This is a genomic window from Paraburkholderia sp. UYCP14C (assembly GCF_004197395.1).
In the GTDB taxonomy this organism is placed as follows: Bacteria; Pseudomonadota; Gammaproteobacteria; order Burkholderiales; family Burkholderiaceae; genus Paraburkholderia.
Genome location: NZ_SELS01000001.1, coordinates 114,197 through 170,176 on the forward strand (window position 1 = coordinate 114,197; position 55,980 = coordinate 170,176).

Annotated in this window: 56 protein-coding genes and 2 pseudogenes (2 of these 58 only partly in view); 28 read left to right on the top strand and 30 right to left on the bottom strand. The window is 64.2% G+C overall.

All coding sequences use genetic code 11. From position 1 onward, the window contains the following. Positions 1-537, bottom strand: partial view of a ParA family partition ATPase gene (gene parA, locus EVC45_RS00485; protein WP_013092840.1) — the 5' portion only. It extends 126 nt beyond the left edge of the window; only the first 537 of its 663 coding nucleotides appear in the window; the start codon lies at positions 535-537; the stop codon falls past the left edge of the window. An 805-nt stretch (positions 538-1,342) separates the two neighbouring features. Here parA and arsC point away from each other — a divergent pair. After that, positions 1,343-1,702, top strand: coding sequence for an arsenate reductase (glutaredoxin) (gene arsC / locus EVC45_RS00495; RefSeq protein ID WP_129956085.1), 360 nt, complete (start codon positions 1,343-1,345; stop codon positions 1,700-1,702). Between the two features lie 55 nt (positions 1,703-1,757). Here the strand turns inward: arsC and EVC45_RS00500 are convergent, their stop codons facing one another. Then, a complete protein-coding gene (locus tag EVC45_RS00500; RefSeq protein WP_129956086.1) occupies positions 1,758-2,741 on the bottom strand; it encodes a sulfonate ABC transporter substrate-binding protein in 984 nt (327 codons plus the stop codon). Positions 2,742-2,989: 248 nt separating this feature from the next. Between EVC45_RS00500 and EVC45_RS00505 the strand changes: the two are divergent. Continuing rightward, positions 2,990-4,363 (top strand): annotated as a pseudogene (locus tag EVC45_RS00505) (gluconate:H+ symporter). A gap of 134 nt (positions 4,364-4,497) precedes the next feature. Further along, entirely contained in the window at positions 4,498-4,788 is a 291-nt protein-coding gene (locus EVC45_RS00510) for a DUF1272 domain-containing protein (protein WP_129956087.1), read from the top strand. A 66-nt stretch (positions 4,789-4,854) separates the two neighbouring features. On the opposite strand, the gene EVC45_RS00515 is transcribed toward EVC45_RS00510, so the two are convergent. The 3 genes from EVC45_RS00515 to EVC45_RS00525 all read right to left on the bottom strand — a co-directional run bounded on the left by EVC45_RS00515 (position 4,855) and on the right by EVC45_RS00525 (position 6,611). Further along, a complete protein-coding gene (locus EVC45_RS00515; RefSeq protein ID WP_211193350.1) occupies positions 4,855-5,067 on the bottom strand; it encodes a zf-HC2 domain-containing protein in 213 nt (70 codons plus the stop codon). Continuing rightward, the gene (locus EVC45_RS00520) at positions 5,048-5,656 is read right to left on the bottom strand and encodes an RNA polymerase factor sigma-70 (RefSeq protein WP_129956089.1); all 609 of its coding nucleotides are present in this window, start codon (positions 5,654-5,656) and stop codon (positions 5,048-5,050) included. The genes EVC45_RS00515 and EVC45_RS00520 overlap by 20 nt, the downstream gene beginning before the upstream one ends. A gap of 739 nt (positions 5,657-6,395) precedes the next feature. Continuing rightward, positions 6,396-6,611 (bottom strand): hypothetical protein, encoded by a 216-nt coding sequence (locus EVC45_RS00525; protein WP_129956318.1) that lies wholly within the window; start codon positions 6,609-6,611, stop codon positions 6,396-6,398. A gap of 287 nt (positions 6,612-6,898) precedes the next feature. Between EVC45_RS00525 and EVC45_RS00530 the strand changes: the two genes are divergently transcribed. Continuing rightward, on the top strand, positions 6,899-7,453 hold the full coding sequence (locus EVC45_RS00530) for an NADPH-dependent FMN reductase (protein WP_129956090.1): 555 nt from the start codon (positions 6,899-6,901) through the stop codon (positions 7,451-7,453). A gap of 174 nt (positions 7,454-7,627) precedes the next feature. Here EVC45_RS00530 and EVC45_RS00535 read toward each other — a convergent pair whose 3' ends face one another. Together EVC45_RS00535 and EVC45_RS00540 are read right to left on the bottom strand one after the other, a co-directional pair. After that, the gene (locus EVC45_RS00535; RefSeq protein ID WP_129956091.1) at positions 7,628-8,806 is read right to left on the bottom strand and encodes a hypothetical protein; all 1,179 of its coding nucleotides are present in this window, start codon (positions 8,804-8,806) and stop codon (positions 7,628-7,630) included. 236 nt (positions 8,807-9,042) lie between these two features. Then, complete coding sequence (locus EVC45_RS00540; protein WP_129956092.1) at positions 9,043-11,337, bottom strand: hybrid sensor histidine kinase/response regulator; 2,295 nt, start codon at positions 11,335-11,337, stop codon at positions 9,043-9,045. Positions 11,338-11,941: 604 nt separating this feature from the next. On the opposite strand from EVC45_RS00540, the gene EVC45_RS00545 reads away from it, so the two are divergent. From EVC45_RS00545 to EVC45_RS00575, 7 genes are all read left to right on the top strand, one after another. After that, positions 11,942-12,307 carry a response regulator gene (locus EVC45_RS00545; protein ID WP_129956093.1) on the top strand — a complete coding sequence of 122 codons (366 nt, stop codon included), beginning with the start codon at positions 11,942-11,944 and terminating at the stop codon, positions 12,305-12,307. Further along, a complete protein-coding gene (locus EVC45_RS00550; RefSeq protein WP_129956094.1) occupies positions 12,300-12,923 on the top strand; it encodes a chemotaxis protein CheC in 624 nt (207 codons plus the stop codon). The genes EVC45_RS00545 and EVC45_RS00550 overlap by 8 nt, the downstream gene beginning before the upstream one ends. Further along, positions 12,920-13,870: a diguanylate cyclase gene (locus tag EVC45_RS00555; RefSeq protein WP_129956095.1), complete on the top strand. Its 951-nt coding sequence runs from the start codon at positions 12,920-12,922 to the stop codon at positions 13,868-13,870. The genes EVC45_RS00550 and EVC45_RS00555 overlap by 4 nt, the downstream gene beginning before the upstream one ends. A 236-nt stretch (positions 13,871-14,106) precedes the next feature. After that, the gene (gene hpnD, locus EVC45_RS00560; RefSeq protein ID WP_129956096.1) at positions 14,107-14,955 is read left to right on the top strand and encodes a presqualene diphosphate synthase HpnD; all 849 of its coding nucleotides are present in this window, start codon (positions 14,107-14,109) and stop codon (positions 14,953-14,955) included. A gap of 4 nt (positions 14,956-14,959) precedes the next feature. Beyond that, positions 14,960-16,228, top strand: a complete 1,269-nt coding sequence (gene hpnE / locus EVC45_RS00565; protein WP_129956097.1) for a hydroxysqualene dehydroxylase HpnE — start codon at positions 14,960-14,962, stop codon at positions 16,226-16,228. Beyond that, positions 16,225-18,309, top strand: a complete 2,085-nt coding sequence (gene shc, locus EVC45_RS00570) for a squalene--hopene cyclase (RefSeq protein WP_129956098.1) — start codon at positions 16,225-16,227, stop codon at positions 18,307-18,309. The genes hpnE and shc overlap by 4 nt, the downstream gene beginning before the upstream one ends. A gap of 3 nt (positions 18,310-18,312) precedes the next feature. Further along, positions 18,313-19,092, top strand: a complete 780-nt coding sequence (locus tag EVC45_RS00575; protein WP_129956099.1) for a phosphorylase — start codon at positions 18,313-18,315, stop codon at positions 19,090-19,092. 119 nt (positions 19,093-19,211) lie between these two features. On the opposite strand, the gene EVC45_RS00580 is transcribed toward EVC45_RS00575, so the two are convergent. Together EVC45_RS00580 and EVC45_RS00585 are read right to left on the bottom strand one after the other, a co-directional pair. Continuing rightward, on the bottom strand, positions 19,212-19,523 hold the full coding sequence (locus tag EVC45_RS00580; protein WP_129956100.1) for a hypothetical protein: 312 nt from the start codon (positions 19,521-19,523) through the stop codon (positions 19,212-19,214). A gap of 139 nt (positions 19,524-19,662) precedes the next feature. Then, a complete protein-coding gene (locus EVC45_RS00585) occupies positions 19,663-21,198 on the bottom strand; it encodes a hemagglutinin (RefSeq protein ID WP_211193351.1) in 1,536 nt (511 codons plus the stop codon). Between the two features lie 647 nt (positions 21,199-21,845). Between EVC45_RS00585 and EVC45_RS00590 the strand changes: the two genes are divergently transcribed. Continuing rightward, positions 21,846-22,331, top strand: a complete 486-nt coding sequence (locus EVC45_RS00590; protein ID WP_129956102.1) for an acyl-CoA thioesterase — start codon at positions 21,846-21,848, stop codon at positions 22,329-22,331. 102 nt (positions 22,332-22,433) lie between these two features. Here the strand turns inward: EVC45_RS00590 and EVC45_RS00595 are convergent, their stop codons facing one another. After that, positions 22,434-23,459 (bottom strand): VacJ family lipoprotein, encoded by a 1,026-nt coding sequence (locus EVC45_RS00595; RefSeq protein WP_129956103.1) that lies wholly within the window; start codon positions 23,457-23,459, stop codon positions 22,434-22,436. Positions 23,460-23,461: 2 nt separating this feature from the next. Beyond that, complete coding sequence (locus EVC45_RS00600; protein WP_129956104.1) at positions 23,462-26,077, bottom strand: MMPL family transporter; 2,616 nt, start codon at positions 26,075-26,077, stop codon at positions 23,462-23,464. A gap of 212 nt (positions 26,078-26,289) precedes the next feature. On the opposite strand from EVC45_RS00600, the gene EVC45_RS00605 reads away from it, so the two are divergent. Continuing rightward, positions 26,290-26,892, top strand: coding sequence for a phospholipid-binding protein MlaC (locus EVC45_RS00605; RefSeq protein ID WP_129956105.1), 603 nt, complete (start codon positions 26,290-26,292; stop codon positions 26,890-26,892). 147 nt (positions 26,893-27,039) lie between these two features. On the opposite strand, the gene hpnH is transcribed toward EVC45_RS00605, so the two are convergent. Together hpnH and ispH are read right to left on the bottom strand one after the other, a co-directional pair. Next, the gene (gene hpnH / locus EVC45_RS00610) at positions 27,040-28,194 is read right to left on the bottom strand and encodes an adenosyl-hopene transferase HpnH (RefSeq protein ID WP_129956106.1); all 1,155 of its coding nucleotides are present in this window, start codon (positions 28,192-28,194) and stop codon (positions 27,040-27,042) included. 10 nt (positions 28,195-28,204) lie between these two features. After that, entirely contained in the window at positions 28,205-29,149 is a 945-nt protein-coding gene (gene ispH / locus EVC45_RS00615; protein WP_129956107.1) for a 4-hydroxy-3-methylbut-2-enyl diphosphate reductase, read from the bottom strand. Between the two features lie 377 nt (positions 29,150-29,526). On the opposite strand from ispH, the gene hpnC reads away from it, so the two are divergent. Both hpnC and EVC45_RS00625 read left to right on the top strand, forming a co-directional pair. Next, positions 29,527-30,393, top strand: coding sequence for a squalene synthase HpnC (gene hpnC, locus EVC45_RS00620; RefSeq protein WP_129956108.1), 867 nt, complete (start codon positions 29,527-29,529; stop codon positions 30,391-30,393). After that, a complete protein-coding gene (locus EVC45_RS00625) occupies positions 30,393-31,565 on the top strand; it encodes a glycosyltransferase (protein ID WP_129956109.1) in 1,173 nt (390 codons plus the stop codon). The genes hpnC and EVC45_RS00625 overlap by 1 nt, the downstream gene beginning before the upstream one ends. Positions 31,566-31,621: 56 nt before the next feature. Here the strand turns inward: EVC45_RS00625 and EVC45_RS00630 are convergent, their stop codons facing one another. Together EVC45_RS00630 and hpnA are read right to left on the bottom strand one after the other, a co-directional pair. Then, positions 31,622-32,185, bottom strand: coding sequence for a hypothetical protein (locus EVC45_RS00630; protein ID WP_129956110.1), 564 nt, complete (start codon positions 32,183-32,185; stop codon positions 31,622-31,624). 111 nt (positions 32,186-32,296) lie between these two features. Then, the gene (gene hpnA / locus EVC45_RS00635; RefSeq protein WP_129956111.1) at positions 32,297-33,307 is read right to left on the bottom strand and encodes a hopanoid-associated sugar epimerase; all 1,011 of its coding nucleotides are present in this window, start codon (positions 33,305-33,307) and stop codon (positions 32,297-32,299) included. Positions 33,308-33,445: 138 nt separating this feature from the next. On the opposite strand from hpnA, the gene EVC45_RS00640 reads away from it, so the two are divergent. Then, complete coding sequence (locus EVC45_RS00640; protein WP_129956112.1) at positions 33,446-33,739, top strand: acylphosphatase; 294 nt, start codon at positions 33,446-33,448, stop codon at positions 33,737-33,739. A gap of 92 nt (positions 33,740-33,831) precedes the next feature. On the opposite strand, the gene egtD is transcribed toward EVC45_RS00640, so the two are convergent. Beyond that, entirely contained in the window at positions 33,832-34,815 is a 984-nt protein-coding gene (egtD, locus tag EVC45_RS00645) for an L-histidine N(alpha)-methyltransferase (protein ID WP_129956113.1), read from the bottom strand. 558 nt (positions 34,816-35,373) lie between these two features. Here egtD and EVC45_RS46540 point away from each other — a divergent pair. Together EVC45_RS46540 and rarD are read left to right on the top strand one after the other, a co-directional pair. Further along, positions 35,374-35,468 (top strand): annotated as a pseudogene (locus EVC45_RS46540) (EamA family transporter RarD); the annotation flags it as partial. Between the two features lie 138 nt (positions 35,469-35,606). Next, positions 35,607-36,503, top strand: coding sequence for an EamA family transporter RarD (gene rarD, locus EVC45_RS00655; protein ID WP_129956114.1), 897 nt, complete (start codon positions 35,607-35,609; stop codon positions 36,501-36,503). Positions 36,504-36,518: 15 nt separating this feature from the next. On the opposite strand, the gene EVC45_RS00660 is transcribed toward rarD, so the two are convergent. Continuing rightward, positions 36,519-37,058: a DUF962 domain-containing protein gene (locus EVC45_RS00660; protein WP_129956115.1), complete on the bottom strand. Its 540-nt coding sequence runs from the start codon at positions 37,056-37,058 to the stop codon at positions 36,519-36,521. A 100-nt stretch (positions 37,059-37,158) separates the two neighbouring features. Here EVC45_RS00660 and EVC45_RS00665 point away from each other — a divergent pair, with 100 nt between their 5' ends. Next, positions 37,159-37,866 carry a Crp/Fnr family transcriptional regulator gene (locus tag EVC45_RS00665; RefSeq protein WP_129956116.1) on the top strand — a complete coding sequence of 236 codons (708 nt, stop codon included), beginning with the start codon at positions 37,159-37,161 and terminating at the stop codon, positions 37,864-37,866. On the opposite strand, the gene EVC45_RS00670 is transcribed toward EVC45_RS00665, so the two are convergent. The 12 genes from EVC45_RS00670 to EVC45_RS00725 form a co-directional block, all read right to left on the bottom strand. Beyond that, positions 37,863-38,180 (bottom strand): hypothetical protein, encoded by a 318-nt coding sequence (locus tag EVC45_RS00670; RefSeq protein WP_129956117.1) that lies wholly within the window; start codon positions 38,178-38,180, stop codon positions 37,863-37,865. The genes EVC45_RS00665 and EVC45_RS00670 overlap by 4 nt on opposite strands. Positions 38,181-38,423: 243 nt before the next feature. Then, complete coding sequence (locus tag EVC45_RS00675; protein ID WP_129956118.1) at positions 38,424-38,801, bottom strand: hypothetical protein; 378 nt, start codon at positions 38,799-38,801, stop codon at positions 38,424-38,426. Positions 38,802-38,949: 148 nt separating this feature from the next. Continuing rightward, the gene (locus EVC45_RS00680) at positions 38,950-40,944 is read right to left on the bottom strand and encodes a bifunctional diguanylate cyclase/phosphodiesterase (protein WP_248294994.1); all 1,995 of its coding nucleotides are present in this window, start codon (positions 40,942-40,944) and stop codon (positions 38,950-38,952) included. 137 nt (positions 40,945-41,081) lie between these two features. Next, entirely contained in the window at positions 41,082-41,807 is a 726-nt protein-coding gene (locus EVC45_RS00685; RefSeq protein WP_129956120.1) for a GGDEF domain-containing protein, read from the bottom strand. A 1-nt stretch (position 41,808) separates the two neighbouring features. Continuing rightward, positions 41,809-42,204, bottom strand: a complete 396-nt coding sequence (locus tag EVC45_RS00690) for a DUF1987 domain-containing protein (protein WP_129956121.1) — start codon at positions 42,202-42,204, stop codon at positions 41,809-41,811. Between the two features lie 22 nt (positions 42,205-42,226). Further along, positions 42,227-42,790: a SiaB family protein kinase gene (locus EVC45_RS00695; protein WP_129956122.1), complete on the bottom strand. Its 564-nt coding sequence runs from the start codon at positions 42,788-42,790 to the stop codon at positions 42,227-42,229. A gap of 12 nt (positions 42,791-42,802) precedes the next feature. Further along, the gene (locus tag EVC45_RS00700) at positions 42,803-43,918 is read right to left on the bottom strand and encodes a SpoIIE family protein phosphatase (protein WP_129956123.1); all 1,116 of its coding nucleotides are present in this window, start codon (positions 43,916-43,918) and stop codon (positions 42,803-42,805) included. A 310-nt stretch (positions 43,919-44,228) separates the two neighbouring features. Further along, the gene (locus tag EVC45_RS00705; RefSeq protein ID WP_129956124.1) at positions 44,229-44,489 is read right to left on the bottom strand and encodes a hypothetical protein; all 261 of its coding nucleotides are present in this window, start codon (positions 44,487-44,489) and stop codon (positions 44,229-44,231) included. Further along, positions 44,482-45,231 (bottom strand): DNA/RNA non-specific endonuclease, encoded by a 750-nt coding sequence (locus EVC45_RS00710; protein ID WP_129956125.1) that lies wholly within the window; start codon positions 45,229-45,231, stop codon positions 44,482-44,484. Before EVC45_RS00710 ends, EVC45_RS00705 begins: the two co-directional genes overlap by 8 nt. Before the next feature lie 322 nt (positions 45,232-45,553). Further along, entirely contained in the window at positions 45,554-45,913 is a 360-nt protein-coding gene (locus EVC45_RS00715) for a DUF3564 domain-containing protein (RefSeq protein WP_129956126.1), read from the bottom strand. A gap of 216 nt (positions 45,914-46,129) precedes the next feature. Then, a complete protein-coding gene (locus EVC45_RS00720; protein ID WP_129956127.1) occupies positions 46,130-47,842 on the bottom strand; it encodes an acid phosphatase in 1,713 nt (570 codons plus the stop codon). A 101-nt stretch (positions 47,843-47,943) separates the two neighbouring features. Beyond that, on the bottom strand, positions 47,944-48,240 hold the full coding sequence (locus tag EVC45_RS00725; protein ID WP_129956128.1) for a hypothetical protein: 297 nt from the start codon (positions 48,238-48,240) through the stop codon (positions 47,944-47,946). A 158-nt stretch (positions 48,241-48,398) separates the two neighbouring features. Here EVC45_RS00725 and EVC45_RS00730 point away from each other — a divergent pair, with 158 nt between their 5' ends. Next, complete coding sequence (locus EVC45_RS00730) at positions 48,399-49,370, top strand: IclR family transcriptional regulator (protein WP_129956129.1); 972 nt, start codon at positions 48,399-48,401, stop codon at positions 49,368-49,370. A gap of 107 nt (positions 49,371-49,477) precedes the next feature. On the opposite strand, the gene EVC45_RS00735 is transcribed toward EVC45_RS00730, so the two are convergent. Continuing rightward, positions 49,478-50,551, bottom strand: a complete 1,074-nt coding sequence (locus EVC45_RS00735) for a porin (protein WP_129956130.1) — start codon at positions 50,549-50,551, stop codon at positions 49,478-49,480. 441 nt (positions 50,552-50,992) lie between these two features. Between EVC45_RS00735 and EVC45_RS00740 the strand changes: the two genes are divergently transcribed. The 8 genes in view from EVC45_RS00740 to EVC45_RS00775 are tightly spaced (at most 50 nt apart) and all read left to right on the top strand, a layout consistent with a single transcriptional unit that may run on beyond the window. Continuing rightward, positions 50,993-51,307 carry a non-heme iron oxygenase ferredoxin subunit gene (locus EVC45_RS00740; protein WP_062130507.1) on the top strand — a complete coding sequence of 105 codons (315 nt, stop codon included), beginning with the start codon at positions 50,993-50,995 and terminating at the stop codon, positions 51,305-51,307. Between the two features lies 1 nt (position 51,308). Next, positions 51,309-51,620, top strand: a complete 312-nt coding sequence (locus EVC45_RS00745; RefSeq protein ID WP_129956131.1) for a recombinase-like helix-turn-helix domain-containing protein — start codon at positions 51,309-51,311, stop codon at positions 51,618-51,620. A 48-nt stretch (positions 51,621-51,668) separates the two neighbouring features. Further along, the gene (locus EVC45_RS00750) at positions 51,669-52,754 is read left to right on the top strand and encodes an aromatic ring-hydroxylating dioxygenase subunit alpha (protein WP_129956132.1); all 1,086 of its coding nucleotides are present in this window, start codon (positions 51,669-51,671) and stop codon (positions 52,752-52,754) included. Then, a complete protein-coding gene (locus EVC45_RS00755; protein ID WP_129956133.1) occupies positions 52,747-53,514 on the top strand; it encodes an SDR family oxidoreductase in 768 nt (255 codons plus the stop codon). The genes EVC45_RS00750 and EVC45_RS00755 overlap by 8 nt, the downstream gene beginning before the upstream one ends. A gap of 26 nt (positions 53,515-53,540) precedes the next feature. Continuing rightward, the gene (locus EVC45_RS00760) at positions 53,541-54,071 is read left to right on the top strand and encodes a cupin domain-containing protein (protein WP_129956134.1); all 531 of its coding nucleotides are present in this window, start codon (positions 53,541-53,543) and stop codon (positions 54,069-54,071) included. 50 nt (positions 54,072-54,121) lie between these two features. Beyond that, complete coding sequence (locus EVC45_RS00765) at positions 54,122-55,027, top strand: alpha/beta fold hydrolase (RefSeq protein ID WP_129956135.1); 906 nt, start codon at positions 54,122-54,124, stop codon at positions 55,025-55,027. After that, on the top strand, positions 55,024-55,920 hold the full coding sequence (locus EVC45_RS00770; RefSeq protein ID WP_129956136.1) for an IclR family transcriptional regulator: 897 nt from the start codon (positions 55,024-55,026) through the stop codon (positions 55,918-55,920). The genes EVC45_RS00765 and EVC45_RS00770 overlap by 4 nt, the downstream gene beginning before the upstream one ends. Further along, on the top strand, positions 55,920-55,980 hold the start of the coding sequence (locus EVC45_RS00775; protein WP_129956137.1) for an SDR family oxidoreductase. The gene runs 749 nt beyond the window's last position; 61 of the gene's 810 nt are visible here — the first part of the coding sequence; its start codon is at positions 55,920-55,922; the stop codon falls past the right edge of the window. The genes EVC45_RS00770 and EVC45_RS00775 overlap by 1 nt, the downstream gene beginning before the upstream one ends.

Consider the following 55,980-nt stretch of genomic DNA (forward strand, 5'->3'; position numbering starts at 1 on the left):
CGTGGGAATCTGGGTCTTGAGGAGAGGGAAGCCGAGTTCTTCGAGCGCGCGCTTCAGCTCGCGCGTGAGCATGCGTTTCTCTTCCGTCTTGTTGAGCAGGAACACCGCGCGCAGATCTTCGTTCATGACCTGCGCTTGCTGGACCAGCTTGACGAGGCCGATGCTCGACCAGTAATCGGCGGGGGACGAGGAGGTTGGGATCACCGCGACGCTCGCCGCGAGCAGAACGACGCCGGAGACTTTTTCGGTGATGGAGGGCGGGCAGTCGACGACGATGATGTCGTAGTCAGCCACGAACTTCTTGATCTCGCGATGGATCTGGCTGCCTGCTTCGGACAGGTTGACGACGGCGAAGGGAATGCCGATGTCGCCGTCGGAGGCAGCGCTGGCCCAGTGAATCAGGGTGTTCTGACCATCCGCGTCGACGACGAGAACGCGTTTGCCTTTCTCGTGAAATGCAGCGCCGAGATGCATCGCGATGGTGCTCTTCCCGACCCCGCCTTTCTGCTGTGTTACCGCGATGATTTCTGCCGCCAAATTTCACCTCCTCTTTTTAGACGCAAATGGATTTTACCTGGTCGAATTGCTATTTCAAATGATTTAAGTAAGTGAAATTCGGAAATAGGCCATTCGGCAAAGGGTTTATGCGCATAAAGAGGCATTGGAGGTGGGCCCGGGTCTTGCGCGAGACGCGAGGAAGCGTCGACTGACACTTAAGCGTTGCCGATCGCTGTGTGACGGAGGGGAAGGGACAGGAGTTGGTGCTCGCGTACCGCGTGCACGGGTGTTGGCGAGTGTTCGCGATTCTCAGGATGATCCGCTGTGAAAAGGAGCTCGCGCATCTGAATAACCAAAGCGCTGTCAGACTTTATGCGCATAAAGGTCGCGTGGTAGTAGCCCGGAGAGAGCATTCGCCATGGACTCGCCCGGCTTCGCTCTTCCCCGGACCCAAGCGGCAAGCGGCAAGCGGCAAGCGGCAAGCGGCAAGCGGCAAGCGGCAAGCGGCAAGCGGCAAGCGGCAAGCGGCAAGCGGCAAGCGGCAAGCGGCAAGCGGCAAGCGTGCCGCCCGCCGATGCTTCATCCGCGCGGGCATATAGGTTGTTGTTTGTACTGCGCCCGTGCGAGCAGCCGCTGAACTCAGGCTGCCACCATCAACCGGCTCCCACTCGGCCCAAAGGCAGCGTCAGTTTATGCGCATAAACCGACCCACCCCACCGCTCGTTCAAACAACGTGCACGCCAGGCAGTCATCCCGCGCCAAGCCATCGAGTCACCCGCTAAAATTCCCGAACCCTCCAAACCGTCAACCACACCCTTCAACGGCACACGCCCTGAACTCAGCCATGATCACGATCTACCACAATCCCCGCTGCTCCAAATCGCGCGCCACCTGCGAGCTAGTCGCGAACACCTACAACCCCGCAATCGAAGGGACGGAAATCGTCGAATATCTAAAGAAGCCGCTCACCGTCGCAGAGCTCAAGAATCTCAATGCTCAACTTGGCTGTCCCGTCCGCGAAATGATCCGCGACACCGAGGCCGAATATAAAGAACTGAATCTTGCCGACCCGTCGCTGACCGACGGCCAGCTCTATGAAGCATTGGCGAAGCATCCGATTCTGTTGCAACGACCGATCGTCGTCAGAAACGGGCGTGCAGTCATCGGCCGCCCGCCGGAAAATGTCGCCACGCTGTTCGCCTGAGCGCGCGACCGTCGAAGTAAAAGCGATCCGCTCAATGCAGTCTCGAACTGCTGTGTCAGGCTTTGCCCGACAGCGCAGCATCCTTGGTCACGATCTTCGTCGGGATCAGGTGCAGTTCAGTGAACGTATCCGCAATGCGCTGTTGCTCCGCGAGTACGTTCGCATCGATGGGCTTGTAGATATGCGCGTAATGGCGCAAGCCTGATTCGATCACGCTCGCGTCGAGCCCCTGAATCGGCGCGAGTTGTGCTGCGGCCTCGCTGTAATGACCGCGCACCCACTCCCCTTCCTTGCCGACTTCATCGATCACGATCGCGAGGACGTCGCCATTCTGTTGCGCGAAGGGCCGCGCGCTCAGGAAGAACTGATGGTGACTCACGATACCTTCGGCATCGGCGAGTTGCCTCGCATTCGTTTGCCGCTTGGCGGCTTCGAGGAACGGATCCCAGATGGCCCACGCATCGACCGCGCCGCGCTCGAAGGCCGCGCGTGCATCGGCGGGCGGCAGATACACGGGTTGAATCTCGCTGAACTTCACGCCGTTCTTCTGCAACGCGGCGACGAGAAACCAGTGCACATCCGAGCCCTTGTTCAGAGCAATCTTCTTTCCCTTCAGATCGGCCAATGTTCTGATTGGCGCGTCCGGATGCACGAGAATGCCTTCGGCGTGCGGCGTCGGAATTTCATACGCGGTATAGACGAAATTCGCACCAGCGGCCTGCGCGAACACAGGGGGCGCTTCGCCTACATAGCCGAAGTCGATGGCGCCGACGTTCAGCCCTTCCAGCAATTGCGGTCCAGCCGGAAACTCGGTCCATTTGACCGTGACGCCGCGTGGCGCGAGCCGCTTTTCGAGCGTGCCGTGCGCCTTCAGCAATACCAGCGTGCTCGCGGCTTTCTGATATCCGATGCGAAGTTCCTTCGCATGTTCATCGGCGGCAAATGCGGCGGCGGAGAAGCCTGGCAACGTAGCGGCGGCCAGCGTTGCGCCTATACCGGCAAGAAACGTACGGCGCGTCAGCAGCGGATCACGGGACATGAGAATACTCGTCGAAAATGAATTTAACGGACGCCAGAAAATGGTCCGATTGGCTCCGACGATAATTCGTCTGCCGGCCTGGACGAACCGATAAATTCGCATAAGCAAATCATGCGGGAGCAGCGAAGCATTGGCCCAACGCCCAACCCATCCCCTCCCGCTACAATCGACCGGCAAAACAGCCCCCCGCGACCACCCGCTCGCGACTGCGTCGATCGACCGAAAACGAAGAGAGGAAAAAAGCCACCGTGCCTGTAACGACAACACTGACACCGTGGGCCGCGCACGACACCCAACTGATCCTGTCGCGCGCGCTAGGACTCGCACTGATCATGCTCTTCATCAGCGTGCTCAAGCTCGCGCCGTTTCTGTCGATCCTGGTCGGCACGTTCGCGGCGGGCTTCGCCGCCGGCCTGCCGCTCGAAGCGGTCGGGAGCGCATTCAGCAAAGGCGCCGGCGCGTTGCTCGGTGACGTGGGCATCATCATCGCGCTGGGCGCGATGCTCGGTGCGTTGATGGCCGAATCGGGCGCCGCCGACCGGCTCGTGTCGACGATCCTGGAGCACTCGACCCCGCGCACGCTGCCATGGATGATGGCCGTCGTCGCGCTGCTCATCGGCCTGCCGCTGTTCTTCGAAGTCGGCCTCGTGATGATGGTGCCGATCATCTTCGTGATGGCGCGTCGCTCGCAACAGCCGATTCTGCGCATCGCGATTCCCGCGCTCGCCGGCATGACGACGCTGCATGCGCTGCTGCCGCCCCATCCGGGTCCGCTGATCGCGGTGAGCGCGCTGCACGCCGATCTTGGTTTGACGCTGGGCCTCGGGCTGATCGTCGCGCTTCCGGCGGTGATCCTCGCCGGTCCGCTGTACGGCATCTGGCTGTCGAAACGGATGCACGTGGTCGAGCCCGAAAAATGGGCAAGCTGTTCACCGCGCATCAGAACGGCACTGAGCCGCCAAGCTTCGCGATCTCTCTGATCACGATCCTGCTGCCCGTCATTCTGATGCTCAGCCGCACGGTCGCGAAGCTGCTGCTCAAGCCCGAAACGTTGCTCTTCGATACGCTGAATTTTCTCGGTGAGCCGCTGATCGCGCTGGGCCTCACCGTGCTGTTCGCGGTGGTCGTGCTCGGCTGGTCGCGCGGCATGGCGCGCGAGCGCGTCGGCGGGATTCTGCGCAAAAGCCTGCCGCCGATCGCCGCGCTGTTGCTGACGATCGGCGCGGGCGGCGGCCTGAAGCAGGCGCTCGTCGTCGCGGGCATCAGCACGACGATCGGCAAGATCGCGGTCGGCGCGCATATGCCGCTCATCTTGCTCGCCTGGTTGATCGCCGTCGCGCTGCGTCAGGCCACCGGCTCGGCGACGGTCGCCAACGACGACGGCGGGTATCGTCGCGCCGGTCGTCGCGGGCCTCAGCACGACGCACAATTCGCTGATGGCGCTCGCGATCGGTGCCGGCTCGGTGTTCTTCTGCCATGTGAACGACGCCGGCTTCTGGATGGTCCGCGAATATTTCGGACTCCAGCTTAAACAGACTGTGATGGTGTGGTCGGTCTTGCAGACGATCGTATCGGTCGTCGGTCTCGCGATGACGCTCGTGCTGTGGAGCGCGTTGACGTGAGCACGGCGCGCGCGACAGCCTCACCCGTCTGGGCCGCGGGTTGACACGCGCACACAGGAATACGCACGCAGCACCTCCCGCGACGCCAGCCAGGCAACCCGCGCCTCGCGTCGCCAACAACAGGAGTCCCCGCCATGCTCGAATTGCGACCAAGCTGCGAAGGCTGCGGCAAATCACTTCCGCCGAACGCGCCGGACGCGATGATCTGTACCTACGAATGCACGTTCTGCGAGGTCTGCGCGCTGACGAAGCTACGCAACGTGTGTCCGAATTGCGGCGGCAATTTCGCGCATCGGCCGATTCGCACACGCGCGCAACTCGCGAAACATCCGGCACGTGCCGACGCGCATCCTGTCGGCATCGATGAAACTTCGCATGCGCGCTTTTTCGACCGCTACCGCGACGTGCCGCCCGGTGAGCGCTGAACGACGGCGCGGCAATGCGGCAACGCGAAGCCGGCAACATCAATGCTCTTGCCGCCTCCAAACGCCTCACTCGTCGCCGCTCACCGCTCCATCCACGCTTGCCGATCCGCCCGCCACATGCGCGGCGACCCGCAGCAGGCGGATCTGCTTGCGATAGTTCCGGCACCCGCTGCAGGTCGGCAGATGCAGGCGGATCGCGAGCCATTCGCCAGTCGACAGCGAGCGGTCGAGCGCATCGGATAGCAGCCGCGTGATGTCCTTACACTTCCCCATTCGCATCCTCGCTGGATAGGCCTTTTTCGCTCAGGCACGTGCGCAGCCGCAGCCGCGCGCGATAGATAAGCACGCTGCAATGATTCGCGTTGATCTGCAGTTCGGCGCAGATCGCCGCGATGTCGAGGTCGAGAAACTCCCGCATCATGAACACGCGTCCGATGTGCTCGGGTAAATGCTCGAGGCACATCTCGAACAGGGTCCAGAACTGCTGCTGGCGCAGTGCGGTTTCGGGTGTCGGCCACGGACGCGGTTTGCTCTCGCGCGACCAGTGGCCGTTGTCCTTGAAGAGCTCGCGATCGAGCAACGCCTCGCCGTCGAGTTCGGCTTCGAGCGCCGACAGATTGACCGTGCGCCGGCGCGCGCGCAACGTGTCGACGAGCTTGTGGCGCAGGATGCCGAACACCCAGGTCTTGTGCTCCGACTGCGCGGCGAAACGCGCGGCCTGAGTCCATGCGGCGGTCAGCGCCTCCTGCACGGCGTCCTCGGCGGCCGCGGCATCGCGCAATTGCAGACGGGCGAAGCGCACGAGGTCGCGCCGCAATTGCGCGAGATAGACGGGATCGTCGAGCGAGGGACCGCCTGGCTGCGTCACGGCGGGCTCCGTCGCTGCGCTGTAGGCCGCGCGCTGCGTTGCGCTGGTCGTCCTGAAACGTCGTGAATCATGAGCGGATGGTCGTCCTCGCACGGTCTGTGGATGCGTGCGCCATTCTCCCTCACGTTCCTGTCCCAGCGAATCGGTATTGAACATATGCCCCTTGGCAATCGATAGCCCGAGGAGCTTGGTCGCGCGGCGCGGCGGTTTATGACAGTCGAGTTTAATTATTGCGAGAAATGAAAACTGATGCTGATGGGTGGACAGGCGGTTTAATTGTTGTTTTGCCCAATCAACGCGTCCTGATCCGCGACCAATTCAGCGCGGGCATCCAACGACGATTATTTCAATTTACAAAAAAAAGTCTTCACATCTTCGCTGTTTGTGCACGCGGGCCTGCTCGTTATTCTTCACGCCATCGATCGCATCAGATCGCGCAACCATACGCAAACGAGGACCCGCACCATGAAACGCATTCTCTCCGCCCTGATCGCTTCAGTCGCACTGTTCGCAGCTGCTTCGGGTGTTGCTCACGCAGACGCGCCGGCTTCGACCTGCAACGGCCCGGCGTCGTACTGCAACGTATTTTTCGGCAACTGATCGGCACGTCGAACGAGACGGCAACGAAGCAGATGTAAAGGGCGCCGGCAACGGCGCACTTTTCGCATTCAGCCCGGATGGGAAAAGGGCGGCGTCAAGCTGCTCCACCTATCCACCGCCGATGGACGACCCGCACGTTCTAACGGCTCGGCGCCTTCCCCCCGCCATCGAGTCCGGCGCCCGTGCGCCACACCTGTTTACCTTTCTCGGACAACTCGCCGCAGCTATGCGTGGCATCGGCTTCGACGCCGTCGACGGCCATCTCGCCGCCCGCCGGCTCCTGCGCGCGTTGCCTGGCCTTCTTGCGCGCGGCGAGCGCTTCGTCGTGGGATTTTCCTGCGTAGTCGAGACTCATGATCCGGTCCTCCAGAATGTCGATCGTGTTCGATTGCCTCAGTTCGGGCGGGCCCGAAGGCATGCTTGATTGACAAGGCAAAAGTTCCACTTATCCACAAGGTTATTCAGCGAATCTGTGGATAACTTTTCGGGCGGCGAGGTTATCCACCGATACCCGCCGCAAGAACCCTTCCCGATCCGCTATCGCCTCGCCAAATCCGCCAGCGCCCAGGCGTTTCGCGCGGCTTTTGCCTATGATGGACACTCCTACTTTGCGCGTCGAGCGCCTTACCTGAGGAAGCGAACATGGCCTATCACATTGCAGTGGTCGTCGGCAGCCTGCGGCGAGACTCGTTCAATCGACACCTGGCTCAGGCGGTGATTTCCCTCGCTCCAGCCGATTTCACCTTTGAATACATCGATATCGGTTCCTTGCCGCTGTACTCCCAGGACTACGACGCCGACTATCCCGAAGCCGGCAAGAAGCTCAAGGAGCGCGTGCAAGCCGCGGACGGTCTGCTGTTCGTGACGCCCGAATACAACCGCTCGATCCCGGGCGTGCTGAAAAACGCGCTCGACTGGGGCTCGCGGCCGTGGGGCACGAATTCGTGGGGCAACAAGCCCGGTGCGGTACTCGGCACCTCGGTCGGCGCGACCGGCAGCGCGCTCGCTCAGCAGCATCTGCGCAACGTGCTCGCCTATCTCGACGTCGCGACGATGGGGCAGCCCGAGGTGTTCATCAAGCACGATCCGGCGGTGATCAACGAAAAAGGCGAGATCCTGAACGACGGCACGCGCAAGTTCCTGCAGACGTTCATGGACCGCTACGTCACGTGGATCAAGCGGCACGGGGCGGTCTAGCCGGGCCTCGGTGTTGCTGACCGGCGCTCTGACCATCCGCCGAGGCAACGACGCAACAACGCAACAACAAGGCGGCGCGCCCGCATAAAGCGGCCGCGCCCGTTTCGCCCGGCGCGACGCCAGCGCGAGATGCACTGGCGGCCCCGCCGAATCCGGCCAGACCGGCCGGCTTCCCTAAACGTGATGATGCCCGGTCACGTGCTCCCACCCATGACGCACCGCGAGCTTGAAGCGCTCCCACGTGCTGTCCGGCGACGTGGTTTCCCAATGGCGGCGTGCTTCGGGCTCGATCTCTTCCCACGGACGATCGCGGAAGCGGGCGTCGCGACCGATTTCCGCGCCGTAGCGATAGGCCGGCACATAGTCTTCATAGCGCGCGTTCGCGGCCGCGTACTGCTCGTCGTAGTGCGTGCGAAAATCCTCTTCGTACTCCAGATATTCGTTCGGCATCTGGGCGCCGGGACCGGTGCCAGGCTGTCCGCCTTCGGGGACGATGTCGGACGGCTGCATCACCGCGCCCGAACCAGGCACGGAGCCGGCGGCGATCGCACTGCGTCCCGCATCGCCGGCGAGCGGATCGACGATGGGTTCGTTGAGCGGATCGCTGATCGGCCGTTCGCTGATCGGCGGCGCGGCGAACGGCTCGGCGCTCGTGCCAATGCCGACCGGGGGCACCGCGCTCAGCGGCCCGGCTGGCGGTAGGGTGCCGGGTTGCATGGTGTCGGCCGCGTTCGTACCGCTCACCGAAGTGGCGCCCGTCGCGCCGGCAATGCCTGTCGATTCAGTCACGCCGGCGGCACTCGCCGCACCCACTGCACCGCGGCTCGAACTCACGCCCGCAGCGCCCGGTGTCGCAGCGGTGTCCCGCCTCCCCGGCGTCGCGCCCGCCTCGGTCGTCACGCTCGAGGTGCGGGGCGTACCCGGCATCACCGCGCCGATGCCCAGCTCATCGAGCACCGAGTGGTCGCGCCCGGTTCCGACCGGCACGTCCGCTTCGGGCAGGCGGTCACCGATATCGGTCGCCCCGAGCCGCACCAGCGTATTGCGCGCCAACTCCGCATGCGACTGGCTCGCCGCATGGACGCACACGAGCACCGCGCCACGCCGCATCGCCTCGGCATAGCGCTCGGGGTCCGACGCGCGCGTGCCGGTCGAAAACAGGCTGGCGAGAAAGCGCTCGATATTCGCGAGCACGCCCGCATTGGCGACTTCGCCGGTGGCCGAGCCGACCGATGGTTCGGCGTTCGCCTGCAACTCGATCGTCTCGCGCGCAAAGCCGGTTTGCACGAGCGTGTCGCGGGCGGTTTCAGCCTGCATGTAAGTGTCGAATAAACCAATCACGGTATGTTGCATGGTTGTCTCCCGACATGTTCTGCTGGACCGGGCGGCGCCCGAGGCGTCGTCCCCTTGCCGTCTTCTGGCACGCAACCTTCATGCCCCCGCACCACCGCGCGGCGGTGCCGCGTCCCACGCGCGGCCGCGCTGCCCAGCGGGCTACGCGTTACGCGGGCTGATGATGAAAAAAGCGCGGCGTATCACGGCCGCGCTTTTTACAAGGTCTGGTAAATGACACCGGCATGACGCCGGGCTCAGGTGTCGGCGGGATGCGCGGCCGCGTCGGCGCTCGTTCGCAGCGCCTCGTGCTGGATCGTTTCGAGCAACTGCTCGAGCAGTCCGATATCGAATGGCTTGGACAGCACGCGCACGTTCACGTGCCGCGCGCGGTCGAGTTCTTCCGCGTAGCCGGTGACCAGAATGACCGGCAGCCGAGGGTCGAACCTGAGCACCGCTTCGGCCAGATCGATACCGTTCATCTTGCCCGGCATATGGATGTCCGACAGCACCAGATCGAACGGCAGCGGCTCGCCGGTGCCCGCATGCGTCGCGCGGGCGTCGTCGAGCACGCGCAGCGCCGTGTCGGCGTTGAACACGCAGGTGACCCGGTGGCCCATCATCTGCAGCAGCGCCTCGGTGCCCGCGGCGACTTCTTCGTTGTCCTCGACCAGCAGCACGTGCAGACCCTGCGGCGCGCCGGCGTCGGGCGCGAGCGCTTCGGCCGGTCCGGACGTTTGCGGCGCGCTCGACGCGCGCGGCAGATAGAGCCGCACCGAGGTGCCCGCGCCGATCGCGCTGTCGATCGCCGCGAGCCCGCCCGAGCCCTCGCAGAACGCGAAGACCTGCGGCAACCCGAGTCCCGTGCCCATGCCTTTGGGCTTGGTCGTGAAAAGCGGCTCGAACGCGCGCGCAAGCACCTCGGGCGCCATGCCGGCGCCGGTGTCTTCGAGCGACAGTTGCACGAACTCGCCGGTCAGCGGAAAGCCGTCCTCGTGACGGAACACGACGTTGCTCGCGCGCACGGTGAAGCGCCCGCCGTTGGCCATCGCATCGCGCGCATTGACGGCGACGTTGATCAGCGCGAGTTCGAGCTCGGCGACATCGACGCGCACCGGCCAGGTATCGACGCCGCTATCGATCACGAGCGACACCTTCGCGCCGAGCGACGCGCGCAGCAACTCGCGGCACGACGGCAACCAGCGTGCGAGCGACAGCGTCTCGGTGCGCAGCGGCTGCTTGCGCGCGACGCCGAGCAGCTGCCGCGTCAGCGACTGGCCGCTCTTCAACGCACGCTCCATCGCCGACATTTCGCGCTCCAGACCGCCGATGCCGCGCCGCCGCATGATCTGCACGTTGGCCGACAGGATCATCAGCAGGTTGTTGAAGTCGTGCGCGACGCTGCCGACCAGCGTGCCGAGCGCTTCCATCTTGCGCGACTGGCGGTACGCGGATTCGATCGAGCGGCGCATCGAGGCCTCGGCCTGCCAGCGTCGCCACGCTTCCTCTTCGGCGCCGAGGCGGCGCAGCGACAGCCAGATCACGCACCACAGCGCGATCGACGGCGTGAACATCGACACGATCAGCACGCTCAGGTGCCTGTACCAGCCAGCCCAGATCGCCGACGTGCGATAGCCGCACAGCACGTAGACCGGGTACGAGCCGACGTGCCGGAACGCGACGATCACGTCGCCGTCGGCGAAGCTCGAGCGCATCCGCACGACGCCGGAGCGCTGCCCCTGCCGGACCGCCTGGGCGAACGGCGAATCGGCCGCGAGCGCGGTCGGCTCGCGCGGGCCGCGCGGGTAATACGCGAGCACCGCGCCGTCGGTGCGCACGAGGCTCATGATGATCGGCGTGTCGTCGCTGTTGCCGAGCAGCTCGCGATAGAACGCGTCGAAATAGCTGGGCCGCAGCGCAATCGACACGACGCCCGCGAACGAGCCATTGGGCGCCTGACGCTCGACGCCCATGTTGAACACCTGCTCGCCGCTGACGTGCCCCGTCATGACTTTCGACACCTGTTCGAGCACGTTGCCGTCGCGGATGCCGACGAAATCGTCGCGCTCGCCGATCGAAATTTCCGGCGACGGATACAGGCGGCTGCTTGCCAGCAGCGCGCCCTGCTGGCCGAAGATCGAGACCGAGGCCACCTGCGGATAACCGCCGCCCAGTGTGCGCAGCTTGTCGTGAATCGTGTGTTCGCGCGCGCGGACGCCGTCGTCGTCGAGGCCCTCGGTCAGATCGACGATGCGCGAGTTCAGGGTCTCGTTCATGTCGAACACTTTCAACGCGTGTTCCTCGGCGACCCGCACCGTGCGCAGCGCCTGATCGGTCGCGTCGGCCTCGCGCGAGCGCAGATCGGCGAATGCCATCGCCGCGACGTAGGCGAACGGCAGCACGATCGCCGCGACCAGCAGCGCGATCAGCGTGATGCGACGCACCTGGAAATTCTGTTCCGGCACGGCGGGAAACGACGCGTCGTCCTGCTCGCGGGCAGGACGACCCGAAAGGCGGCCCGCACGCGCGGAGTCGACCCGGTCTGATGTCATTGTCGTTGACGCGAAAAGTCGTTCGAATCTGGCAGCCCCGTATCGGGCCGTTGCCGGCGCCATGCCGCCTTCAGAACAAGCATAGACGCAGCGCGGGAAAATTTGCCGCAAAGCGAGGGGGACGGGCGTGCGCCGTGGCGGCCGCTCTTTAAGAGCGGCTTTAAAACAGCGACGAATCGGGAAGCGCAAACGTACACAAAAGTATAAACATGAAAAAATGTCAGTTCAGACGATAGAACTATTTCTTGAATTAGCCTAGCATGGAAACAGATCGTTACCGTCAGCGATTCTGGCGAGTTGCTTTTGCGCGGCTTTGCTTCGACAATTCTCGCCACGATAAAAGGGCCGTTGTCACACCTGCGCACCGGATCGTCAAGGTCTGTCAAACGCGTCCTGCTGCATTCGCACCCCTCTCGTCAAAGGCAATTGCAATTCGACAGGCGCCACCGTACCTGACCGCGCGTCGATGGGCAGCTCGCGAAGGCGTGCCGCCATCCGCTGTCGGGACGAACGGAAAACGCAAACAACCAGGCGCGCAAAACGCGTAGACGAACGAGCCGAGTCCTTTATCCGACCTGCCCAAACTCCCCGACACGCCGTTGCCATGCTGCCCATTGTGATCGCCGACGATTCGCTGCTCGCCCGCAAGTTGCTCACGAAAGCACTGCCGCCGGACTGGGCCGTCGAGGTGTCCTACGCGACGAACGGGCGCGAGGCGCTCGCGCTGTATCGCGAGGGCAAGGCATCGGTGATGTTCCTCGATCTGACGATGCCGGACATGACCGGCTACCAGGTCCTCGAAGCGTTGCAGCACGAGGACCTCAATACCTTCGTGATCGTCGTTTCCGCCGACGTGCAGCCGCTGGCCCAGGCGCGCGTGCGCGAGCTCGGCGCGATCGCGTTCATCGCCAAGCCGGTGACGCCGGAGGCGGTCCTGCCCATCCTCAAGGAGTACGGCTTGTATGTCTGAGCCCGCCTTCACCGAAGACCAGCGCGACGCGCTGCAGGAAATCGCCAATCTCGCGATGGGCCGGGCAGCGACGCGGCTCGCGGGGCTGCTCGATGCGTTCATCGAGCTGTCGGTGCCGCGCGTGCGGATGGTCGCGGTGAGCGACGCGGCGCGCACGCTGCGCGAGATGACCCACATCGACGACACGGTCAGCGCGGTGCGTCAGGGCTTTCGCTCGGACATCAAGGGCGAGGTGCTGGTGATCTGTCGCAGCGACAGCATCGCGCAGCTGTGTTCGCTCGTGAGTGACCCATACGCGCGCTCGAGCTACGAGGCGATCAGCGAGCGCGAACTGATGCTCGACGTGGCGAACCTGCTGTCGGGCGCTTGCGTGTCGTCGATACTCGACCAGCTCGGCCGCACGCCGGTGTTTTCCGCGCCGGGCATGCTCGGCGAGATGCTGACCCTCGACCAGGTGTTTCAGCCTGGCGTGCTCCAGTGGCAGGTGGCGCTGCTCGTCGAAGTGAACTTCGCGCTCGAACATCAGAGTTTTCGCGCGCATCTGGTGATGCTGATGGCCGAAGATTCAATCCGTCACATGAACGAAGCGCTCGACGCGCTGCTGTCCAGTCTATGAATGTCTCCATGGAATCGTTGAGCGACCTCGTGGTCGAGCGGGTCGGTTTCGGCATCTTCGTGCTCGACCGCGAGCTGAACGTGCTGATGTGGAATCGCTTCATGCAGGACCACAGCGGCCTGTCGGCGGAGCAGGTGGTCGGCCGTTCGATCTACCAGAACTTTCCGGAGCTGCCGCGCGTGTGGCTGTCGCGCAAGATCGAGAGCGTGTTCCAGCTCGGCAGCTTCGCGTTCAGCTCGTGGGAGCAGCGCCCGTATCTGTTCAAGTTCGATCATGACCGGCCGATCACCGGCGGGGTCGACTTCATGCAGCAGGACTGCACGTTCATGCCACTAATGCGTGGTCGCGAAGTGGTGGCCGTGTGCGTGACGATCTCCGACGTCACGCACGTGAGCATCATGCAGCGCGAACGCGAGGAGGCGGTGGCGAAGCTGCAGGAGTACGCGAATCGCGACGGGCTGACCGGCATCGCGAACCGGCGCTTCTTCGAAGTGCGGCTGCGCGACGAGTTCACGCGCTGGCAGCGCTACGGCGGCGACATGTCGATGCTGCTGTTCGACCTCGATCACTTCAAGAAGATCAACGACCAGTTCGGTCACGGCGTCGGCGATACGGTGCTGCGCGTGATGGCGCAGCGCGTCGCCGGCGTGGTGCGCGCGCAGGACACGTTCGGGCGCTTCGGCGGCGAGGAGTTCGCGCTGCTGCTGCCATGCACGCCACTCGACGACGCGATGCTGGTCGCGGAGAAGATTCGTCGCGTGATCGAGGAAACGCCGGTCGAGCTGATCGGCACCAGCGTGCCGGTCACGGCGAGCCTGGGCGGCGCCTCGGCGCGCGAGGGCGTGCCCGCCTACGACGTGCTGATCAACGAGGCCGACGCGGCGCTGTACAGCGCAAAGCGCCAGGGCCGCAACTGCGCGGTCGCGTTCCGGCTCGCGGGGGCCTGATCCGCTAGCGTTGGCGGCGCTGCCGAGCCCGCCGCGCCGCGCCCGGCGGCCTTCCTCCCGTGCCCCCATCGGCCGGCGAAACTGCGGTCACCGGCAAAGATTGCTATACTTTTCGCCGTTTCCGGCCACCCAGCCGGATGTGTCGCGCGTGTCCGCGCGCGCGGGCCAATGCCCTGCGGGTCGGCATAAAAACCTCTTTGATCGCCTTTCAGCGGGCGCCTCCAGCGGAGATCGTCTTGGCTGTTTCCAATCTTGTCGTGGACGATACTGAAATCGACGCCGCTGCCGCCACGTCCGGCAGCTCGTTTTATCTCGCGATGCGCATCCTGCCGGCGGCGCAGCGCGATGCGATGTATCAGGTCTACGCGTTCTGCCGCGCCGTCGACGACATCGCCGACAGCGACCTGCCGCGCGCCGAACGCGCAGCCGGGCTCGAGCAGTGGCGCGCCGACATCGACGCGTGCTACGCCGGTCAGCCGCGCGCGTCGTTGCGCGCGCTGACGCGGCACATTCACACGTTTCATCTGCAACGCGAGGATTTCCACGCGATGATCGACGGCATGGCGATGGACGCCGCCGCCGACATCTGCGCGCCCGACGACGCCACGCTCGACCTCTATTGCGACCGCGTCGCGAGCGCGGCCGGCCGTCTGTCGGTGAGGATATTCGGGATGCGCGACGAGCCGGGCCGGCTGCTCGCGCACCATCTCGGCCGCGCGCTGCAGCTCACCAACATCCTGCGCGATATCGACGAAGACGCCGACATCAACCGCTGCTACCTGCCGCGCGAGTTGCTGGCGCGCGAAGGCATCGCGGCCACGGACCCGCGCCAGATCGCCGACGATCCGTCGCTGCCGCGCATCTGCGCGACGCTCGCCGAGCGCGCAAAGCAGCACTTCGCCGAGTCCGACGCGATCATGGATCGCGAGCCGCGCGTCCAGGTGCGCGCGCCGCGCATCATGTCGGGCGTCTATCGCGTGCTGCTCGAGCGCACGCTGGAGCGCGGCTTCGACGTGCCGCGCACGAAGGTCAGCAAGCCGAAGCTGCGCCTGCTGTGGATCGTCGCGCGTTACGCGCTTTTCTGAGCTGATGCCGAAGCTCGTCCATGTGGTCGGCGCGGGCGTGGCCGGGCTCGCCGCCGCCGTGCAGTTGCAGCGGCGCGGCGCGCGGGTCGTGCTGCACGAGGCGCAGGATCACGCGGGCGGCCGCTGCCGTTCGTACTATGACGCGCGGTTTGGCGCGCCGCTCGACAGCGGCAATCACATCGTGCTGTCGGCCCATGCCGCGACGCTGAACTACCTGCGCGCGATCGGCGCCGCCGACGAACTGGTCGGCCCCGCGCAGCCCGAGTATCCGTTCATCGATCTGGCCACGGGTTCGCGCTGGACCGTGCGGCTGTCGCCGGGGCGCTTGCCGTGGTGGATTTTCGATGCGCAGGCGCGCGTGCCGAATACGGCGCCGACCGATTACCTGTCGCTCGTGCCGCTGCTGTTCGCGAAGCCCGGCCGCAGTGTCGCGCAGACGATGCGCTGTGACGGTCCGCTGTGGGACCGGCTGCTGCGGCCGCTGCTGCAGGCGCTGCTGAATCTGGAGCCGCGCGACGCGTCGGCCGAGCTGACCGGCGCGCTGGTGCGTGAAACGCTGCTCGCGGGCGGGCTCGCGTGCCGGCCGCTCGTCGCGCGCAACGGTCTTGGCAGCGCGTTCGTCGATCCGGCGCTGCGGCTGCTGCAACATGGCGGCGCGACGATCCGGCTCGGTTCGCGCCTGCGCGACATCACGTTCGCGGCCGACCCGGCGCGCGTGCAGGCGCTGCATTTCGCCGACGACAGCATCGCGCTCGGCGCAAACGAGGCGGTGATTCTCGCGCTGCCGCCCGACGCAGCGGCTACGCTGGTGCCGGGTCTGCGCGCGCCGACGCGTTTCGCGGCCACGCTGAACGTGCATTTCGCGGTCGAGCCGCCGTTCGGCACGCCGCAAGTCAGCGCGCTGCTCAACGGAACGGCCGGCTGGCTGTTCGCGTTCGACGACCGCCTGTCGGTGACGCTCAACGGCGCCGAGCGGCACCTGGACACGCCGCACGACGCGCTCGCGGCAACCGTCTGGGCCGAGGTCGCGCGGGCCGTGAAGCTGCCGCTCGCGCCGTTGCCGCGCTGGCAGGTGGTGGCGGAGCCGCGCGCGATGTTCGCCGCGCTGCCCACCCAGGAGACATTGCGGGCGGGCACGCGCACTCGCTGGAACAATTTGCTGCTCGCGGGCGACTGGACGGCCACCGGCCTGCCCGCGATGCTGGAAGGCGCGATCCGCTCAGGCCAGAAGGCCGCGGATACGCTGCTGAATCAACCGATGGAACGCAGATGAACGATTTATCTCAAACCCAGCCGCTCGACGCGGTGCTGCCCGACGCCGCCGATGCGGCGCTGAGCCCGGCCGAAGCAGCCGTGGTTGCCAACGCGCCCGCCGTGGCGGACGCATCGGCAACCGCAACCCTCGCGCCCGCGCAAGACGCCGGCGCGAGCGCGCTCGACGCATCGATCACGCGCGCGACCGATGCGATCCTGGCCGCGCAGCAGCCCGACGGCCATTGGGTCTACGAACTCGAAGCCGACGCGACGATTCCGGCCGAATACGTGTTGCTGGTCCACTATCTCGGCGAAACGCCGAACCTCGAACTCGAACAGAAGATCGCGCGTTATCTGCGCCGCATCCAGTTGCCGGACGGCGGCTGGCCGCTCTTCACCGACGGCGCGTTCGACGTCAGCGCGAGCGTGAAGGCGTACTTCGCGCTGAAGATGATCGGCGACCCGGTCGACGCCGAGCACATGGTGCGCGCGCGCGACGCGATCCTCGCGCATGGCGGCGCGGAACACGTGAACGTGTTCACGCGAATCCTGCTCGCCCTCTTTGGCGTGGTGTCGTGGCGCGCGGTGCCGATGATGCCGGTCGAGATCATGCTGCTGCCGATGTGGTTCCCGTTCCATCTGTCGAAGGTGTCGTACTGGGCGCGCACGGTGATCGTGCCGCTGCTCGTGCTCAACGCGAAGCGGCCGCTCGCTCGCAATCCGCGCCGCGTGCGCATCGACGAGTTGTTCCGCGGTGCGCCGGTGAACACCGGCATGAACGAGCGCGCGCCGCATCAGCACGCAGGCTGGTTCGGCCTGTTCCGCTGTGTGGATACGGTGCTGCGCGCGGTCGACGGCCTGTTGCCGAAGGCGACCCGCGAGCGCGCGGTCCGCGCGGCGGTCGCGTTCGTCGACGAACGGCTGAACGGCGAGGACGGCCTCGGCGCGATTTTCCCGGCGATGGCCAACTCGGTGATGATGTACGACGTGCTCGGCTATCCGGCCGATCATCCGCATCGCGCGATCGCTCGCAAGTCGCTCGACAAGCTGCTCATCGTCAAGGACGACGAAGCGTATTGCCAGCCGTGTCTGTCGCCGGTTTGGGACACGTCGCTCGTCGCGCACGCGCTGCTCGAAACCGGCGAAGCGCGCGCCGAACAGGCGGCCGAACGCGGGCTCGCGTGGCTGCGTCCGCTGCAGATTCTCGACGTGCGCGGCGACTGGATTTCGCGCCGCCCGAACGTGCGGCCGGGCGGCTGGGCGTTCCAGTACAACAATGCGCATTACCCGGACGTCGACGATACCGCGGTGGTCGCGATGGCGATGCATCGCTCGGCGGCGCTCACGCAATCCGACGTGGATCGCGAAGCGATTGCCCGCGCGCGGGAATGGGTGGTCGGCATGCAGAGCAGCGACGGCGGCTGGGGCGCGTTCGAGCCGGAAAACACGCAGTACTACCTGAACAACATCCCGTTCTCGGACCACGGCGCGCTGCTCGATCCGCCGACCGCGGACGTGTCGGGCCGCTGTCTGTCGATGTTCGCGCAGATCGGCGAGCTGCCGCAAAGCAGCGAACCGGCGCGGCGCGCGTTCGACTACATGCTGCAGGAGCAGGAGTCCGACGGCAGTTGGTACGGCCGCTGGGGCCTGAATTACATCTACGGCACGTGGACCGCGCTGTGCTCGCTGAACGCGGCCGGCTTGCCGCACGACGACCCGCGCATGCGGCGCGCGGCGCAATGGCTCGTATCGATCCAGAACGAGGACGGCGGTTGGGGCGAGGGCGGCGAGAGCTACAAGCTCGACTATCGCGGCTACGAGCGCGCGCCGAGCACCGCGTCGCAGACCGCGTGGGCGCTGCTCGGCCTGATGGCGGCGGGCGAGGTCGGTCACGAGGCGGTGGCGCGCGGGATCGACTATCTGCAGCGTGAGCAGCGCGAGCATGGGCTGTGGGACGAAACGCGCTTTACCGCGACCGGCTTTCCGCGCGTGTTTTATCTGCGCTACCACGGCTATCGCAAGTTCTTCCCGCTGTGGGCGCTCGCGCGCTTCCGTCATCTGAAGCGCAATGGGCTCACGCGCGTCACGGTCGGGATGTGACGGATGCCGGTGTCGATGATGCCGTCCGTCGGGACGGGCGCTAGCAGCTTGCCGGTGATCGTCGTGACGGGTATGGCGTTCGAAGCGCGCATCGCGCGCGGCGACGGCAGCGAGCGCGTCGAGGTCGTGTACGCGGCGCGCGCCGATCTGCTCGAGCGTGCGCTGAACGCGGCGCTCGCGCGCGGCGCGGCGGGGATCGTCAGCTTCGGCACGGCCGGTGGCCTCGCGCCGGATCTGGAGCCGGGCGCGTTGATCGTCGCGGATGCGGTGCATGGGCCGTCCGGACGCATCGATACGGATCGGCAATGGGCGCAACGCATTGCCGCAGCCGTGACTGACCGCAGGATGGCCGAAGGGCTTGCGGGGCGCGTGCGCCGCGGCGCGATGGCGGCGGTCGCCGCGCCGCTGATCACCGCCGAAGACAAACGCGCACTGCACGAATCGACCGGCGCGCTCGCGGTGGACATGGAATCGCACATCGCGGGCGCGACCGCCGCCGCGCACGGTCTGCCGTTCGCCGTGTGCCGCGCGGTCGTCGATCCTGCCTGGCGCACGCTGCCGCCGGCCGCGACGGCGGGGTTGCGCGACGACGGCAGCACCGCCCTCGGGCCGATTCTGCGCGAATTGCTGCGGCAGCCGTCGCAACTCGGCGCGCTGCTGCGCCTTGCCGCCGATGCGCGCGCCGCGCGGACTACGCTGATCGAGGCGCGCAATGCGTTGGGGAAGGGCGGCGTGCTGCGGATTACGGGCGTCGACAATGACGCGCCGGGGAAGGGCGCTTAGCCGTTCCAACCGCGTCCGCCTTCGTCGCGAGGTTCAGCGGACCGATGCATGCGCCGATGTACAACGCTGTGCTCAGGCGTTGACCACCTGTGCGCCATGAATCGCTTTCCGTGATTCACTCACGGCGCTTTTGCGTTGCCCTCGGTCACCGTGTCGACCTGAATAGCGGGCAGCCCTGACGGTACGGCGTTGGAGCCGACATGCCCGGTGACATGCACGATGCTGTTCTGCAGTTTCATCGCCACGGCGCGGTCGATGCCGACGAGCTGCCAGATCTTCGTGCCGCTGGACACGACCGGATAGGTGAACGGTTCGTTGCCGCGAATCGTCAGGGTGCCTTGTACCTCCACCGTGTCACCGATATGCGGCGTGCCGGCGCAGGCCGTGCCGACGCCGAGGACGAGCAGGGAAAGAATCAGTTGTCTGAGCATGAAGGCGGGAAAGGTCGGTCAGGTGCCCGGTGGGAAGCTTTCGCTTGCGGCTATCTTGCTTGAAAAAAGCCGTCCCCGAAAGGGACGGCTTCAGCAATGCAGCGCGCGCAAAATTGTCGCGGCGCGCTGCGTTCCGGCATTACTGCACGACCACCGACAACGTCACACCGGGCGGAAGCGTCACCGTTTCCTGATATTTACCCGAAATGTTCGCGCGCACGGCCGGGAAGCTGGCGTAGCCAAGCAAAACGCCCGGTGATGCGGACGGCAGGTCACGAGTCTTCTTCGACGGGTCGATGGAGGGCAGCGTGAAGCCGCCTTCCGCGCGCGACGGGAATGCGTACAGGCTCATGTTCGCGCCGAACGGAACTTGCCCGCTGGCGGCGACCGTGAAGTGCCGCAACTCCTGTGCGGCGCTGGAGTCCGGGCGGACCTGTTTGATCGCGTCATTCAGCACGTCGATCGATGCCGTCGCATTCTTGTCGTTCAGAAGGGTCTTGTAGAAGGTCAGACCGAGCTGGCGATTCAGAAAGCCGCCGAACGAACCGTTCGTCGTGTAGCTGTCGCAGGTCGTGTCGGCCGGGTCCCACGTCGTCAGGCCGCAGGTATAGCTGCCGTGGCCGTTGTACGTCAGATACTGGGGCAGGCGATTGTCTCGGACCGAGTTGTAGGTCGGGTCGATATTAAAGCTCACCCAGTCTTCCATCATCATGGCCGTGGTCTCTTCGAGCCACGTGTCGTACGCGTACTGGACGCCCATCAGCATGTCGCGACGATAGAAGTTCTGCATGTGCGTACTCTCGTGCGCCATGACGGTCTGCATTGCCTGCATGCCCGCGGTACCAGCCAGATACAGGGTCTCCGAATCCAGATAGAGCGAAAGGTCCGAGTTGCTGACGGACGTTGCGCCGCTACCCTGGTTGACGAAGTTATTGATCGCCCAGAAGTAACCGACCGTCCCATAAGGCTGGCCATCATGGTTGAAGTTCGCCACGACGAGGTCCACCGGTTGGGCGCCGGGAATCATGCCCGGCATGGTGACCGTACCCCAGAAGGGACCGCCCACGCCCGTGACCATGTCATAGACGCCTCCGGCGCCCGCGTAATTCTGCAGGAGCGTGTTGACGATGGTCGGAGTGATTTTTCCGGTGCCGTACTCAGTCGTTTCGACCCACAGGTTGACCTTCGTACCGTCGGAAGTCGTGGTCGTGGCCTCGAGCGTCATGTGACGCTGGGTGTAATCCATCAGCCAGAAGTCACGCGTGTCGCCGATGTTGTAGGTGGCCACCACGCGTTGCACTGCACCGATGACATCGGCCGAGGCCGCGGCGGCGCCCGCCGTCGATGGCTTGTTCACCAGCGCTTTCCAGCCGTTGGTGTTGAACTCGTGGACCGCCGCCACGCGCGGGTCTTCGCCAGTCGACGGGTGGGTTGCCGCGTTGGCGACGACGTCGGCTGACGACATCACGCTTGCGCTGACCGGCACCGCCGACATGGACTGGCTGCTGCCTTCGTTGGTGAATACGAGCGTCGCGGTGCGTCCCGTCGCGCCATTGATGGCGATGGTGACCGTATCGTTCTGCGCGCTGCTGTTGACTGCTTGCCACAAGCCCACACCGCTGCCGGAGTAGGTCGAGTCGTCGGCCGCACCGCAGTTGGTGCATGCCGCGTGCAACTTGCCGTCAGCTGACGGGGTGAAAGTGGCCGGCGGAGTTGGGGAAACCGGAGCAGGGGACACCGGGGCCGGAGAAGCCGGCGTTGGCGAACCGGTGTTCGTCGTGCTGGAGGTGCGCGTGCTGCCGTCGCCACCCCCACCGCCGCCGCATGCTGAGAGGCCCGCGGCCAGCGTAAGTGTTGCGATTAACCCGAAAACTGATTTCGAACGTTTGATAGACATCCTCGTTTTTGCCCTCGTACGGCTTGGTTGGTTTAAAAGTTTTTGGTCTTTTTGGGTGCGGCAGGCCTTGTACGAGCGCCGACGGCACTCAATCGTTATCGGCAGAAGACAATTTGTAATTGAGGGGGTAAGGAGCGCTGTCGACTCCAAATAGAAGGCGTCATCGAAAAGGCGCCCGGCGGCGCCGTTTTGTGCATCGAAGGAAGGGCTTGGGAGGGGCGGCGCGTTTTGCGGATCACGACGCTCGCTTGAAGTGGCGGTGCGGCTGCGCGGACGGTGTCGCGAAGCATTGCCTATCGGGCCGATTAATTATGCAATTGTTGAAATACTAGGGAAAACCCTTATGTTTGGTAGAATGCTAGTGTTAACCCTAGGTTGTGGCGCGTGACGCGCCCGGCCCGGGAGCCTCAAACGCGGAGTACCTGATGAATTTTCATACGAGAAAGTGGGTCAAGCCCGAAGACCTGAATCCCAACGGGACCTTGTTCGGCGGCAGCCTGCTGCGCTGGATCGACGAAGAAGCCGCGATTTACGCGATTTCCCAGCTGGACAACCAGCGAGTCGTGACCAAGTTCATGTCCGAGATCAACTTCGTCAGTTCGGCGCGCCAGGGCGACATCATCGAACTGGGCATGACCGCCACGCATTTTGGCCGTACGTCGATCACGCTGCGCTGCGAAGTGCGCAACAAGATCACCCGCAAGAGCATTCTGACGGTCGAAAAAATGGTGTTCGTCAATCTCGACGAAAACGGCGATCCGGCGCCGCATGGCCGCACGCGTATCCGTTACGCGGACGAGCAGTTCGCCCACTATCGTGCGAACTCGAAGCCGGTGCCGCGAACCGCATCAGTCGCTACGGTCGAGGAAGATCGGGTCGCGGCGCGCAGCGAGGTCGAAAGCCTGCACTGAGCGGGCTGCTGCGGAGCCTGCCGATTTGCTCGGCCGAAGTTTTTGGCTGTATTTCCACGCGGGGCGACCATCGAGGGCGCCCCGCTGTGCTTTGGAGCGACGTTATTGCGGGGCCGATGCCGGCGTGGCTGGAGTAGCTGGAGTAGCTGGAGTAGCGCCCACGCCGGTGTCGCCCGGATCGGAGTAGTTCGGCAGATCTCCGCCAGGCGCGCTGGGCGCGCCGCCCGACGCTCCGTTTGGCGCAGGTGCGGACTCACCCGGATCGTTGTAATTCGGCAGCGCGCCCGGCGCGCCCTTGGCCGCGCCGCCCGCTCCCGAAGCTCCATCCGGCGCCTCGCCCACATCGCCGGGATCGGCGTAATTCGGCAGCCCGCCCGCCGGCGCGCCGCCCGCAGGCGCAGCCGGGCCCGTGTCGCCGTGATCGTCGTACTCCGGCAGCGGTGGAGGGGCAGCGCTCGTGCCGCGCAGACGCGAGAGGCGCTGCTGCACATAGGCATCACGCACGAACGAGTATTTGTCGAGCGCAGCCTGCTCCAGCAGGGTGGTCGCGCCGAGCAGATCCGAACGCGTGCTGATGAATTGCAGCAGGTACAGCGGATTGCGGACCGCGGGTTCCATATAGGTCACCGGGTATAACTTCACGTCGACGATAAACCCCATGCTGTCGCGCACCGTGCTCGGCCCGAACAGCGGCAGCACCAGATACGGACCCGACGGGATGCCCCAATGCCCGAGCGTCAGACCGAAGTCCTGATGATGCTTGGGCAGACCGGCCGGCGTCGCAAAGTCGAGCAGGCCGCCAATCCCAAACACCGAGTTGAGCGCGAAACGCATGATGTCTTCGGTCGCATCGGTGATCTTCAGTTGCAGCAGCGCGTTCGCGGCGTTGGTGAGGTCGCCGAGGTTCGAGAAAAAATTGCTGATGGCGGTGCGCAGCGGCTGCGGCGTGACCTTCTGATAGCCCTTCGCGACCGGCACGGCGATAAAGCGATCGACTCCGTCGTTGAAGTTGAAGATCACCCGGTTCACCGGCTCGAACGGATCACCCGGCTTGCGGTCGGGCGCGGTCGCGCAGCCGGAAATAAGACCCGCGGCGGTGAGCGCCAGCGCGGCGTTACGCAGCTTCATGCTTATATTCCTTTTTGCTTCCCGCGACGTTGACGCGGCTTGCCCATCAGCACCGGCTGGAAAACCACCGCGCCGATCAGCGTGCAGAACAACGAAAGCGCGAGCAGCTTCCCCATGCTGGACGTGCCCGGATGGTGCGACAGCCACAGACTACCAAACGCGGTCGCCGTTGTGGCGGCGCTGAACAGCACCGCATGCGTAAGGCTCGACTGCAACAGGCCGGTCTGGCCGTGGCGCCACGCCATTACGAAGTAGATCTTGAACGCGACGCCGACGCCGAGCATCAGCGGCAGCGCGATGATGTTCGCGAAATTCAGCGGCATGCCAAACACCACGCACAGCTCGAGCGTGACGAGCGCGGAAACCAGCAGAGGCACCAGCGTGCGCAGCACATCGCCGACCCGGCGCAGCGCAATCCATAGCAGCACGGCGATCGACAGCAGCGCATAGACAGCCGCCTGCAGAAACGCCTTGATGATCGTGTCGGCCGAATGCAGGATCGAGATCGGTCCGCCGATCGCACCCGGCTCCGCCTTCTTCACCGCATGCGCGAAGCGCGCGAGCATCTGGTCGTCGTTCGGATCGATGCCGGGCGGCACCTTCGGCGCGATATCGACGAGCGCGTGCCCGCCCTTGCCGATCCACATCGCGGTGATGCCCGGGGGCAGACTCTGCTGGGTGATTTCGGTCGGCTGCAGCAGGCTCTCCAACTGCTTCAACGCGATTCGCAGCGTGTCGGACATCGCGACTTCGGCGCGCTCGCGCGTGGCGGCGTCGGCGGCGGCGAGCTTTTGCAGCGTCGCGGACAGGTGTTGCGCTTCCGCCGCGCCCGGCCCCGGGTGGTCCTCGGCGGCGAGCGACAACTGATTCGCCGCGCGCTTCAATGCGGCGACGCGGACCTCGTCGGTGGCCTGCGGCGCGGGCTGCTGTTGCAGCGCCGGCAGCAGTTGCTGCGCGGCGCTCGCGATCAGCATCATCTTCTGCTGCTGGTCGGTAGGCACGAAGGTGCTCAGCGTGTTGACGCGGCCCACTTCCGGCAACTTGCGCAGCCGCGCGGCCATCGCGTCGGCGTCGGCCAGCGACGGCGCCAGCGCCTGCACGTTGTTGACCGCGGCTTCGGGCGAATCCTTCAGCGACAGCAAGGTTGCCATCGACTCTGTATGCGGGTCCTTAAGATGCAGCGGATTGAAGTCGAAACGCAGGTGCGTGAGCAGCGGCGTCGCGCCGATCACGACGAGCAGCGTGCCGATCAGCACCGGCTTGCGATTGCGGTCGAGGAAGTCGTCGACGGGTTCGAGCTGCTTGAAACCCGGCGAGGCGACTTCGCCCGGCGGATTGAAGACCTTCAGCAGCGCCGGCAGCAGCGTCATGTTCGTGAAGTACGCGACGAACATGCCGACGCCCGCGATCTGACCCAGCTCCGACACGCCGCGATACGCGGTCGGCAGGAACGAGAAGAAGCTCAGCGCGACTGCCACGGCCGCGAGCGTGAGCGGCACGCCGATGCTGTGCGCGGTGTGCATCAGCGCGGCCGACAGCCGGTCGTCGCGGTTGCGCTCCTCGCGATACTTGACGCCGAACTGCACGCCGAAGTCGACGCCGAGCCCGACGAACAGCACCATGAACGCGACCGAGATCATGTTGAGGGCGCCGACCATCATCAGGCCGAGCGCGGCCGTGATCGCGAGACCGACGAACAGCGTGATGAACACCGCCGCGATCATGCGGCCCGAGCGCAGCGCGAGCCACAGAATGATCAGCACGACGATGAAAGTGCCGATGCCGTTCAGCACCGCGCCGTCCTGCACCGACGCGAACTCCTCGTCGGCGAGCGGCTGCTCGCCGGTCAGGCGGATCGTCGCGCCGTAGCGCTGTTCGAGATGCAGCGACACCGCGGTCGCGCGAATCGAACTCGATGCGGCCGCGCCCGGCTCCAGCGCGTCGTAGTTGACGACCGGCTGCACGACGACGAACGAGCGCGCCGGCTCGGTGGCGGCACCTTTGTCGACGAGCGCACGCCACGAGAACGCGGCGGGCTGGCCGGCCAGCACGCGATCGATGGTGTTCGCGCTTTGCCCGAGCAGCCGGCTCATATCGGCGAGTTTGACCTGGCCCAGTTGCAGCGGCAGCAGCAGACTCGTGGTCAGCGTGCCGGCGAGACCGGTCAGGCTCGGATCATGCGCAAGCTGATTGACGAGCGGGCGCGACTGCACGAGTTGCGAGGTGGTGGACATCACCTCGTCGGTGGACGGAAACAGCAGGCCGTTGTGTTCGAAGAACGGCCCGCCAGCGGGCTGCGAGACCGACGTGAACTCCTTCGGATCGGCTCTGAGCGCCGCGGTCAGCGCGTTGGCCGCGGCATCGGCGAACTCGGGCGCGCGCGCCTCGACCACTACCAGCACGGTGCCGCCGCGGTCGGGGAAGGCTGCGTCGAGCGCGTTCTGGACTGCCGCCCATTGCTTGTCGGTCTCGATGAGACGGCTGATGTCCGTGTTGATCTTGAAGTTATGCACGACGTAGACGGCGCTCAGAACGGCGAGCACGATCGACACCGCGATGATCCTCAGCGGATGACGCACCGAGGACGCGACGAGACGGACGATATATGGCTTCAGCATGTAGGCGGACGTGGCCTTATCACGGGTGTTGTTTTTGACGAAGGTGCATAAGTATACAGAGGCCGGGCAAGCAAGCCCGACTTCGGTAGCAAGTAGGGCTCCCGACGGCTTTGTCGGGACGGGAACGCAATCCCCGCTATACTGGTCTACCACTCTTTAGCCGCGGGCTGTGCGGCCTGCCGGCGCTACTTCTTTCGAGTCATGACAAGCGTATGAAACGATATCTGACTGCTTTTGTGGCTGCGGCCGTGGTATCCACGGCGGCGTTTGCGCAGAGCGCACCCGACGCGGTGGTAAAAAGTGCAGTGCAGGGCACGGTGACTGCAATGAAGTCTGACCCGCAGGCGCGCGGCGGCGACATGGCGAAGATCACCCAGGTCGTCCAGACGCATTTCCTGCCCGCTACCGACTTCCAGCGCACTACGCGTATCGCGGTCGGCAAGCCGTGGTCGACCGCGACACCGGAGCAGCAGAAGCAGCTGTACGAGCAGTTTACGCTGCTGCTTACGCGCACCTATGCGGCATCGCTGTCGCAACTGCGCGACCAGGACGTGAAGTTCCAGTTTGCGCCGGTCAGTGTGCAAGGCGGCGAGACCGACATCGTCGTGCAATCGCACGTGATCAGCAACGGCGGCGACGACGCGATCGGCTACCGGCTCACCAAGGGGCCGTCGGGCTGGAAGATCTACGACATCAACATGATGGGTGCGTGGCTGATCCAGGTGTATCAGACGCAGTTCGCCGATCAGATTGCCAAAGGCGGCATCGATGGGCTGATCAAATTCCTGACCGCGCATAATGCGCGCGGCGCGTGAGCGCGTCGGTCGACAGAAGTTTTAATCGGTAAAAGAAAAGCGCGGTGGCCTTGATTGGCCACCGCGCTTTTTTCATGCTTGATGCTAGCCTGGGCTAGTGATCAGCCACATGCAGGGGCGGCGCGCGGCCGCCATCCTGCCGAAGCCTCAGTGCGCCGCTGTAGCGGTCTCCACCTTCTTGCCCTTGCCGGCGCGCGTGATTTCTTCGAGCTTGATCTCGACGTGACGCGAGAACACGTACTCGGCGGGGCGCTGCTTGTCGAGCGGGATGTCCTGCGCGAACGCGCCGGTCGTCTTCGGACCGCGCATGCTGACCTTCAGCGCCTTCAGCGGATGCGCAACCGTGTCCATCACGGCCGTCGCTTCGAAACCGCAGTGGACCATGCAGTCCGCGCACTTCTCGTAGTTGCCGGTGCCGTACTTGTCCCAGTCGGTGGTTTCCATCAGTTCCTTGAAGGTCTTCACGTAGCCTTCGCCGACCAGATAGCACGGTTTTTGCCAGCCGAACACGGTACGCGCGGGGTTGCCCCACGGCGTGCATTCGTAGGTCTGGTTGCCGGCGAGGAAGTCGAGGAACATCGCCGACTGGCTGAACGACCAGTTCTTGCCGTTGTTGCCGCGCTTGAAAATTTCGCGGAACAGCTGCTTGGTCTTGTCGCGGTTCAGGAAGTGCTGCTGATCCGGCGCGCGCTCATACGCATAGCCCGGCGACACCGTGATGCCGTCGACGCCCATCGGGCCCAGCGTGTCGAAGAACTTCGCCACACGTTCCGGCTGCGCGTCGTTGAACAGCGTGCAGTTGATGTTCACGCGGAAGCCGCGGCGCTTCGCTTCGCGGATCGCGGCGACGGCCTTGTCGTACACGCCTTCCTGCGACACCGAGTGATCGTGCGATTCCTTGTCGCCGTCGAGGTGAACCGACCAGACGAAGTACGGATTCGGCTCGTAGTCGTCCATCTTCTTTTCCATCAGCAGCGCGTTCGTGCACAGGTACACGAACTTCTTGCGCGCCATGATGCCCTTGACGATCTGCGGCATTTCCTTGTGCAGCAGCGGCTCGCCGCCCGCGATCGACACGACCGGCGCGCCGCACTCGTCGACGGCCTGCAGGCATTCTTCGAGCGACAGACGCTGGTTCAGGATCGGATCCGGATAGTCGATCTTGCCGCAGCCATTGCAGGCGAGATTGCAGCGAAACAGCGGCTCCAGCATCAGGGCGAGCGGATAGCGTTTGTTGCCGGAGAGATGCTGGCGCATGATGTATGCGCCGACGCGGACTTTCTGTAGCAGCGGAATAGACAAGGCGTCCTCCTTAAACTTCGCGTGCAGCGAGTGGTTGCATCAGTTTCGATGGCAACTTGAATTCGACTTTTTCTTCACGGCCCGCCATCGTCGTGACATCGACGGGCCCCAATGCGCGCAGCGCATCGATTACGTTTTCGACCATTTCTTCCGGTGCCGACGCGCCGGCCGTGATGCCGACCGTGCGAACGTTGGCGAACCATTCCGGCTTCACTTCGGAGCCGTCGGCGACGAGGTAGCTGGCCACGCCGCTCTCGCTGCCGATTTCGCGCAGCCGGTTCGAGTTCGAGCTGTTGGTTGCACCGACCACCAGCAGCACGTCGACTTCTTTGCTCAGCTCGCGCACCGCCGCCTGGCGATTTTGTGTCGCATAGCAGATGTCGCGTGTGTCGGGACCGACGATATCGCTAAAGCGGCGCAGCAGCGCGTCGATGATGCCGCGCGTGTCGTCGACCGACAGCGTGGTTTGCGTCACGTAGGCGAGCGGCGTATCGACCGGCAACTCGAGCTTCGCGACTTCTGCCTCACTTTGCACGAGCAGCACCTTGCCGGGGATCTGGCCGATCGTGCCTTCAACTTCGGGATGGCCGGCGTGGCCGATCAGGATCAGCGTGCGGCCGGCGGCCACGTACTGGCGACCCTGCACGTGTACCTTGGTCACGAGCGGGCAGGTTGCGTCGAGCACGTCGAGACCGCGCGCTTCGGCATCACGTTCGACGGTTTGCGCAACACCGTGCGCGCTGAATATCGCAACGGCACCTTGCGGCACTTCGTCGAGTTCCTCGACGAAACGCGCGCCCTTCTGGCGCAGATTGTCGACCACGTGACGATTATGGACAATCTCGTGGCGGACATACACGGGCGCGCCGTGTTGTTGTAACGCGCGATCGACGATTTCGATTGCGCGGACAACACCCGCACAAAAGCCGCGGGGCTGAGCAAGGATGACTCGCATAAGTTGGCGAACTCCGACTAACGCGGGTTTCGAAGAAGTCGTGAAGCTGACTTTATCGCCGCGCTCATCATGATTAGTTGACGTCTTGAGCCCCGGCGACGGGCCGGTACAGCAAAACCAAACGCGCATTCTAACGCTATCGGGGCCGCTTTGCTTTTTGGCGCGGCCCGTGTGTTGGGCGCTTGCCGCACCCGCTGGGCCTTGCGGAGCACCGAGCCTGCGAGCGTTACATCGATGTAAGGAACCAGCGCGAGATCGCCTCGCAACGCGCCCTGCCACGACCGCACACTGCACCATCACGGCGGAACCCTTAAACTACCGATCCTTGCTGCGCGGACAAACGCGCTGTATTACAGAATGGTTTCGAGGCTCGCTGGATGGACGTCGATCAGCACGAAAACTTTCCGATCGCGAGCGTGTTGCTGCCGAAGGCGCTACGCGCGCCCGTCGGTATTATCTACCAGGTCGTGCGAACTGCGGCCGATATCTCTGCCGAAGGCCAATGGAGCGCCGCCGAGCGGCACGCCCGTCTGGCCGATTTCCGCGCTGGGCTGGACGCGATCGCGCAACGGCGCGCCGCGCCCGTGCATGCTCTGCTGTTCGGCAAGCTTGCCGGCGTGATCGCGCAATACGAGCTGCCGCTCGAACCGTTCTACGATCTGCTCGACGGCTGCGCGCAGGACATCGATACGCATCGCTACGCGGATCGCGCTGCGCTCGTCGACTATTGCCGTCGCTCGGCGCATCCGGTCGGGCATTTGCTGCTGCATCTGGTCGGCGCGGCGACGCCGCACAATCTCGCCGACGCCGATGCGATCTGCACGGCGTCGCAGCTGATCAGCTTCTGGCTCGACGTCGCCGCCGATTGGGACCGACAGCGCGTGTACCTGCCGCAAGCCGATTTGCGGCGCTTCGGCGTGACCGAAGCGCAGATTGCCGATGGCGTCGTCGACGATGCGTGGCGCGCGCTGATGGCGCATGAAATCGCGTTCGTGCGTGCGACGCTGGTCCGCGGCGCGCCGCTCGCGCTGCGCATGCCGGGGCGGCTCGGCCTCGAGCTATGCGGCGCGGTGCATGCCGGACTGCGGTTTCTCGAGCGCATCGAGCGCGCGGATTACGATGTGTTCCGCGAGCGTCCGGTGTTCAACCTGTTCGACTGGTGCGTGGTGGCGGCGCGCACCCTGACAATGCAACTATCCAGACGCGTCGGCATGGCGGCGCGCTCAATCGAGGGTAATGCTTAATGGCGGCGGTCCTGTTCATTCTTTCGTGTGTTTCCCTGCTGATCTGGTGCGTCCTGCTGTTCGCGCGCGGCGGCTTCTGGCGCGCGCGTCCCACCGCGCCGCTCGCGATCGCGACACGCGACGCATGGCCCGCCGTCGCGGCGGTCGTGCCGGCGCGCAATGAAGTCGACGTGATCGCCGAGGCGGTCACGTCGCTGCTCGAGCAGGACTATCCGGGCGCGTTCCACGTGATCGTCGTCGACGATCACAGCACCGACGGCACCGCCGACGCCGCGCGTGCCGCCGCGCTGCGGCTGCAATGTCCGGAGCGCTTCACCGTGCTGGGCGCGAAGCCGTTGCCGCCGGGCTGGTCCGGCAAGGTGTGGGCGCAGTCGCAGGGCATCGAGGCGGTGCGGACGCTCGATCTGCCGGCCGAGTTCCTGTTGCTGACCGATGCCGACATCGGCCATCCCCCTGAGGCGCTGACGCAACTCGTCGCTCGCGCGGATGCCGAAAAGCGCGACCTCGTCTCGCTGATGGTCAGGCTGCGCTGCGATTCGTTCTGGGAAAAGGCGCTGATTCCGGCCTTCGTGTTCTTCTTCGCGAAGCTTTATCCGTTCGCGTGGGTCAACAATCCACGCAACCGCACCGCGGCCGCGGCGGGTGGCTGCATGCTGGTGCGCCGCGCGGCGCTCGAGGAGGCGGGCGGCATCGAGTCGATCCGCGCCGAGCTGATCGACGATTGCAGCCTCGCCGCGCGCATCAAGCATCGCGGCACCGGGCGTCATCCGATCCGCCTCGATGTCGCGGCGAAGAGCGTGTCGCTGCGTCCCTACGATAGCTGGCGCGACATCTGGAACATGATCGCGCGCACCGCGTTCACGCAGCTGCGCTACTCGCCGCTATTGCTCGCGGGCACGCTCGTCGGCATGGGGATCATCTATCTGTTGCCACCGGTCGCGGCGCTGATCCTCGGGCCGCTCGGCTGGCCGGCCTGGATCGCGTGGGCGGCGATGTGCTGCGCGTATGCGCCGATGCTCGTCTACTACCGGCGCTCGCCGCTGTGGGCGCCGTTTCTGCCGCTGGTGGCGCTGTTCTATGTCGGCGCGACGTTCGCATCGGCGGTGCGTTACTGGCGTGGTAAGGGCGGGCAGTGGAAGGCGCGCGTGCAGGCGCCGGTGCAGGAGCGCTGAAGTCAGGCGTAAAAAAAGCGGCTCCTGGCCGCTTTTTTTACGTCACGCGGGTTGGGTCACGCGTTCGTCAGCATCATGTACATCTGTATCACGATGTCCGGGGAGAACGTGAACGGCACCCAGCCGTGGCCGGTGTGACGCATCACGAGCAGGCGGTCGCCGTTCGACTGCTTCTGCACGGCCATCATCGGATTCTTGGTCGAGACGAATTGCCAGCCCGGCGGAATGCCTTGCGGCTGCTCCGGCGTCATCGACGCGCGCGCGTTCGACAGCTCCTCGATCAGCCGGCCGATCTGATCCGGGCGCAGCGCGACGGTCTGATTGCCGATCGTCATCGTGATTTCGTCGCGCGCGGGACGGTTGATTTCGAGCGTGGGCTGGAATTGCGGGGCGGCCGGCTCGGCAATCGCTTCGGCGTTTGCTGCCGCGCTCGCGGGTTGTTCCGCTGCCGTTTCCGCCGCTTCGGCCTCCGCGTCGCGCGCGGCATGCTCCGTCGCCGCGGGCGATGCCGCCGCGTCAACACTTGTCTCGGGAGTGTTCTCGGCCTGCGTGGCCACGACAGCGTGAATGAGCTGATCGACGCCCATTTCCAGCGCGCCGAGCTGTTCGTGAAGATTCATGCGAGGTTTCTCTGGTAGGACCCGCGATTTTACCTGCTGCGCGCGGGCGTGGACCCGTCGCTGGCGCGGGACTTGTAACAAAATGCTTACGGCTGCTGTTCAGCCGTTCATTCAGCCCTTCAGATACCCCGCCCGCCGGAACCATTCGAGCGCATCGGCGAGACCTTCGCGATAAGGCCGCGCGCGATACCCCAGCTCGCGTTCCGCTTTCGTCGAAGTGAAATACATCTTGTTCTTCGACATCTTCAGCCCGTCGACCGTGACGAACGGTTCGCGCTTCGTGAACTTGGCGACGGCTTCCGCGCCCATCGCGAGCGGATATAAAGGCCAGCGTGGCAGGCTCACAGTCGGTGCCTTGCGGCCGGTTAGCGTGGCGATATCCGCAAGCATCTGCTGGAGCGCCAGATTTTCGCCGCCGAGAATATAGCGCTCGCCGATCTTGCCGCGTTCGAGCGCGAGGAAATGGCCGGCGGCGACGTCGTCGACGTGCACGAGGTTCAGCCCCGTATCGACGAATGCGGGAATCTTGCCGAGCGCGGCTTCGAGGATGATGCGTCCGGTCGGCGTCGGCTTCACGTCGCGCGGGCCGATCGGTGTCGACGGATTGACGATCACCGCGGGCAGACCGTCTTTGGCGATCATGCGCTCGACCGCGCGCTCGGCGAGCACCTTGCTGCGCTTGTAGACGCCGATCGCCTGGTCGGCGCGAAGCGGCGAGGTTTCGTCGGCGGACTGGCCGGAGTTCGTCACCTTCAGCGTCGCGACGCTGCTCGTATACACGATGCGCTCGACGCCTTCTTTCAACGCCGCACGCATCGTCGCCTCGGTGCCTTCGAGATTGGCGCGCTCGATCTCGCCAGGGTCCGGCGCCCACAGCCGGTAATCGGCGGCGACGTGCAGCAGATAGCGCACGCCGCGCAGCGCGTTGCGCATCGATGCTTCGTCGCGCATATCGCCGACGACGATTTCCGCATCGAGCGATTCGAGGTTCTTGCGCGGACTCGTCGCGCGCACCAGCACGCGCACGCGAAAGCCCTTGCTCTGCGCGATGCGTGCCACCGACGAGCCGACGAAGCCGGACGCGCCGGTCACGAGCACGAGATCGCGATTCTGTTCGGTCATTCTGTTTCCATTTCCTGCGTGACGGTCGACGGATTGTACGTGGCGCACGCGAGGCATGGGTGTTGTCGAGCACGCTCGTCGCGACACGACTAGAATGCCGGCTTGAAAGACTGTCAGGCATTAAAAGGAGGTAGCGGCATGGCCCCGGATCTGGATCAGCGGATCGAAACGTATTACGCGCGGGTGCGCGGCACCGTGCAGGGCGTTGGCTTTCGCCTCGCGACGGTGCGCCAGGCGCACGCGCTCGGCATCAAGGGATGGGTCGCGAATCTCGACGACGGTTCGGTCGAGGCGATGTTGCAGGGATCGGCCAATCAGATCGACCGGATGCTGTCGTGGCTGCGTCACGGACCGCCGGCGGCGCGCGTGACCGAGGTGAGCGGCGAGGAGCGCGCGACCGACAAGCGGTACGAGCGCTTCGAGCAGCATTGAAATCCTCGCGCGTTCGAGCGACGCGAGTTAAGAAAGCGGCGCGCCGTCCTGAGGAGGGCGGCGCGCCGCTTTTTTGCTTTTGCCTTTAGCGCTTAGCGCGCCACCAGCAAACTCTCCGCGAATCCCCATTCATCCTCGATCCATTGATGGCTGCATGTGAAGCCGGCGCCATCGGCGATCGCGGGCAATTCCTCCGCGCGATACTTGTGGCTGCTTTCGGTCCAGATCGTCTCGCCTTCCTTCAGCGACACCGTCAGCTTTGCAGCGTGCACGTGCGCGGTGATATCGCGCTTCGCCCGCAGATGCATCTCGATGCTGCGCGCGTCCGGATTGAAGCGCGCCACGTGCTCGAACGACTCGAGCGGAAAGTCGCCGTCGAGTTCGCGGTTGATGCGTGCCAGCAGGTTCAGATTGAACGACGCGGTCACGCCGATCGCGTCGTCGTAGGCGGCGACCAGCACGGGGGTCGGTTTGATCAGATCGGTGCCGAGCAGCAGCGCGTCGCCCGGCGCGAGCATGTTGCGGATGTCGCGCAGAAACCGCGTCGCCGCGAGTCTGCCGAAGTTGCCGATCGTGCTGCCGAGAAACAGCACGAGCAAGCGGTCGTCGGGTGCGCGCTGCCGGCTCACTTCGGCGAGGCCGGCCAGATAGTCGCGCTCGTAGCCGACGATCGAAATCCGCTCGATGTCACCGAGTTCGCGCCGGCACAACTGCAACGCACTGCGCGAAATTTCAATCGGGCAGTAGGAAGTAGGGCGTTTTTTACACAGCGCTTCGAGAATGCGCCGCGTTTTGCGGCCGCTGCCACTGCCGAGTTCGGCGACCGTCACGTCATGCGGCAAATGCTCGACGATATCGGCCGCGTGCTTCGTGAGCAGCCGTTCTTCGGCGCGCGTCACGCCGTATTCCGGCAATACGGTAATCACTTCAAAAAGTGCGGAGCCGACTTCGTCGTACAGATACTTCGACGGCAGTTCTTTTTGCGGCGTGTGGGTGAGACCGGCGTACACGTCGGCGGCGAAGGCGCGACGCAGTTCGGAAGGCGAGTTGCTAAGCGATAGGGCTGGCTGGGTCATGCTGGCTCCAGTAGTCACATTCGATGAGCGGGATTGCTGCCGGGCGATGGCATGCGCGATAAAACGCGGTTGAGGCATGCCGTGGGCGAGATGCGCGGGCGTCGGTTCGTGGCGGCTTCCAGGACTACGCTCACAGTTGCATTCGCCGACCCGGCTCGTGAGTGCTGCTACTTTCGTGCCGCTGTGGCCGTCATTGTCGTGGGTGACGCGGCCGCAGCGTGCAAAGCTTGGTAGCAAGATTCGCGCGAGGCGATGACGAACCGGAAAGGGGTTCGCCGGCTGCTGCGCAAAGTTATGTTCTAGTTCATCGACGCGCGAAGCGCACGACTAATTGCAGCCGATTGACGAGAAACCGCAGGCCCGTTGGCGAATAACCCGTCTAGAATGCCGGTTTTTTCATGCGATTTGCGCCACCGCTTCAGAACGACAATGCAGCGTCCGCGGCTTTGCCCGCATGGCCGCCCGCTCAAGAGACCTCACATTCATGACCACAACGAACGCCGCGCGCCTGCGTCGCGCGCCGCAAACCCACACGTCAGGCAGATCCCGGACCGCGCAATGAATCACAACGACTTCAGGCGCGGGATCGCGTTGTCGGTTGGTGCGTCGGCGATGTTCGCATTACTGTCCGCTTACGCGACGCTGCTCAAACCGCTGCGACAATGCAGCGTCCGCGGCTTTGCCCGCATGGCCGCCCGCTCAAGAGACCTCACATTCATGACCACAACGAACGCCGCGCGCCTGCGTCGCGCGCCGCAAACCCACACGTCAGGCAGATCCCGGACCGCGCAATGAATCACAACGACTTCAGGCGCGGGATCGCGTTGTCGGTTGGTGCGTCGGCGATGTTCGCATTACTGTCCGCTTACGCGACGCTGCTCAAACCGCTGTCGGGCCTCGACATCTTCGCGTGGCGCATCGTATGGACCGTGCCCGGCGCGCTGCTGCTCGTCGCGGTGCGCCAGCGTCTGCCGATGCTGCGCGAACTCGTTGTCCGAATGATGACGCAGCCGAAGCTCGCCGCCGCGATGGTCGTGACCGCGGGCCTGCTCGGCGTGCAACTGTGGTTGTTTCTGTGGGCGCCGCTGCATGGGCGCATGCTCGAAGTGTCGCTCGGCTATTTCCTGATGCCGCTCGCGATGGTGCTGGTCGCGCGCTTTCACTATCACGAGCGGCTCGACGGGTTGCAGTGGCTCGCGGTCGCGTGCGCGGCGGTTGGCGTCGTTCACGAATTGTGGGCGACGGGCGCGTTCTCGTGGCCAACGCTCGTCGTCGCGCTCGGTTATCCGCCTTATTTCGTGCTGCGTCGTCGGATCAAGCAGGATTCGCTTGCGATGTTCACCGTCGAAATGGCGTTGCTGCTGCCGGTGGCCGCCGTGTGCATTCTCGGCGGCGGCTCGCTGCAAACGATCGCCGGACGCGCCGAAATGTGGTGTCTGTTGCTGCCGGGCCTCGGCGCGTTGAGCACGCTCGCGCTCGCTACCTATCTGAAGGCGAGCCGTCTATTGCCGGTCGCGTTGTTCGGCATTCTGGGTTACGTCGAGCCGGTGCTGCTGGTGTTCGTGTCGATCACGCTGCTGCGCGAAACGCTGAGCGCCTCGCAACTCGCCACCTACGTGCCGATCTGGATCGCCGTCGCGCTGACCGCGCTGCACAGCGTGCGCTTCGTTCGGCTTGCGTCGAACTGAGCGGCGGCGGCGCGCTCACCGATGTGCTTCGGTCCTCTGCGCATCGATGCGCGTCGGGCCTACCTCGGCCTCGATGGCGTCACGCAGATCGGGGCGCCAGCCGATACCGAACAGCGCTTCGGCGAGCACGAATAGCGGGCCGATCAGCAGGCCGATCACGTCGTCGACGAATGCCGGCTTGCGATGCTCGTAGGCGACGTGACCGACGAACTGAAACACCCAGCCGATCACGAAGAGGCCAATGCCGGTTGCGAGCCACACGAGCGTCGCCTGCGCGGCGATCCACTCGCCGAACCCGACACAGAGCGCCGAGACGCAGGCCATCAGCACGCCGAGCGGCACGTCGAGCGCGAGGTAGTAGACGGTCGCCGCGACGAACAACAGCCATGCCGGCGACAACGTGACCGGGAACATCCCGGCGCCAAACGAAGGCCGGCTCAGCAACACCGCGAGCGCGAGCACGATCATCGGAATGCCGACGAAGTGGGTGGCGATATTGCGCCGGTCGCGATGGTAGGCCGCGTATTGCGTCAGTTGCTGCGTCAGCGTTCTCATCAGTGCCGCTCCTGGGTCAAAGTCAGCATAATCGCGGGCAGATGATTTTCCAACCATCGGGTAGCCGACAATCAGCGACGATCGCCCACGCATACCGTCTATGACAGAGCGTTTTTCATCGAATGAGCTTGCCGCGCTGCTCGAACGCAGCGCGTGGTTTCGCGCCGCGCCGGCCGATCTGCGCAGACAGTTGCTCGACGCGGGACGGGTCGAATCTCTCGCGGCCGGTCAGCGGCTTTTCACGCGCGGCGCTGCCGACGACGGCCTCTACTGCGTGCTCGACGGCGTCGTCAGAATCGGCGCGGCGAGTTCGACGGGCAAGGAAGCGTTGCTCGCGGTGATCGAGCCGGTGAACTGGTTCGGCGAGATCGCGCTGTTCGATAACCGCTCGCGAACCCACGACGCGTATGCCGAACGCGATACCGCGCTGTTTCATGTGCCGCGCGTGGCGCTCGCCGCGTTGCTCGAGCGCACGCCCGCTTACTGGCACGCGTTCGGTTTGTTGCTCACGCACAAGCTGCGTCTCGCGTTCGAGGCGATGGAGGAAGCCGCGCTACTGCCTGCCGCGCCGCGTGTCGCGCGGCGCCTGTTGCTGATGGCGGGCGGCTATGGCGAACCCGGCGAATCGCGAAGCGTGCTGAAGGTCCCGCAGGAAGATCTGGCGATGATGCTCGCGTTGTCGCGGCAGACGATCAACCAGGTGCTCAGGCACTTCGAGACGCAGGGCGCGTTGAAGCTGCGCTATGCGGAGATCGAAATCGTCAATGCCGACAAGCTGCGCGAACAGGCTCTCGTCGAGCGCGATTAACGTGCGCCCGGGTGGCTGACCCGACGTTTCAATGGGCCGATCGTCGCCGCGGGCAATGTGGTGAGCAGCGTGTGCAACGTGAAGTCGAGATCTTCTCGCGCGATGTCGAGTTGCACGCGGTCTTCTTCGCGCACGGCTTCCGTGTTGACGACATAGACGCCGAGCGGCGAATGAAGCAGTGCACGCAACTGGGCGTGTGGCACGGTCACGAGTAGAAGCGCGCGTGCCGATGGAAATGGAATGACGTTGCTGCGTTGAATCTGCGTGCTGACAGGTTGCGGCGAGAGCTTGTCGAGCGATTGCGTGAGAGCCATTTGATGCGGCGTCCGTGTGACGCGACCGTGAGTTGGAACAATTCGAGAGTAATCGCCGACGGGTAAACACGGTGCAAAAATTCGCGTGTCTGTCGGCAAAAAGATACGACGGGCAATGACACGCCGCATAGAAAAAAAGGCGAGTCATAAGACTCGCCCTCCCTGAACGGCACGGTCCGGCTTCGATCAACTTCTATTTGAACAACACCCTCATGGCCGGTCAGCGCCGAAACCGATCACGTGTTATTGCGTCTTGGTCGTGTCGGCTTGTGCGCCGTCGGCTTTCGCCGGGGCAGTGCTGGCCTCTTTCGCACTCTCCGTTTTAGTCTTGGCGGTGCTCGCTTCGACGGCGTTCTTGCCCGTGGATTTGTGGGCCTTCTTCGTATGGGCGGAAGTCTTTTTCACGTGCTTTTGCGTAGCGGCTTTGGCAGGCGCTTTCGTTGCGGTCGCGCTGTCGTTCGTCGCGTCGGCCTGTACCGCGGTGCTTGCCTTCAGATTCGCCTGGCCGGCAGCCGGCAACTGCGCGGCTTGCGCAGGTTGTGCGGCGGACGGTGCGGCCGTTTGAGCAAAAGCGGTCGACACGAGCAGTGCGGAAGCAACAGCGGCGAAAAGCGTCTTCATGGTGTGACTCCTGGTTGAATCGGTGGATTCGTTTGTCGCGGCTGAATTATTTCAGCGCTGCCGGTTTAACGTAGACGGGAATACAGGAGTTGACGCTGCGCTGGTGACAAATCGTAAGTAGTGCGTCAGCGCGGATACATGTTGCGACTTAGAAAGCGAATCCGCGGAAAGGCGCCACGCTCAATGAAGATGCGACCGCGGTCTTGCCGAGCAATTGCGCTACAGCCTCGGGCGAAACCGCCGGGCTGAACAGGAACCCTTGGGCCACCGTGCAGCCGTGGCGGACCAGAAACTCGCGCTGGACCTCGAGTTCGACCCCTTCGGCGACGACATCGAAACTCAGCGTCTCCGCGATCGCGATGATCGCAAGCGACAGAGCTTCGAGTTCCTTGTCTCTGCCGATTTCGCAAACGAACGCGCGATCGATCTTGATGCGATCGACGCTAAAGCGTTTCAGATAGCTGAGGCTCGAATAGCCGGTGCCGAAGTCGTCAATGGCGATAGACACACCGAGTTCGCGCAGCTCGCGAAAAGCCCGTTGCGCTTCTTCCGCGTTACGCATCAAGGTGCCCTCGGTGACTTCGAGTTCCAGAAGTTCAGCGGGCCAATGCGCATCTTCGAGTGCCGAGCGCACTACAGCTGGAAGGTCCGACCGTTCGAGTTGAAGCGGCGAAACATTGACCGAGATACGCACGGGTGGAAGCCCCGAACGGACCCATGCGCTCGCCTGCAGACAAGCCTGCCGCAACACCCACGTGCCGATGCTCTGGATCAGACCGGTTTCTTCGGCGAGCGGGATGAACACGGCCGGCGAGACTTCGCCGAGTTCGTCGTCGCGCCATCGCAGAAGCGCCTCGGCACCGATGATGCATCCGGTTTTCATGTCGATCTGCGGCTGATACGCCAGATACAACTCATTGGCTTTCGCCGCGCGCCGCAGTCGGGTGGTGAGCCGCAATTTCTCGGCGGCCGCGCGGCTCAGTTCCGGCTCGTAGAATTGATAGCCGTTTCGGCCGCGCGATTTCGCCACGTACAACGCGGCATCGGCATTTCGCGTGAGCAGCTCCGGCTTGGCCCCATCTTGTGGAAAAGTGCTGACGCCGATGCTTGCCTCCAGATACAACTCGTGTTCGCCGATGCTGTACGGCTCGCTCATCTCGTGAATGAGCGTGTCGAGCATTTCGGTGAGCTGCTGCGCGTCGGCTCGTTCCGCGACGATCACGAACTCGTCGCCGCCGTAGCGCGCGACGAAATCCGTCGCCCGCAGCAGACGCTGAAGCCTTCGCGCCACGGCCTTCAGCAGCAGATCGCCGATGCGATGTCCAAGCGAATCGTTGACGTCCTTGAAGCGATCGAGATCGAGGAAAAGGACGGAAACGTTCTGGCCGGTCGTTGCCGCGCGTAGGAGCTGCTCTGAAAGATGTTCGCCGAGCAGCACCCGGTTCGGCAGGTCGGTCAGCGCGTCGTATCTGGCTTGATGCTCGAGTCTTCTGAGCGAGCGGCGCAGACGCGCTCCAATGCGTCCGTTCCAGTGAATCAGCGAAAGCAGCAACAACGCCGAAGCGATGCCGCAACTCAACAGCATGCGCGTAAACCACTTCCCATCCAGCGAGGATTGACTGACGACCGAAGCGACCTTGGCGTCGGCCGCAAGTCGTACGTCGACGACCCGCTCGAGGACGCTATAGAAATAGGCGTCGATTTCCTCGAGTCTGGGGTCGCCCACTGCCACGCTGCCGGGATGTTCCGCGACTCTGCGCGCAAGACCAAAGCTCAGTTCGCTGAGTCTGCCGATCCTGTCGTCCAGATCCGACAGACGCGATACGCATTCCTGATTCTCGCTACAGCTCTCGCGCGCGTCGCGCGTCAGCTCGAGCAGTTCCAGCATCGGAAAGCTATAGACGGCGCGGTTGTAGAGCGGCACCGTCGATATCGAGGTGTAAAGCGTCGCATGCTCATCGAGCATGACTTGCTGAACCCGGTCGAGGTCGTGGCGCAGCCGCCCGGAAGCCTGGATCGTCCGAAGCGAACTGTCCTGCTCGCGGCTCTGGCGGATTGCGAGGAAGGTACTCGTCGCAATGACAGCGAGAATGGCAAGCACGGCGATGACCGTACCGGCTTTGCGCGTTGCTTCCTGTCCCAAGGCGCTTCCCTTTCCGTCAACGCGGCGCGGGCGAATACCGGCCCGCCCGGCTGGTGAATGTTCAAGTGGCTGCATGACTTGCCCTCAGGGCGCTCCGGATCGACCTGTAACGGTGCGCCATGGGTCTGCTCATCCGCCTATCGATCGGCAAATTCCACGCGGTTGCGCCCGCTTCGCTTGGCGCGGTACAGCGCCGCATCGGCGAGGCCATAGGCGGTGTCGAAGCCGGTTCCGACTTCGTTGATGCTGACGCCAAAGCTGGCCGTGATGCGGCGTTCGACCGGCGCAACCACCAGCGAGTCGCTGATGGCTTCGCGCATGCGCTCGGCAAGCATGGCGCCACTGGCCGGGTCATGACCGGGCAGCAGCACGGTGAACTCCTCACCGCCCACCCGCCCGATGAAGCCTTGATCCCCGACGATTGCGCGCAGGCAATCGACGACCCCCGAAATGACCGCGTCTCCGGTCGGGTGACCGTAGTCGTCGTTGATCCGCTTGAATTCGTCGATGTCGAGGATGATCATCACCGCGCTGCTGGTGCGCAAGACTTTGGTGGTGCGCTCGATCACGGCACTGCGGTTCAGTACGCCCGTCAACGCGTCGTGCGAGGCGCGGTACGCCAGTTGCTGAGCCAGCGCCTGCATCTCGCGCTCAGCCCGGTCGCTGCGGCCGATCAGGCGCCGTGTTTCGCGCATCAGGCGCTCGAAGTGCTCGATCAGTTCGCCCAACGACTGGCGATACTCCGCGGCATCCGCGTCGATGATCGAATGCATGGCGCGAGCTTTTGCGAGTGCCGCGCTCTCGTTCTGGAACAGATCGGGTGCGCCACCCGAGGACACGTCACGCGAAGAGGGCGAACGCACCTTATTTTCCCTGCTGCGCGATGGGACGATCGGTGAAATCGATCGCGCGGAAATCGGCCTTCAGCTCTTCGCCGAATTCGGCAATCGTTTCGTCTTCCTCGTCGCGATACCAGTTCATCGACACGCGGCTTCCCGCTTCCGCTGCCTGATCGAGCGCGTCGAAGATGCTGAACAGCATTTTGGTGCTCGAGCTGTTGAAGTACGTCAGCGCGACGTCGATGGTGATCTCGGCCCCGGTGTTCGCGGCAAGGTACTTGCGCATCTGCTCGATGATCGGCGCGTAAAAAGCGGCGGCGTTTTCGGGGTAGGACTCACCCTTGATCGACAACGCGTGCTGGTCGAAGCGAAAATCGACTTCGGGCGACGTCGTCGTCGCGGGGATGTGTAGGTTTTCCATTTTTGTTCGTGTGCCTTCCTGCTCAGATGATGGCCATGAGGCAAAACAGCGTGGTGCCCGGTTCGTCGGCACGCGGATGAAAAGCGAATTCAAGTGGCGCGCTCGCATCGCGCGCCATCGTCAGGAAGCCGAGGCCAGCGCCCTTGCTGTCTTTCGGGGCGTCGGTGCGCAGTGTCACCTTGTACGCCTGCTTGATTTCTTCGAGGGACATGTTGCGCAGAGGCTCCAGCCGGTTGCGCAGGCCCTCGACTTCGGCGGTCGCGATCGGATTGACGCATAACATCATGTGATGCTCGCCGTGTCTGGAGATGCACACGGCGCCCTCGCGTATCTCGCCTGCCGCTTCGCCGCCGGGCTCCAGCGCGTTCGACGAGTAATGCACGATGTTCTGCGCGAGCTCGATAAAGGACGAGAAAAGTTTGCGGCGAGTAGGACCGCTGACGCCGGCGACTTCGAGTTGCAGCTTCACGACTTCGCCCATCGACGCGACGATGTTATGGGAGAAGTAGCCCTTGTGATAGAAGAGCACGTTGCGTCGCTGCGCAAGGTCGAAAAAGGCGCTGTCTTGTTCTAGTAGTTGGGACATTCCGGGAATTCACTAAATGCGGGCACAGAAAAGCGTGACGTCGTCACGGCGCGGTTGACTGCCTTGCCACTGCGCGAGCGCGAGCCGGACGCGCTCGCAAATCGTCGCCGGGGTTTCGGCGCGGCTTTCGAGGATCAGGTCGAACGCGCGGCGGCGGCCGAAAGAAATGTTGCGCGGGCCGCCGATCTGATCGGCGAGTCCGTCGGTGTAGATGAACAGCAGGCTACCCGCCGCGATGGGAATCGAGCGCAGGCTCCACGCATAGTCGGCGCGACTGTCCACGTAACCGACTCCCATGCGGTCGGCGCCGATCGTCTCGAACTCCGCGGCGTCGGGCGACAGGATGTGCAGCGCGATCCTCGCGCCGGCAAAATGCAGCACGCTCTCCGTGGCGTCGAACCAGAAGAGTGCCGTGTCCAGACCGTCGTTGGATTGGGTTCCTTCGTCGGCACTGTTCACTTGCCCCAGCAAGCCCTTGACGTTTCGATTGACGGCCGCGAGCAGCGCGGCGGGGTCGCGCGGACCGATCTGCTCGAGCGCCTTCGACAATGACGCCGAAGCAAGCAAGGTCATGAAGGCGCCGGGAACGCCATGTCCGGTGCAATCGGCTACCGCGCCGAACCAGCCGTTCGGGAAGGCCGCGAAATGATAGAAGTCGCCGCCAACGACGTCGCGAGGTTCCCAGACCATTGCCGCGTCGCGCAGCTTCATCGACAGCGTCTCGCTGGAAGCACGCAACATCGCGCGCTGTATCACGCTGGCGTACTCGATGCTCTGCATGATCTGGCGGTTCTTCTCCGCCTGCATTTCCGCGACCGCGCTGATCAGCTGCAAACCACTGCCGAGGCCCGAGAAGAGTCCCTCACGTGTCACGATGAAGCCGTCGACCAGCGCTTTTTCTCCGGCCTCGACGGTCCTGAACGTCAGCGCTTCGATGCTCACGTCGGCATCGACGATGAGCGGCTCCTTGTCCATGAAAGCGATGCAACTCTTCTTGTCGTAAAGCTCTCGATGGAACGGCCTGCTCATTTGCGACATGAAAATATCGCGGTTGATCAGGCCGATGGGGCGCTGGTCATCGATGACGGCGAGACTTTGCATGTCGCGGCGCGTCGAGAAGATCTCCATGACGACGGAGTTGGGATCTTCAACGTCTACGGATGGAACTTGCTGGCACAAATCTCCGGCCGTGCGCGGATTCCCCTGTGCGGAAGAACGGCGAAATCTCGAGAACGCTGGATGCATGGCGACGCCAGTCGATGTATGAAGAACCTCGCACGCTAAGGTTTCTCTATGTACATTATGTGACAGAGGGGAGGGCGATCCGCTCTATTGGCGCGGGATTGGAACTCTGGCGGTCACGCAAAGGTTTGCGTGACCGCAATCAGTAAAACTTGCGATATGCCGGGTTGCGCGAATGCAACGGCTGTGGGTCCATTTATTGAAATGGGTTTTGCACGACGCCCGGCTTTGCGTCCGGCTCTTCCTTCACCTGCGCCGGTAAATCCTTTTGCGCCTGCAGACTCGCGACGATCGCATCGAGCGCTTCCTTCAACGCGAGTGCCGCTTTGAGGCCGCGCTGATCTCGCGTCAATTCGATCGTGCCGTTCAGCACGACACGCGTCGTGCCGTTGCTGAGCGTGAGCGAATCGCCCTGAATGTTGAGCACGTCGTCATCGTTCGAATAGGGCTTAAACACCTTTTAGTCCTCCTGGCCGCTGGTCCTTGAGGTTATCCGGAATGCCCGGAAAGCGGATGCCCGACATCGCTTCGAGTTCGTGAATCGTGCGGATGTCGTAACGGTTGGTCGCTACATTATCAACCACGACTGCGAAGGCCAATTGACGCGATGGCACATAGACGACCTTGTACAACTGAGTCGGCACGAACACGCGCGTCGGTCCGATCGTCTGCAGTTGCTGACCGGTGAACAGCGGTCCGGTGACGACGTACGTGTCGTCGTAGGCGAGTGCGATCTTGCGCACCGCGGTTTCGATACGTGCCCACAATCGTTGGTTGTTCTGACGGTTTTGCGGCACGACGTTCGCGAGCGAGAACGATTGCGCCATCGCCTCATCGTTCCACCGATTACCCGCCGGACTCATGTGACCGCGATCGAAGCCGCTGCGTTTGTAGTCGGCGAGTGTCGCGCCTTCGCCTTCTGGCAGACGCGCGTCTTCGAAGAACTTGTTGGTGCGCACCATGTCTTTCGCTTCTTCGATGTGCTCGCGCGTCAGATGCTCGGCCGACCACAGTGGACCGTGCGTGATACCCGAATGCAGCACCGCGAAATCGCTATAGCAAAGCAGGCGCGTTTCCGGCGCCATCTTCTGATTGGTCAGGACGGGCCATTGCGCATTCGGCGCGAAACTGGTGCAGGAAGGTGCCGCGCTCGCATGAGTGGCGACGGCGAGGAACAGACAGGCAAGCCACTTCTTCATGTGTCGGTGGTTCGATGAAAGGGGACGCAAGTATAGCGTCGCGGCTCACATCGAGCGACAGCACAATGCGAATCGAAGAAAGGGAATGGGAAACAGCAGAGGTGGCGTGCGCCGGGCAAAAAAGTGGGCCGCTTTGCAGCGACCCGAATGCGTGGACTTCCGACTCTACGCACGCAATCTTAAGAAGGTCTTAAGTGGTGCGGTATCGCGTGAGGGTTATGTTCGTTTGCGCACGAACAGACTTACGCGTACGAGCAGTGCTCGCGCAGTGAGCCGGAAGTTTCGACCGGAAAAAGAGAAGCGCAACGAATTGCGCCAGAACTTAATTACCGAACACGCTGTTTTCAGCGTGGACTTTTTGACGATCCACCGCCTGCAAACGCCAGAAGCCGCTCGTCGCCTTGCGGGTTTGCAGCGCGGTCCATGCGGCGGCGCCTTGCGCGGCGCTCACACGCTCCTTGCGATCGACGTGCAGACCGCGCAGCGTACAGAGCGGCGCGTCGGCGCTCGGTGCGCACAGCGTGGTCACGCCGTTTTCGTCACGCAGTTCGCCCCACGGGGGCAGGTCGATTCCTTGATGCGCCTCTCTCGACCACCGATGTTCATCGGTATCGAGCCAGAGCACGGCGTAATCATGGCTTACGGTGGGATCGGAACCGTTAATCAGGATGGTCAGTCGCATATCAGGTCCGTTCATAAATTGCGAAGGGCTTTATCAGTCTAGGCGGCGCGGCGCTTTATGCAAGCCAAAGGCATGACGGGCGAATGGAAAAATAATTCGTGAAACGATATGGCGAGGTACGGGTCATGCTCAAAGCGCCGCGCTTACGCGATATGCATGCTGTATCAGCCACACGCACATCGCGAGGCGCGGCAAATCAACGCAGCCGACAGGCGCTCAAGCGAGATCGAGCGACGCGCTCAGATCGCCGAGCGGCGCGAGTCCGTTGCTTGCGAATGCCTTGTCGCGCGCGAGCACGCCGTCGAGCGGCGCGAGTCCATGCACACGGCTAATAAAACGCAGAATCGAATTCGTGTCGTACACCGTGTGATCGACGTAACCCTTCTTCGCGAGCGGCGAGATTACGAGTGCCGGAACGCGCGAACCCGGACCCCAGCGATCGCCGATCGGCGGCGCGACGTGGTCCCACCAGCCGCCGTTTTCGTCGACGGTGACGATCACGACGGTGTTCTTCCATTGCGGGCCGCGCTGAATGTGCTCGATCAGCGTCGCGATGTGACGGTCGCCCGAGGCGACGTCCGCATAGCCCGCGTGCATATTCAGGTCGCCCTGCGGCTTGTAGAACGTGACGGTTGGCAAACGTCCGGCGTCGATATCGGCGATCAGGCGATTGGTCGACGCGTCGTTGCCCATCCCGCCGTCGCGCAGATAGCGGCTGCGCGCGGCCGTGCCCGGCGCGTAATTGGCGAAGTAGTTGAACGGCTGGTGGTGGTACTGGAAGTCGGGCCTCGATCCCGTATCGCGATGATCGAGCGCGAATTGCCACGCACCGCTGTACCACGCCCAGTCGATACCCTTGGCGCTCAGCCGGTCGCCGATCGTCGCGTAGTGCTGCGGCGGCATCACGCGCGGGTCCGACGGATCGGCCCACGCCGGGTTGCCGCCTTCGGCCGGACGCACGCTGCTCGGCTGATACGGCGGCGCCATCGTGTTGACCGCGTAGCCGTCGGCGGTGAAAGCGCCGTCATTGACGAATTTCGGCGGACCATCGAGCGCCGACGCGGGCGAATTGGGCGCGAGCTTCAAACGGGTGCCGGTCGGATCGTCGCCTTCCACGACCGACACCATCTTCTTCGCCGGACTATTCTGGATGTCCGGGTAGTACGGCGCCTGCGCCGAGATCAGGAAGATGTGGTTCAGCCACGAGCCGCCGAAAGCGGCCATGAAGAAGTTGTCGCACAGCGTGTACTGCTGCGCGAGATTCCATAGCCGCAGCGTCTCGGCGGAATTGCGGTAGTGCCCCATCACGAGGCCGCCGGAATCGCCCCACGCGGCGAACTGGCTGTTGCGCCCCGCGTTGATCTGCATCTGGTTCTGATAGAAGCGATGGATCAGGTCGCGCGTGATCACGCCGGTCGGCAGCGGCGCGCCGTGCGCATCGACGATGCGAAACGGCCGGTTGTGCAGATGATCGAGATCGTTCTGGCCAATCATGTAGCGCTTGCCGTCCACCTCCTGCGCCTGCGGCACGAGCCCGCCCCAGATCGCCGGCAGCCGCGGCAGCGGCGTCTTGCCGTCGCGGTCGAGCTGCACGTATTGCTCGGCGGTGACCGCGTCGAGCGGATGCTGGACACCCGGGTAGTTGCCATACAGGTTCGCGAAGCTGCGGTTCTCCGCGTAAATCACCACGATGTTCTTCACCTGATCGTGCAGTGCAGCGTCGAGCCGCAAGTCGGCGGCGCTGCGCGGCGGCCCGTTGTTCGCGAGTCCCTCGCCCGTTTTGCAGCCGATCAGCGCGAGACCGAGGCCGACCGCCCCGAGACCGGTGAGGACGCGGCGGCGCTCGGGATCGTCGGGAGCGTCGTTGGCGTTGTCGATTGAATCGGGGTTGTCCAGTTTCGGCGGCAGGTGAGGATCGTGGTCGGTCATCGGTGAGTTCCGAAGGAGACGTGACGGTCGCATCGGCACCGCTGGAGGCGGCGCGCGCGACACCGGTTACGGATCCGCCGAGGCCGGCAGGCCTCGCGGCTTTACGGCAGCCGACGCTTGACGCGCCAGCTGTGATGCGTGGCATCGACGGCTAATAGTAGCCAGTGCCGTGCGTCGATCGGATGACGCTTTTGCGTCGCATAACGGTCGACGGTCAATTCGAGTTCGTCATGTGCGCGCCGATGGCAGGTGGCGTGCGCGCCGGAGCCGTCCGCGAACTCGACGCGCGCCTCGGCGAGGTTCGGCGCGCCGGCCGGTTCGGGTAGATCGGCGATGCGCACCGCGCAGCCCGGATAAAGATGCGAGTCCGCAACCTGAATCTGTATCGCGTTGGGCATGACGTGGCCTCCTACGCTTGGGCGGCGCGAGCGTGCGGCTGGGATACACCGCGCCGCCGGACCGGATCAAAGCATAGCACCGCGTGGCCGATTCGCCGCATGCTTCGCGCTATCATCCTGAATTGAACCCGATGAACCGCATAGAGACGGCAGTCAAGATGGCAAAAGAAGAGCAGACAGGAGTGGGACGCAGGCAGGGCAAACCGCGCGGAGCGGAAGCCTCCGCCGCACCACACGAACCGGTGCGCACGGACGCGGACAGCGCGGACTTGCCCGCTTCCGCCGACGACGACAGCGCCGGCGCATCCACATATCTGGTGCCGGGCCTCGAACGCGGCCTGCGCATCCTCGCCGAATTCAGCGCGCGCGAGCCGGTGCTCGGCGCGCCGGAGTTATCGAAGCGGATCGGCATTCCGCGCACCACCACGTTTCGTTTACTACAAACGCTCGAGGCGCTCGGCTTTCTCGAACGCGTCAATGGCGACCGTTATTTCCGGCTCAGCGTCGCGGTGCTGCGGCTCGGCTTCGAGTACCTGAGTTCGCTCGAACTGACCGACGTCGGCACGCCGATTCTCGAACGCCTGCGCGACGCGACCGGGCTCAGCACGCATCTGCTGATCCGCGATCAGCGCGACGTCGTGTTCGTCGCGAAGGCGCAGACGCACGAGCCGATGTACAGCTCGGTCAAGGTGCACGTCGGCACGCGCCTGCCCGCGCATGCGACCGTGCATGGCCAGGTGCTGATGGGCGATCTGAGCTTCGAGGAGTTGCGCCAGCTGTATCCGGAGCCGCAGCTCGAACGTTTCACCGAGCGCACCCCGGCGACGGTCGAGGAACTGTATGGACGGGTGCGCGAGAGCGCGGCGCTCGGCTATGCGGTCAGCGAGGCGTCGTTCGAGCGGGGGATTTCGGTGGTGAGCGCGCCGGTGCGCGACCAGAGCGGCAAGATCGCCGCGGCGTTGACGGTGACGATCCCGCGCTCGGATATCGGCGAGACCGGCGAGCGCGAGCCGCTGATCATTGCCGTGTGCCAGGCGGCGCTGGAGCTGTCCGAGCGCCTGAGCTATCGCCCGAGGCCGGATGATCCGACCGCGATGCAGGCGCGCCGCCGGCCGGTTGCCGCGCATTGAGTGCGCGCTGACTTCTCCGCGCCACTACTTCAAATACTTATTTCATATCTGTCGGCGAGTCCTGCTGCACTGCACAGCGGGACTCGCCGCATCACGTCGTCAAATCATCAGAACGAGTGATGGATGCCGCTCAGGACGATCGCCTGATTGCGGCCGCTCGACACGCCCGCGGTGAAGAACGCCGCGTCGGTGTTCGAACCCGCGCGCTGATACAGCGCGTTGATATACACCTGCGTCGACTTCGACAGCGCATAGATGTTGCCGATCATGAACTGCGTCCAGCGGTGGCCGGCCAGCGTCGTCGTCGCTGCTCCGCCGGCGATCGTGTTGGCCGGCGTGACCTGCCAGTTCGCGCCGCCGTCGTAGCTCTGATAGGTGTCCGAGTGACCGCCGCTTTCGAGCTTCACGCGGGTGTACAGGCCGTGTACGAGCACGCTGCCGAACTGGTACGACAGGCCCAGGCCCATGTTCTGCAGGTTGTCGGCCATGTAGGTGGCGGCGGGCTGACCCTGGAAGGTCGTGATGCCGGTCGTGACGATCGACGGCGTGCGGTTGTTCTCGTTCGAATAGCTCGCGCCCGCCTTGAAGTTGCCGTTCGCGTACGTCGCCGCAAAGCCATATGAGCGGCCGATCGCGAAGTTGGTCTGATTGCCGAGACCCATCATCGCGCCGAAGGTGAAGCCGCCGAACGACGCCGAACGGAATTTCGCCGAGTTGTCATACGGCACGACCGAGGTGTCGGCGAGCGCGTCGATGTTGCCCGGGTGGAACGCGTACCAGCTGGCCGCCTGGTAGCCGGTGCTGAACGGGCCGAGCACGTCGAAGCTGAACGGCGTCTGATGACCGAAGGTCAGCGTACCGATCTGGTCGGAAGAGAGCCCGACGTAAGCCTGACGGTTGAACAGCACGCCCGCTTTCGCCATCGCGCCCGTGTTCGTATAGAAACCGTTTTCGAGCTGGAACACCGCCTTCAGGCCATTACCCAGATCTTCGACGCCCTTCAGGCCCCAACGGTCCGGCTGCATGTTGCCCTGTTCCTGAATCCACTTCGAGCTGCCGCCCACGTTGCTGATATACGCGATACCGACATCGAGGCTGCCGTATAGCGTCACGTTGCTCTGCGCCCACGCGCCCGTGGTCATGCAAGCTGCCGTCAAACCGGCTGCAATGATTTGCTTCACCGTTGGTTCTCCTGATCAAACGACGTAGACACCCGCCGAATGCGCCGTCCCTGATCTGTTCTCTGGGTTAATTCCGTTCTGGTTTCTGCGCCAGAACCACATCGGTCTTACGTGTGCGTTCCACCTATGGACAAACGTATCGCCTATGGAAAGTATAGTGAAGCTGAGATCAATCAAAATAGATTTTGAGATCAGTACAAACCCGTGGTTGCCGATCGTCCCACGTCTGAAGATTCGAGCTAAGCCACGCCCGTCAAAGGCCCGCGTGGCTTAAGGTTGCGCGCGCCGTTGGACACTTTCATGTGTGTCAAAAACGACAGTCGGTGTTTTCCCCTAAGGGCGCATTTTTTTATTTTCTTGGCGCAAACCCAATCCTATAATTGTCCATACACGAACTGATGTTCCTTGTATGGAACGTCAAGGGCTCAGGAGAACGTGAGAATGACTGAACAATGGCGCTGTGCCGGACATGCCGGTGAGCTGTCCGAAGACTCCCCACTCGAGTTCAAGCTCGACGACACGGAGATCGGCATCTACAAGGTGGGCGACGAGATCTATGCGATGGAAAACGTCTGCCCCCACGCGTACGCGTTGCTGACGCAGGGCTTCGTCGACGGTGACACCGTCGAATGTCCGCTGCACGAGGCCGTGTTCCATATCCCGACCGGCAAGTGCCTGAAAGAGCCGGGCGGCCGTGACCTGAAGATGTACTCGGTACGTCTCGCAGGTGAAGAAATCCAGATCAAGGTGGAATGACATGCGAGAGGTAGCCGTGAACTTCAATCCCTTTCTGAAGCCGTGGCTTGCGCCGCAACCGAACAACGTCGCCGGCAAGGGCGTGATCGAGAAGCCGGGCGAGAGCAGCAACATGGTCTGGCAGAACCGCAAGGCCGAGCCGACCCAGTACGAAAACGACTTCGGCGATGCGCTCGAACGCGTTTTCGAAGCCGGCGCGACGGAACTGCAGGAAGTCGCCGACGGCTTGAATCGCGACGGCTTCCGCACCCCGGAAGGCACTCAGTGGAACGCCGAGCGTCTTGCCGCCGAATTCCGTCAGCTCGCCGAGTAAGCGCGCTTTTCCGAACACGTTTCACCGCATTCGTACTGGAGTCTCTTCATGACGTCCCCCACTACAACTGAAGGCACGGCCGATCCGGTCAAGTCGTATCTGGACCGCGGCCTGCGCAACTACTGGTATCCCGTCGCGCCGAGCTGGCAGGTCGGCAACGCGCCGATCGGGCTCACGCGTCTGGGCGACCAGATCGTGCTGTGGCGCGATAGCGAAGGCAATGTCAACGCGCTCGAAGACCGCTGCCCGCACCGCGGCGCACGTCTGTCGCTCGGCTGGAACCTCGGCGATCGCGTCGCGTGCTGGTACCACGGCGTCGAAGTGAACGGCAGCGGCACCGTGATCAACGTGCCGGCCGTGTCGAGCTGTCCGCTCGAAGGCAAGACCTGCGTGAAGTCGTATCCGGCCCAGGAACACGCCGGCGCGATCTTCCTGTGGTTCGGCGACGACGCGCACAAGGAACCGGCGCCGCTCGTGCTGCCGGACGAACTGGTCGGTGAGGAATACGCAAGTTTCCTGTGCATGTCGAACTGGAAGTGCAATTACCAGTACGCGATCGACAACGTGATGGACCCGATGCACGGCGCGTATCTGCACGCGACCTCGCACTCGATGGCCGAAGGCGACAAGCAGGCCGACATGCGTGTGCGCAAGACCGAAACCGGTCTGATGTTCGAGAAGACTGGCCAGCGCGACGTGAACTTCGACTGGGTCGAACTCGGCGACACCGGCGCGCTGTGGATGCGTCTCGCGATTCCGTACAAGAAGAAGTTCGGCCCGGGCGGCAGCTTCGGCATCATCGGCTTCGCGGTTCCGGTCGACGGCGACAACTGCCAGGTCTACTTCTGGCGTACCCGCAAGGTGCAGGGCTGGCAGCGCGACGCGTGGCGCTTCCTGTATCGCAACCGCCTCGAAGGTCTGCACTGGGACGTGCTCGAGCAGGACCGCTACGTCCTCGAAAGCCTCGCGCCGAACGCACGCGATCACGAGTTCCTCTATCAGCACGACGTCGGCATGACGCGGGTGCGCCGCATGCTGCGTCAACGCGCGCAGCAGGATCTCGCCGCGCTCGAAGCGCATCGCGCGGCCAACGCGACGTCCGCGGCCAACGAAGCCGGGCACAGCCATGCATAACGACGCACTCGCAGCGCTCAACGGCCGGCGCGTCCTCGTGACGGGCGGCGCGCGCGGTCTCGGCGCGGCGTTCGTGCGCGCACTCGTCGCGGCCGGCGCGCAGGTCGTGTTCGGCGACGTGCTGCACGACGAAGGCCGTGCGCTCGCGGCGGCGCTCGCCGAGCAGGGTCATGGGGCGACCTACCTGCCGCTCGACCTCGCCGATCCGGCCAGCATCGAGCAGTTCGCGCAAGAAGGCGCGGCCCGGCTCGGCGGTCTCGACGCGCTGATCAACAACGCGGCGATCACGAACTCCGGCGGCAAGTTCGCGGACGAGCTGTCCGTCGAAACGTGGGATGCGGTGATGAACGTCAACGTGCGAGGCACCTGGCTGATGAGCACCGCCGCGCTGCCGTATCTGCGCGAATCGGGCTGCGGCGCCGTCGTCAACATCGCGTCGGATACGGCGATGTGGGGCGCGCCGAAGTTGCTCGCCTATGTCGCGAGCAAGGGCGCCGTGATCTCGATGACCCGCTCGCTCGCGCGCGAATTCGGCGCGCACGGCGTGACCGTCAACGCGATCGCGCCGGGTCTCACCGAAGTCGAGGCGACCGCGTACGTGCCCGCCGAGCGTCATCAGTATTACCTGCAAGGCCGCGCGCTCACCCGCGCACAAGTGCCGGACGACGTGACCGGGCCGGTGCTGTTCCTGTTATCCGATGCCGCTCGCTTTGTGACCGGCCAACTGCTGCCCGTCAACGGCGGCTTCGTGATGAATTGATCTTGTCGAATCGAAAGGAGAAAGAGATGGCGGACGCCGACAACGAACGCAAATCCTGGGACCAACCCGCGGACGCAAGCTTCCAGCAATGGCTGGACGGCCGCGTCGCACGCCTCGAAACGCGTCGCTACGACTGGGACGCGCTGAAGTTCCAGGCCGACTACGACCCCAAGTATCGCCGTGCGCAGATGCGCTACGTCGGTACCGGCGGCACCGGCGTCGCGAAGGACATGAACACGGTGCCCGCAGGCAACTTCACGTTCTCGACGATGGTCATCCCGGCCGGCAACATCGGCCCGAGCCATATTCATACGGACGTCGAAGAAATCTTCTTCGTGCTGCGCGGCAAGATGAAAGTCATCTGCGAGCGCGACGGCGAGACGTGGGAAGCGGTGCTCGGCGAGCGTGACCTGATCTCGGTGCCGCCCGGCGTGTATCGCACGGAAATCAACATCGGCGACGAAGACGCGCTGATGTGCGTGATGCTCGGTTCGCCGAAGCCGATCACGCCGACGTATCCGCCGGATTCGCCGCTCGCGAAGATCAAGCGCGGCTAACTCGCCGCGGAAGCCGTCCACGTCGTTCCACTACACCCGCGAAGGAAATCATGTCCGCAGTCCCGACCGTCAACGCCGAACTGCATGCCGCGCTCGAAGCGCGTCTTGCACGCTATCCGGCGCAGCAAAGCAGCCTCGCTGCGCCACGCGTGCTCGGCTATCGCGAAGTCGATCGCGCCGGCCGCGACGCGTTGCCGCTCGTGCTGCTGCACGGCATCGGTTCGGGCGCGGCTTCGTGGGTGCAGCAGTTCGACGTGCTCGGCGCGACGCGCCGCGTGCTGGCCTGGGATGCGCCGGGGTATGGCGCTTCCTCGCCGGTCGCGGCCGCCTCGCCGGTTGCACAGGATTACGCCGTTGTACTGAAGGAATGGCTCGACGCGCTCGGCATCGAACGCTGCGTGCTGGTCGGGCACTCGCTCGGCGCGATCATCGCCGGTGCGTTTGCCGCCGCGCATCCACGCTATCTCGCGGGTCTGCTGCTGCTGTCGCCCGCGGGCGGCTACGGCGCGGCCGCACCCGAGGTGCGCGACGCCAAACGCGATCAACGTCTCGCGATGCTGAACGAACTGGGACCGCAGGGTCTCGCCGACAAGCGCAGCGCGAACATGCTGTCCGCCCACGCAAGCAACGAAGCACGCGCATGGGTGCGCTGGAACATGTCGCGCGTGATCCCGCAGGGCTACGCACAGGCCACGCACCTGCTCGCCAACGCCGATCTCGCGGGCGACCTCGCGCGCTACGACGGCCGCGTGAGCGTCGCGGTCGGCGCCGAAGACACCATCACGACGCCCGAAGCCTGCGAAAGGATCGCACTCGCCGCGCGCACCCGTCTGCAGATCGTGCCGCGCGCGGGCCACGCCGGCTACATCGAAGCACCCGCCGCGTACACCACGATCATCGATACGTTCTGCCGCGCAAGCGACAGCCCATTGAGCCAAAGCGGAGCCAATCAATGACGCCCGACACTCTTGACGCCGACCGCGACCTTACCGCCGAGCGCAACGAAACGAGCAACGAACCGAGCAGCGATTCGGGCTACCGGGTGCCCGGTCTCGAACGCGGCTTGAAGATCCTGATGGAGTTCTCGCCGCGCGAGCCCGTGCTCGGCGCGCCGGAACTGTCGCGGCGCCTGAGCATTCCGCGCACGACGGTGTTCCGTTTGCTGCAGACGCTCGAATCGCTCGGTTTTCTCGAACGCGCCGACAAGGACCGCAACTATCGCCTCGGCGTCGCGGTGCTGCGTCTGGGCTTCGAATATCTGAGCTCGCTCGAACTGACCGATCTCGGCCTGCCGATCATCGAAAAGCTGCGCGACGAGACCGGCCTCACGAGTCACATCGTGATCAGGGACGTACGCGACGTCGTGTTCGTCGCGAAGGCGCAAAGCCATGCGCCGATTTTCAGCTCGGTGAAGGTCAACGTCGGCACGCGCCTGCCCGCGCATGCGACGACGCATGGCCAGGTGCTGATGGGCGATCTGACCTTCGACGAACTGAAGAAGCTGTATCCGGAGCCGGAGCTCGAGCGCTTCACGACGCAGACGCCGGCCACGGTCGACGAACTGTACGAACGCATTCGCGACGACGCGCGGCGCGGCTTCGCGATCAGCGAGTCGTCGTTCGAGCGCGGCATTTCGGTGGTCAGCGCGCCGGTGCGCAACGACTCGCGCCGCATCGTCGCGGTGATCACGACGACGATTCCGCGCCGCGAGATCGATGCGTCGCTGCTGGACGGCGGTCTCGTCGACAAGGTGCGCCGCGCGGCCGACGAACTGTCGGAGCGGCTCAATTACCGGCCGAAGTCTGGGCCGAATAGTGGCAACAAGTACATGAAGGCACTGGGGCTCTGATGATCCAAATCGACTTGACCGGACAGGTAGCGGTGGTGACGGGCGGTTCGTCCGGCATCG

Coding starts and splice junctions, on each gene's coding strand:
- arsC (WP_129956085.1), top strand. CDS start 1,343: ATGATCACGATCTACCACAATCCCCGCTGCTCCAAATCGCGCGCCACC.
- EVC45_RS00500 (WP_129956086.1), bottom strand. CDS start 2,741: ATGTCCCGTGATCCGCTGCTGACGCGCCGTACGTTTCTTGCCGGTATA.
- EVC45_RS00510 (WP_129956087.1), top strand. CDS start 4,498: ATGCTCGAATTGCGACCAAGCTGCGAAGGCTGCGGCAAATCACTTCCG.
- EVC45_RS00515 (WP_211193350.1), bottom strand. CDS start 5,067: ATGCGAATGGGGAAGTGTAAGGACATCACGCGGCTGCTATCCGATGCG.
- EVC45_RS00525 (WP_129956318.1), bottom strand. CDS start 6,611: ATGAGTCTCGACTACGCAGGAAAATCCCACGACGAAGCGCTCGCCGCG.
- EVC45_RS00530 (WP_129956090.1), top strand. CDS start 6,899: ATGGCCTATCACATTGCAGTGGTCGTCGGCAGCCTGCGGCGAGACTCG.
- EVC45_RS00535 (WP_129956091.1), bottom strand. CDS start 8,806: ATGCAACATACCGTGATTGGTTTATTCGACACTTACATGCAGGCTGAA.
- EVC45_RS00540 (WP_129956092.1), bottom strand. CDS start 11,337: ATGACATCAGACCGGGTCGACTCCGCGCGTGCGGGCCGCCTTTCGGGT.
- EVC45_RS00545 (WP_129956093.1), top strand. CDS start 11,942: ATGCTGCCCATTGTGATCGCCGACGATTCGCTGCTCGCCCGCAAGTTG.
- EVC45_RS00550 (WP_129956094.1), top strand. CDS start 12,300: ATGTCTGAGCCCGCCTTCACCGAAGACCAGCGCGACGCGCTGCAGGAA.
- EVC45_RS00555 (WP_129956095.1), top strand. CDS start 12,920: ATGAATGTCTCCATGGAATCGTTGAGCGACCTCGTGGTCGAGCGGGTC.
- hpnE (WP_129956097.1), top strand. CDS start 14,960: ATGCCGAAGCTCGTCCATGTGGTCGGCGCGGGCGTGGCCGGGCTCGCC.
- shc (WP_129956098.1), top strand. CDS start 16,225: ATGAACGATTTATCTCAAACCCAGCCGCTCGACGCGGTGCTGCCCGAC.
- EVC45_RS00575 (WP_129956099.1), top strand. CDS start 18,313: ATGCCGGTGTCGATGATGCCGTCCGTCGGGACGGGCGCTAGCAGCTTG.
- EVC45_RS00580 (WP_129956100.1), bottom strand. CDS start 19,523: ATGCTCAGACAACTGATTCTTTCCCTGCTCGTCCTCGGCGTCGGCACG.
- EVC45_RS00590 (WP_129956102.1), top strand. CDS start 21,846: ATGAATTTTCATACGAGAAAGTGGGTCAAGCCCGAAGACCTGAATCCC.
- EVC45_RS00595 (WP_129956103.1), bottom strand. CDS start 23,459: ATGAAGCTGCGTAACGCCGCGCTGGCGCTCACCGCCGCGGGTCTTATT.
- EVC45_RS00600 (WP_129956104.1), bottom strand. CDS start 26,077: ATGCTGAAGCCATATATCGTCCGTCTCGTCGCGTCCTCGGTGCGTCAT.
- EVC45_RS00605 (WP_129956105.1), top strand. CDS start 26,290: ATGAAACGATATCTGACTGCTTTTGTGGCTGCGGCCGTGGTATCCACG.
- ispH (WP_129956107.1), bottom strand. CDS start 29,149: ATGCGAGTCATCCTTGCTCAGCCCCGCGGCTTTTGTGCGGGTGTTGTC.
- hpnC (WP_129956108.1), top strand. CDS start 29,527: ATGGACGTCGATCAGCACGAAAACTTTCCGATCGCGAGCGTGTTGCTG.
- EVC45_RS00625 (WP_129956109.1), top strand. CDS start 30,393: ATGGCGGCGGTCCTGTTCATTCTTTCGTGTGTTTCCCTGCTGATCTGG.
- EVC45_RS00630 (WP_129956110.1), bottom strand. CDS start 32,185: ATGAATCTTCACGAACAGCTCGGCGCGCTGGAAATGGGCGTCGATCAG.
- hpnA (WP_129956111.1), bottom strand. CDS start 33,307: ATGACCGAACAGAATCGCGATCTCGTGCTCGTGACCGGCGCGTCCGGC.
- EVC45_RS00640 (WP_129956112.1), top strand. CDS start 33,446: ATGGCCCCGGATCTGGATCAGCGGATCGAAACGTATTACGCGCGGGTG.
- egtD (WP_129956113.1), bottom strand. CDS start 34,815: ATGACCCAGCCAGCCCTATCGCTTAGCAACTCGCCTTCCGAACTGCGT.
- rarD (WP_129956114.1), top strand. CDS start 35,607: ATGAATCACAACGACTTCAGGCGCGGGATCGCGTTGTCGGTTGGTGCG.
- EVC45_RS00660 (WP_129956115.1), bottom strand. CDS start 37,058: ATGAGAACGCTGACGCAGCAACTGACGCAATACGCGGCCTACCATCGC.
- EVC45_RS00665 (WP_129956116.1), top strand. CDS start 37,159: ATGACAGAGCGTTTTTCATCGAATGAGCTTGCCGCGCTGCTCGAACGC.
- EVC45_RS00670 (WP_129956117.1), bottom strand. CDS start 38,180: ATGGCTCTCACGCAATCGCTCGACAAGCTCTCGCCGCAACCTGTCAGC.
- EVC45_RS00675 (WP_129956118.1), bottom strand. CDS start 38,801: ATGAAGACGCTTTTCGCCGCTGTTGCTTCCGCACTGCTCGTGTCGACC.
- EVC45_RS00690 (WP_129956121.1), bottom strand. CDS start 42,204: ATGGAAAACCTACACATCCCCGCGACGACGACGTCGCCCGAAGTCGAT.
- EVC45_RS00695 (WP_129956122.1), bottom strand. CDS start 42,790: ATGTCCCAACTACTAGAACAAGACAGCGCCTTTTTCGACCTTGCGCAG.
- EVC45_RS00700 (WP_129956123.1), bottom strand. CDS start 43,918: ATGGAGATCTTCTCGACGCGCCGCGACATGCAAAGTCTCGCCGTCATC.
- EVC45_RS00710 (WP_129956125.1), bottom strand. CDS start 45,231: ATGAAGAAGTGGCTTGCCTGTCTGTTCCTCGCCGTCGCCACTCATGCG.
- EVC45_RS00715 (WP_129956126.1), bottom strand. CDS start 45,913: ATGCGACTGACCATCCTGATTAACGGTTCCGATCCCACCGTAAGCCAT.
- EVC45_RS00720 (WP_129956127.1), bottom strand. CDS start 47,842: ATGACCGACCACGATCCTCACCTGCCGCCGAAACTGGACAACCCCGAT.
- EVC45_RS00725 (WP_129956128.1), bottom strand. CDS start 48,240: ATGCCCAACGCGATACAGATTCAGGTTGCGGACTCGCATCTTTATCCG.
- EVC45_RS00730 (WP_129956129.1), top strand. CDS start 48,399: ATGGCAAAAGAAGAGCAGACAGGAGTGGGACGCAGGCAGGGCAAACCG.
- EVC45_RS00740 (WP_062130507.1), top strand. CDS start 50,993: ATGACTGAACAATGGCGCTGTGCCGGACATGCCGGTGAGCTGTCCGAA.
- EVC45_RS00745 (WP_129956131.1), top strand. CDS start 51,309: ATGCGAGAGGTAGCCGTGAACTTCAATCCCTTTCTGAAGCCGTGGCTT.
- EVC45_RS00750 (WP_129956132.1), top strand. CDS start 51,669: ATGACGTCCCCCACTACAACTGAAGGCACGGCCGATCCGGTCAAGTCG.
- EVC45_RS00755 (WP_129956133.1), top strand. CDS start 52,747: ATGCATAACGACGCACTCGCAGCGCTCAACGGCCGGCGCGTCCTCGTG.
- EVC45_RS00760 (WP_129956134.1), top strand. CDS start 53,541: ATGGCGGACGCCGACAACGAACGCAAATCCTGGGACCAACCCGCGGAC.
- EVC45_RS00765 (WP_129956135.1), top strand. CDS start 54,122: ATGTCCGCAGTCCCGACCGTCAACGCCGAACTGCATGCCGCGCTCGAA.
- EVC45_RS00770 (WP_129956136.1), top strand. CDS start 55,024: ATGACGCCCGACACTCTTGACGCCGACCGCGACCTTACCGCCGAGCGC.